The sequence below is a fragment of the Amycolatopsis sp. NPDC005003 genome, from assembly GCF_053600695.1.
This window is the reverse complement of sequence record NZ_JBSGAI010000002.1, coordinates 1-43,308: the sequence shown is the minus strand read 5'-3', so window position 1 is coordinate 43,308 and position 43,308 is coordinate 1. Positions and strand designations below refer to the sequence as shown.

Sequence of the window (43,308 nt, the reverse complement as noted above, 5' to 3'; positions counted from 1 at the left end):
CCTGCGGCGGCTGAGCCGGTGCCGTCGAACGAGCCCCAGCCCGAGGCGGCCGCATCCGCCCCGCCCGAGCCCCCGGCGAGCGAGCCGAACCCAATCGGGGCTGAGGTCCCCAGCTCGGCGGAGCGGAAGCCGGTCCACCCGGTCGAGCCCGAGTTCCAGCAGGGGCCTCCCACCGCGCCGCAGGAACTGCCATCGGCCATTTCGCAGCCGCCGACGGCCCCGGCCGCCGAGCCTCAGGTGGCCCCGGGTCTGCCGCAGCCTGCGGCTGCGGCGGCCGCCGAGCCGGAGCCAGCCGGTGCTGGTTCGCCGCTGGTTGAGCCGGGTGGGACGCGGCCCGGTGCCGAGCCGCAGGTGGCCCCGGGTCCGCCGCAGCCTGCGGCGGGCGTGCAGCCGCAAGTCGAGTCGCAGGCACCCGGTGCCGGTTCGTCGACGGCACCGGCTGGCGCGCAGCCAGCCAACGAGCCGCAGGCCGCCCCTGATGCTGTTCCTCAGCCGACCGCCGCCTCGGGGGATGTATCCCGGGAGCCCTCGTCGGAGGCGCGGCCTCCGATGGTCGGCTCCCACCTGCCCCAGCCGCCGTGGGGATCCCCAGGCTTGCCGGCTCCGACCACCACACCGGGGCCGATCCCCGCTCCCAACACCCAGCCGGGTGCCGCACCCACCCAGAGCGGCTCGGCCGGCTCCGCACCTGGCGGTGCCCCGGCCGGTGGCCCACCGGCGCCTGGCTCCTCCACCGCACCCAGCCCCGCGCAGGGAACCGACCCGACCGGTGCCCGGATCGTGCCGGGCACGGGTCCGGTCAGCCCGGCAGCCGCCAATGCTCCGGCTCCCGGCCCGGTGCAACGCCCGCCCGCCGAGGCCCCCGCTGCGGGCCCGGCGCAGAGCCTGGCAGCCGCCAACATTCCGGTTGCCAACCCGGCGCAACGCCCGGACTTCGAGGCCCCCGCTGCGGGCCCGGCGCAGGGCCCGGCAGCCTCCAACACCCCGGCCCCCAACCCGGCACAACGCCCGGCCCCCGAACCCCCGGCCCCTACCCCAGCACCGACCACCCCACCCCAGCACGGCGAGGCCCAAAACCCGGCCCAAAACCCGGCCCAAAACCCAGCCCCACCGGCCCGCCCCAAACCGGTCTTCCCCGGCCCCGAATCAACCCCCCAGCCGTTCCCGGCCCGGCATGCCGCTCCGGCGCGGCCCGTCTTCCCCGGTCCCGGGACCATGCCGCCCGTGCCGCCGCCGGCGGCGAACGCGCGGCCCGTCTTCCCCGGCCGGAACACCCCGCTGCCGCAGCCCTCCAGGCAAGAGCCAGAACAAGAACCGGCCACGCCGCCCCGGGGCACGCCGCGTGGGTGGTTCGACGAATTCACCGAAACCAAAGAGCCCGAAGAACCGCCGGACTTCGGCCCCACCGGGCAGCCGACCGAGATCCCCTACCGGTACAAGCGCTGAAAAACCGGCCCGGGGGTGCGAACCTAGGACCATGTCCAAAGACCCGAACCCGGACCAGGGGTGGTACTACAACACCCGCACCCACCAGGTCGAGCACCTCGAACGCAGCCGCAGCGTCGATCTGCTCGGCCCGTACCCCGACGAGGCCACCGCCCGGCGCGCTCTCGAGATCGCCCGGGAGCGCACCCGGCGGGCCGACGCCGAGGAAGACGACTAGACCGTCAGCTGCGGGCCGAGCACGAACTCCGGGTCCACCTGCGCGGCGAGGTCGGCGCCGGCCCAGGCCGCCGCGTTGCGCAGGTGGAACTCGACCGCCTGGCGCTGGTAGCGGGCCCAGTCGCGCTGCTCCGCGTCGACCGCCGCGCGCATCAGGCCCAGCGTCTCGAGGTTGCGCGGCTCGAGCTCGGTGATCGGCCGGGCCGTGCCGCGCTCGGCCGCCCGCACGTGGCCCGACGCCGAAATCCAGCCCAGCAGCGCCGGGCCGACCTGGTCCTGCAGGAACTCGACGTCGTCGGCGTCCGTCACCTTGTTGCCCACCACCACGAGCCGCACCCCGAAGTCGCGTGCGTAGTCCGCGTACTGGCGGTACACGCCCACGCTGCGCACCGTCGGCTCACACACCAGGAACGTCACGTCGAATCGCGTGAACAGCCCCGACGCGAACGCGTCCGCCCCCGCCGTCATGTCCATCACGACGTATTCGCCGTCGACGTCGACCATGTGGTTCAGCAGCAGCTCCGCCGCCCCCACCTTCGAGTGGTAGCACTTGACGCCGAGGTCGTCTTCGTCGAACTGGCCGGTGACACCGAGCCGGATGCCGCCCAGCTGCCGGAAGCACGCCGCGAACACCGGGTTGTCCTCGAACGGCCGGACCAGCCTCGACCCGCGGCCCGGCGGGGTCGTCTTGATCATCGACGCCGCGTCCGGGATCCGCGGGTTGTCGCCGCGCAGGTAGTCCTTGATCAGGGCCATGTTGTCGCCCAGCGTCGGCCAGGCGAGCGCTTCTTCCTCGGTCGCGCCGAGCGCCACCGCGAGGTGCTGGTTGATGTCGGCGTCGATGGCGAGCACCGGCAGCCCGGCGTCGGCGAGGGACGCGACGAACAGCGACGACAGCGTGGTCTTGCCGCTGCCGCCCTTGCCGACGAACGCGATCTTCACGGTATCCCCTTCTGGCAATGATGACGGTTTTCATTATTACCCGGGCAACGTACACCCGACCGGCCCGCGCCCGATCGGGCGATCTCCGGGCCCGGAGCGGGTTAGGGTTGGGGGGTGCCTCCCCTCGTGATCAGGACACACTCGGCGGGCGGGGACTTCGGGCCCCTGCGTGCCGAGTTTTCGCTGCCGGAGTCGTTCGGGCCCGAGGTGCTGGCCGAGGCGGAGGCGGCGGTCCTCGACCCGCTGGCCAGCGCGGGTCCGCGCGAGGACGCGACGGACCTGCCGTTCGTCACCATCGACCCACCCGGGTCCAAGGACCTCGACCAGGCGATGGTCGTCGAGAAGACCGCGCACGGCTTTCGCGTGCACTACGCCATCGCCGACCTCGCCGCCTTCGTCCCGCCCGGCGGCGCGCTCGACCGCGAATCGCGCCTGCGCGGCCAGACGCTCTACCTGCCCGACGGCAACGTCCCGCTGCACCCGCCGGTGCTCTCCGAAGGCGCGGCGAGCCTGCTGCCCGGCGAGGTCCGGCCCGCGGTGCTCTGGACCATCGAGACCGACGACGCCGGCGAGCCGACCACCACCCGGGTCCGCCGCGCGCTGGTCCGGTCCACCGAACAGTTCGACTACGAGACGGTGCAGGCCGCGCTCGACGCCGGGAACCCGCACCCGTCGGTGGCCGCGTTGCCCGAACTGGGCCGGCGGCGGCGCGAACTGGCCGTCCGGCGCGGCGCCGTCGAGCTGCAGCTGCCGGAGCAGGAGATCACCGGCGACCCGGACGGCGGCTGGGTGCTCGCCCGCCGCCCGCGCACCGCCGTCGACGCCTGGAACGCCGAGATCTCGCTGCTCACCGGGATGGCCGCGGCGCGGATCATGCTCGACGCGCGGATCGGCGTCCTGCGCACGCTGCCCGACCCGGAACCCGAAGCCGTCGACTGGCTGCGCCGCTCCGCCGAAGCGCTCGGCATCGCGTGGGCGCCCGAAGCGACCGTTTCGGAGTTCCTGTCCCAATTGGACCCGGGACAGCCGGCGTCGATGGCGCTCTACGCGGACACGACCCGGCTGCTGCGCGGCGCGGGCTACACGGCGTTCGACGGCGAACTGCCCTCGCTGACGACGCACGCGGGCATCGGCGGCGCGTACGCGCACGTCACGGCGCCGATCCGGCGGCTGGTCGACCGGTTCGCCACCGAGATCTGCCTCGCCGTCTCGGCCGGCCGCGAGGTCCCGGAGTGGGTGCGCGCGGCGCTGGCCGACGTCCCGGAGCGGATGAGCGCGTCGGACACCCTCGCGGCGAAGGTCGAGCGGGCGTGCATCGACCAGGTCGAGGCGTGGGTGCTGGCCGAGCACGTCGGCGGCGAGTTCAGCGCGGTGGTGCTTCGCGCGGACGAGAACAAGGCGGAGATCCTGGTCGAGGACCCGACGGTGATGGCGAAGTGCGCGGGGGAGCGGCTGACCGCGGGGGAGCGGATCGCGGTCCGGCTGACCGCGGTCGACGTCGAGAAGCGGAAGGTGTCGTTCGAACGCGCATGACGTACCTGGTCGACGATCTCGGCGAACCGGTGCCGCTGTCCGGACCGGCTTCGCGAGTGGTGTCGCTCGTGCCGTCCCTGACCGAAGCGGTCGAGGTGAGCGCGCCCGGACGGCTGGCCGGCGCGACGGACTACTGCACGCACCCGTCCACTTTGGACGTCCCGCGCGTGGGTGGCTCGAAGTACCCGAAGCTGGACCGGGTGCTCGACCTGGCGCCGGATCTGGTGCTGGCCAACGCGGAGGAGAACCGCCAGGAGGACGTGGAACGCTTGCGCGCCAACGGAATCCCGGTGTGGGTGATGGCCGCGGCGGCTTCGGTGCCCGCCGCGTTGGGTTCGCTGCGGCGGATCCTCACGCAGGCGTACGAGCTGGACGAGCCGGAGTGGCTGGTCGCCGCGGAGGAGGCCTGGCGCGAGGTCCGGCCGGTGCGCTTCCACGCGGTGGTCCCGGTGTGGCGCAAGCCGTGGATCGTCCTGGGCCGGGACACGTTCGCCGGCGACGTGCTGCGCCGGGTGGGCGTGGCGAACGTGTACGCGACGGCGGAGGAGCGCTACCCGCGTCCGGACGTGGAGGAGCTGCGGGCCCACCTGAGCGCGGACGCGGACCTTCTGGTGCTGCCGGACGAGCCGTACCTGTTCACCGAGGAGGACGGCCCGGACCACTTCCCGGACGCGCGGTACGTCCTGGTCTCGGGGCGGCACCTCACCTGGTACGGGCCGTCACTGGTCGAGGCGCACACCGCTCTCGTGGCAGCGCTGGACTAGTCCTCGAGAGTGAGTCCGAGAATCGCTCTCACCGGCGATCCGCCGCGAGGCGCGGAAAACCATGATCGAAGGCACCGAAAGAACCCACCGAGGAGCCTTCACCATGATCAAGCACGTCGCCGCCGTCCTGCTCGCCGTCGCGCTGGCGGGCACCGCCACCCCGGCGTTCGCCACGACTGCCGGCCACGCCTGCGTCGCGCCGAAACCCCTGGACACCACCGCACTCGAGCAGGCGATCAAGGGCCTGCCGAACGACGCCGTCAACGCGGCGCTGGTCCGCGCGACCGGCCCGGACGGCTGCTGGACCGGCACCGCCGGCGTCGCCGACCGCCGCGCCGGGGCGCCGGTGAACCCGGACGCGCGGTTCCGGATCGGCAGCGTCACCAAGGTGTTCACCGCCGTCGTCGTGCTGCAGCTGGTCGCCGAACAGCGGATCGCCTTGGACGGCACCGTGCAGGAGTACCTGCCCGGCCTGCTGCCGGACGGCTATCCCGCGGTGACGGTCCGGCAGCTGCTGGACTACACCAATGGCCTGCCGAGCCCCGTGCTCGAAGACGACAGCATCGAATACGTGGTGGCACACCGGTTCGACCGCTGGACGCCGGAGCAGTACGTGGCGGCGGCGTTCGCCCAGGGGACGAAGGAGTTCGAACCCGGCACGGCGCAGCACTACCGCAACATCGGGTACATCGTCGCCGGGATGCTCGTCGAGAAGGTCACCGGACGCAGCTACGAAAGCCAGGTCCGGGACCGGATCGTGCGCCCGCTGCACCTGACCGGGACCACCGCGCCCGGGCACGACCCCGCGCTCCACGGCCCGTACGTGCACGGGTACCAGATCATGAGTGACGGCTCCGTCCAGGACGTGACGCGCTGGGACCAGTCGTTCGGCTGGGCCTCCAGCAGCATCGTCTCGACCACCCGGGACCTCGACGTCTTCACCGAGGCGCTGCTGGGCGGGCGGCTCCTGCCGCCTTCGGTCCAGCCGGAGCTGTTCGCCGTGCCGCCGGTCAAGGACGTCTCCGGGAAGCCCGCGAGCTTCGGGGCCGGCCTGCAGCGCTACCAGCTGCCGGGCGTGGGCGAGGTCTGGGGCAAGAGCGGCGGCTGGTACGGCTACCTCGCGGGGATCGGCGGCACGCGTGACGGCGCTCGCCGGCTCGTCTACGGCCTGACCGCCAACGACGCCAAGAACGGCGACAACCCGACGCCTGTCACGCAGCAGATCGTCCTGGCCGGGATGACGCTGGCCGCGCGCCGATGACCTGGTGGGTGCCGGGAACCGGGGAGCGGGCAGGATCACGTCCTGTGTCCGCATCGCCGGTGCTCGAACCCCTGAGCCGCCGCCTGCGCGCGCTGCCCGCCGCGGGGGTCGACGTGGCGCTGGCCGCGGGCGTGGCGGTGGCCGGGCTGTGGCCGTTCTTCTCCCGCACGAACCCGGCCGGCGGGTCGTGGCACCCGTGGGGCGTGGTCGTCGTGCTGGTGGCGGCGGCCGCGGTGGTGCTGAGGCGGCGGTTCCCGCTCGGGGTGCTGCTCGCGGGCCTGATCGGCGCCTGGGCCTACGACTTCACCGGAAACGTCCCGGCCCAGCCCGTCTGGTACGGCGTGCTGATCGCGCTCTACACCGTCGCCGTGCGGTCGGCGCCGTGGCCGCGGGTCGCCGCCCTCGTGCTCACCGTCGGCGGGAGCCTGCTGACGGCGTCGTCGGAAACCGCGCTGCGCAGCGGAATCCTCTTCGTCGCCGCCTATGCGATCGGCCGGGTCGCGGTGGCCGCCCGGGAGCGCGCGGAATGGCTGGAGCGCGAGCGGCTCGCCGAAGCCGTCCGGGCGGCGGAACGCGAACGCGCCCGGATCGCCCGCGACATGCACGACATCCTGTCGCACGCGGTCAGCCTCATGGTCGTGCAGGCGGAAGCGGGCCCGGTGGCCCTGCCCGGCGACCCGGCCCGCGCCGAGGCGGCCTTCGACGCGATCGCGTCGGCCGGGCGGGACGCGATGGCCCAGCTGCGCCGGATGCTCGCCGTGCTCAAGACCGACGACGGCCCGCACGCCCCGCAGCCGACGCTCGCCGACCTGCCGCGGCTGGTGTCCGGCGCGTCCGGAGCGGGGACGGACATCGCCTTCGCGGTCTCCGGGGAGCCGGGCGAGCTCACGCCGGACGCCGAGGTCGCCGCGTACCGCATCACGCAGGAAGCGCTCACCAACATCGTCAAGCACGCGGACGCCCGGCACGCGGGCGTCCACCTCGACTGGCAGGACGGCACCTTGACCCTCGAAATCACCGACGACGGCCGCGGGGCGAGCGGCCCCGGCACCGGCGGGCACGGCCTGATCGGCATCCGCGAACGCGCCGCGGCGTGCGGGGCCGAGGTGACGGCCGGGCCGCGACCGGACGGCCCGGGTTTCCGGGTGCGCGTGCGGTTCGGGGCGCGGGCATGACCGTGCGGGTGGTGGTCGCGGACGACCAGGAGCTGGTGCGCGCGGGCTTCGCGATGATCCTCGGCGCGCAGCCGGACATCGACGTCGTCGCGGAGGCGGGTGATGGCGCGGAGGCGATCGAGGCGGTCCGCGCCCACTCGCCGGACGTGCTGCTCCTCGACATCCGGATGCCCCGGATGGACGGCATCGAGGCGGCGAAGATCGTCTGCGCGTCGACGTCCTGCCAGGTGCTGATGCTCACGACGTTCGACCAGGACGACTACGTGTACGAAGCGTTGCGGGCGGGCGCGAGCGGGTTCCTGCTCAAGGACGTCCGGCGCGACGACCTCGTCCGGGCGGTCCGCGTGGTCGCGGCCGGGGACGCGTTGCTGGCGCCGTCGGTGACGCGCAAGCTGATCGCGCAGTACACGGCCCGCCCGGCCCGGCCGCCTTCCCCGGCACGCCTGGCGGAGCTGACCACCCGGGAACGGCAGACGTTGACGATGATCGCCCGCGGGCTTTCGAATGCGGAGATCGCCGCCGAGCTGGTGGTCAGCGAACACACGGTGAAGACCCACGTCAGCAACCTGCTGAGCAAGCTGGGGCTGCGAGACCGGGTCCAGGCGGTGATCGTCGCCTACGAAACCGGTCTCGCGGTCCCGGGCCTCGGCTAGAGCGTCAGACCGGTCAGGACCGTGACCCGCTCCTCGGTGAAGTCCGCCATCGCCGCCGCCGGGCCTTCGCGGCCGACGCCCGAGTCCTTCACCCCGCCGTAGGGCATCTGGTCCGCGCGGAAGCTCGGCACGTCACCCACGATCACGCCACCCACGCGAAGGGCCGCCGACACCTCGAACGCCGTCGGCAGGTCGCGCGTGAACACGCCCGCCTGCAAGCCGAACCGGGAGGCGTTGATCCGCGAGACGCCTTCCGCCACCGAAGAAACCCGGACCAGGGAAACCACCGGCCCGAACACCTCCTCGGCCATCACCGACGCGTCTTCCGGGACGTCCGCCAGCACCGTCGGCTCGACCGTCGCGCCCGACTGCGAACCACCCGTCAGGAGGCGACCACCCGCGGACACCGCGGACGAGATCCACGACGACACCCGGGAAGCGGCGTCGCCGTTGATCAGCGGGCCGACGTCGACACCGTCAGCTCGCGGATCCCCGGTCCGCAACGCACGCACCTCCGAAACCACCTTCGAGGCCAGCGCGTCGTAAACGGAGTCGTGGACGTACACCCGCTGCACCGAGATGCACGACTGCCCCGCCTGGTACATCGCGAACGTCGCGATCCGCTGCGCCGCGAAGTCCAGGTCCGTCCAATCAGGACAGACCAGGACCGCCGCGTTGCCGCCCAGCTCCAGGGACACGTGCTTGCGGGGCACCCGGTCGCGGATCGCCCAGCCCACCGGGACCGAGCCGGTGAACGACACCACCGGCAGCCGCGGGTCCTCGACCAGGCGGGACGACGTCTCGTTGTCCACCGGCAGGATCGACCACGAGCCCGCCGGGAGGTCCGCCGAAGCCAGGATCTCGCCCAGCAGCAACGCCGTCAGCGGGGTCGACGGCGCGGGCTTGAGCACGATCGGCGCGCCCACCGCGATCGCCGGGGCCACCTTGTGCGCCACCAGGTTCAGCGGGAAGTTGAACGGCGTGATGCCCAGCACCGGGCCGCGCGGTACCCGCCGCACCAGCGCCAGCCGGCCCGTTCCGCCCGGGTCCGTGTCGAGCCGCTGCAGCTCGCCCGAGAACCGGCGGGCCTCCTCCGCCGCCCAGCGGAACGTCGACACCGCGCGCCCCACCTCGCCGCGGGCCCACTTCAGCGGCTTGCCCGACTCGGCCGTGATGAGCGACGCGATCTCTTCGGACCGTTCACCCAGCGATCGGGACACGTGGTCCAGCGCCCCGGCGCGGACGTGCGCGGGCAGCGTCGCGAACTCGTCGGCGACGTCGGCCGCGGCCCGCACCGCGGCTTCGACGTCCGACGGCGAAGGGACGAAGTGGGACCCGGCCTCGGAGCCGTCGAACGAGTGACGGACAACAGCGGTCGCACCGCCGGTCACCGGCTTCCCGGCGACCCAGAACGGGAACGTCATGCGCGGATCTCCGTCCGGACGGCGTGTTCGAGCACCGAGAGGCCCTCGTCGAGCAGGTCGTCGGCCAGCGACAGCGGCGGCAGCAGCCGGACGACGTTGCCGTAGGTGCCGCAGGTCAGCACCACCACGCCGGCGCGGTGACAGGCCGCCGCCACGCGCTTGGTGAGGTCGGCGTCGGGTTCCGGCGTGCCGGGGCGGACGAACTCCGCGGCCAGCATCGCGCCGCGCCCGCGGACGTCGCCGATCACCCCGGTCTCGGCGGCCAGCGCGCGCAGCCGCGGCAGGACGACGCCTTCGATGCGCTTGGCCGACGCGGCGAGGTCCTCGTTCTTCATCGTCTCGATCGAGCCCAGCGCCGCGGCGCAGGCGATCGGGTTGCCGCCGTACGTTCCGCCGAGGCCACCCGGCGGGACCGCGTCGAGCAACTCGGCGCGGCCGGTGACGGCGGACAGCGGCAGGCCGCCCGCGATGCCCTTGGCCGTCGCGATCAGGTCCGGCACCACGTCCTCGTCGGTGGACGCGAACCAGGAACCGGTGCGGCAGAAGCCCGTCTGGACCTCGTCGGCGACGTACACGACGCCGTTTTCGCGGCACCAGGCCGCGATCGCGGGCAGGAAGCCGCGCGCGGGCTCGATGAAGCCGCCCTCGCCCTGGATCGGCTCCAGGACCACCGCGGCCACCTGGTCGCCGCCGATCTGCTTCTCGATCCGGTCGATGGCCAGCGCGGCTGCCTCCGGGCCGGACAGGCCGTCGCGGAACGGGTACGAGCCCGGGACCCGGTAGACCTCGGGCGCGAACGGGCCGAAGCCGTGCTTGTAGGGCACCGACTTCGCGGTCATGCCCATCGTCAGGTTGGTGCGGCCGTGGTAGGCGTGGTCGAACACGACGACGGCTTGGCGCCCGGTCGCCACGCGCGCGATCTTCACGGCGTTCTCGACGGCTTCGGCGCCGGAGTTGAACAGCACCGACTTCTTCGCGTGGTCGCCCGGCGTCAGCTCGGCCAGCGCTTCGCAGACCTCGACGTACCCCTCGTACGGCGTGACCATGAAACAGGTGTGGGTGAACCAGCAGGCCTGCTTGCGGACGCGGTCGACGACGGCCGGCGCGGAGTGCCCGACGTTGGTCACCGCGATGCCGGAGCCGAAGTCGATCAGGACGTTGCCGTCGGCGTCGGTGAGCAGCCCGCCGCTGGCGGAGGTGACGTAGACGGGCAGCACCGAGCTGACCCCGGCGGCGACGGCGGCGGTGCGCCGCTGCTGCAGCTCGCGCGAGAGAGGGCCGGGGATCTCGGTCTGCAGCCTGCGCTGGCGGGGCGCCGGGGCCTGCGCCTCGGCGGTGGTGCTTGCGGTCACGGCGTGCTCCTGGAAGTCGGTGGACGTCCTCAGGATGAGCGGTCACCGCGCGGTCGTCAGCTGGCCGTTCTGGACAACTCGCGGCGTAGGATTGGCCGTTATGGCACTCACCTTGGCCGGGCTGGCCGCCGAGCGCCCGCTCGGGCTGCGGGTGCTGACCGGCGAAGACGTCCTGGACCGCCCGATCGGCTGGGTCCACCCGACGGAGCTGACCGACCCGCAGGCCTTCCTCGAGGGCGGCGAGCTGCTGCTCACCACCGGCCTGGCGCTGGACGAAGAGACGTCGCCGGCCTACGTGCGCCGTCTCGTGGGGGCTCGCGTCGCCGGGCTCGGTTTCGGCGTCGGGCTCAGCCACGAGTCCGTCCCGCGCTCGCTGGTGGAGACGGCGGCGTCGGTGGGCCTGCCGGTGCTGGAGGTGCCGCGGAAGACGCCGTTCATCGCGATCACCCGCGCGGTGTCGCGCGCGGTGGCGGCCGACGAGTACGCGACGACGGTCCGCATCGGCCGCGCCCAGCAGGAACTGACCCGCACGGCGGTCGGCAAGGGCGGCCCGGCGGGGGTGCTGCGCAAGCTGGCGAAGCTGGTCGACGGCTGGGTGCTGCTCTTCGACCGCACGACCGTCACCGAAGCGGCCCCGGCAAGCGCTCGTGCGTACGGCGCTTCGCTGCGCGAGGAGCTGGAGCGGCTTCGCACCGGTACGCGGGTCGTCGCGCTCGACGGGCAGGAAGTCGTGCTGCAGACCCTCGACACCGGCGCCCGCCGCGTGCTCGCCGTCGGGGCGGCACTGGACACGGCGGGGCGGCACATCGTGAACACCGCGGTCTCGGTGCTTTCGCTGGCACTGGAGCAGGATCGCGCGCAGGCGGCGGCGCGGGAGGCGCTGCGGACCGGGCTGGTGGAACTGCTCGTGGGCGGCCAGGCCGAACTGGCGCTGCGGGTGCTGGCCGCGGCGGGTGGCGAGCCGCCGGAGCCACCGTGGTCGGTGCTGGTGTTCCTCGGCCCGCCCGCGGCCCGGCGCAAACTGCTCGGGGCGATCGAAGGAGAGCTGTTCGCGGCGAGATCCGGTGGGTCGGTGGTCGTCTTCGGGCCGGCGAGCGTGGTCGAGCCGGCCGCCGAGGCGGCGCTGCGGATCGGCGGCCTGCACGGCGGGGTGGCGGGGCCGGTCGCCCCGCGCGACTTCGCGGCCGGGCTCGAGCAGGCGGAACTGGCGGCCCAGGCGGCGGAGGCGGCGGGGAAGATCCTGGTCTCCGCGGCCGAGCACACCGGCCGAGGCCTGCTGTCGCTGATCGATCCGGTGGTGGCGCAAGCGTTTGCCCACGGTCTACTGGCCCCGCTGCGCCGCCACGACGAAACGGGCCGCGGCGACCTGGTCGATTCGCTGCGCTGCTGGCTGGAGCACCACGGCCACTGGGACGTCGCCGCGGCGCGCCTGGGCGTCCACCGGCACACGCTGCGCAACCGGATCACGAAGGTGCAGGAGCTGCTGGGCCGGGATCTCGACTCGCCGGGTGTCCGCGCGGAACTCTGGGTGGCGCTGCAAACCTGAGCACCACGACGGGCGTCTTCGGTAGGTGACCTGGAAACGCGCTACCGCAGTGGCTGTCGTCGTCGTGCTGCTCGCGGCGGGCGGGGCGGCGTTCCTGCCGTGGACCGCGAACCACTTCGGCTACGCCCTGCCCGGCGACGGCGGGCTCCCGTCGCGCATCCACCACGACGGCCGGGACTACCGCAGCGGCGAAACCTGCGTGAGGGCCGACGAAACATCCCTGACCCGGGTCGGCGAGGTCGGCACGTTGTTCGGTGCGCCGCACCCCGTGTTCACCACCCGGCCGGTGCCCGAGGGAACTCCGTTGACGGTTCTCGTGCGCGACAGCCCGGGCTGCTTGGTGGGATACGCCCTGCTGGGCGGCCCTTAGCCGCCGGTCACCAGCACGATCGGCGAGTCCCCGCAGCGCCGCAGCCCCGGCCCGGGCTCCGCACCCGCCGACCACCACGCCGGGACACCGGCCTCGCGGACCAGCGACCCCGTCGGCTGCCGGACGCTGTTCGACACGATCACCCGTCCTTGCGCGTTCAGCAGCGCCGCTCCGCGCCCCAGCGACCGCAGCCGGGGGCGAACCGCCCGTTCGAACTCGCGCACGTAGACGTCCGCTCCCACGACACCCGCGAACGAACCGCCCCGGAACACCGGGATCGTGAACGTCAGCGTGTACTCGTCGGTGCAGAGGTAGTCCACGTACGGGCCGTTGATGTGCCGCCGCCCGGTGTCGCGGGGGACGGTGAACCACGACTGGCGCGTGTAGTCCAGGAAGTTCTCGCTCGCCGGGTCGAGGCTGATGAACAGCTGGGCCGGCTCGGAAGACGAGCCCGTCCACCACTCGAAGCCGAATTCCGAATCGGCGAGCACGTTCGGGGCGCTGACGAACCCGGCGCCGATGATCAGCCCGCCCAGTGCCTCGGTGACCTGCGGGCGGATCCGGTGCAGCGCGGCCGCGGCCGGGCTGTCCGCCAAGACCGACTCGGCGGCGGCCAGCAGCGGCTTGAGCCGCTCGAAAACCCCTTCCACCAACGCGGAAACCTGCTCGACGACCTCGTCGCCGGCCAGCGTGCGGGTGTCGTTCACGGTGCTCACCTCGATGCGCGGAGTAGCGGAATTCTAGGGCGTGAGCAGGTCGAGGTGCACGTCCGCGAGCCGGTCGAGCGCGCCGAGAACGTGCTCTTCCGTCAGCTTGCGGGCCAGCTCGCCGTCCGCGGCGGAGATCGCCGCGGTGATCGCCGTGTGCTCTTCGCACGAGGCTGTCGCGGACCCGAGTGGCAGCCACAGCAGCCCGCCGAGCTCCCGCTGCAGGTGGACCTCTTCGTGCGTCAGCCGCGGCGACTGCGCGGCCGCCGCGACCTCGAGGTGGAACTGCCGCTCCGCCCGCGTGAAGTCGATGCCGTGGGCCGTGCGGAGGTCGTCGGCCGCCAGCCGCAGCCGGGCGACGTCTTCGGGGGAGCTGCGCTCGGCGGCGAGCTTGGCGGCGGCGCCGGCGATCGCGAGGTAGTGGTCGCCGACGTCCCGCAGGTCCGACAGCGACACCTCGCGCAGCCGCGAGCGCCACTCGTCCGGGGCAGGGTTGGCCGGCGCGCGGACGAAGCTGCCGCCGCTGCGCCCCCGCCGCGTCTCGACCAGCCCCTGCTGGCGCAGGGCCACCAGCGCTTCCCGGACCGTCACGGTCGAAACGCCGAACTGCGCGGCCAGGTCGGCCTCGCTGGGCAGCTGTTCGGAGTCGGCGAGCAGGCCGAGCGTGATGGCGTCGACCAGCCGCGCGGCCACCGCCTCCGCCCGGCCGACCTGGCCGAGCGGCGCGAACATGGCGGATCGCGCGCTGTGCGACATGCCCTTGCGCATCGTGCCCCTCCGGCCGGTTCCCCGTTCGCACCAATCTTGCCCCATCCCCTTGTCCTATTACATATGGAGTCATATGTTTTAGCTCCCGTCAGCATCGAGGAGTGAGCGTGCAGGAGCTGAAGCACTACGTCGGCGGCGCGTACGTCGAGTCCAAGTCGGGCCGGACGGCGGAGATCGTCGACCCGGTCACCGGACGTCCCTACTGCACCGCCCCGATCGCCGGGCCCGAGGACGTCGACAACGCGCTGCAGGTCGCCGCGACCGCGTTCGAAACCTGGCGGGAAACCACCCCCGCCCAGCGCCAGCTCGCGCTGCTCAAGCTCGCCGACGCCCTCGAGGCCCGCGCCGAGGACCTGGTGAAGACCGAGTCCGCGAACACCGGCAAGCCGGTCGCGCTGACCATGGCCGAAGAGATCCCGATGGTCCTCGACCAGGTCCGCTTCTTCGCCGGGGCCGCGCGCGTGCTCGAAGGCCGCGCGGCGGGCGAGTACATGGAGGGTCACACGTCGTTCGTCCGCCGGGAGCCGGTCGGCGTCTGCGCGCAGGTCACGCCGTGGAACTACCCGCTGCTGATGGCCATCTGGAAGATCGCGCCCGCGCTCGCCGCTGGCAACACGGTCGTGCTCAAGCCCTCCGACACCACCCCGGCGTCGACGCTGCTGCTCGCCGAGATCGCCGGCGAATTCTTCCCGCCCGGCGTGTTCAACGTGATCTGCGGTGACCGCGACACCGGCCGCGCGCTGGTCGAGCACGACATCCCGGCGATGGTGTCGATCACCGGCTCGGTCCGGGCCGGCATCGAAGTGGCCAGGTCCGCCGCGAACGACGTCAAGCGCGTCCACCTGGAGCTCGGCGGCAAGGCGCCGGTCATCGTCTTCGGCGACGCCGACCTCGAAGCGGCCGCCGGGGCCATCGCCGTCGCCGGGTACTTCAACGCCGGCCAGGACTGCACCGCCGCCACGCGGGTGCTGGTCGCCGACGACGTGCACGACACCTTCGTCGCCGCGCTCACCCGGCAGGCGGAGCAGACCAAGACCGGCAAGCCGGACGACGAAGACGTCGCCTACGGCCCGCTCAACAACGCCGCCCAGCTCGAGAAGGTGTCCGGGTTCATCGACCGGCTGCCGGAGCACGCGACCGTCCACTGTGGAGGAAACCGCGCGGGCGACGAAGGCTACTTCTACGAGGCGACCGTCGTCTCCGGGCTCCGGCAGGACGACGAGGCGATCCAGAACGAGATCTTCGGCCCGGTCATCACCGTCCAGCGGTTCTCCGGCGAAGCCGAGGCGCTGAAGCTCGCGAACGGCGTCCAGTACGCCCTCGCGTCGTCGGTCTGGACCCGTGACCACCAGCGCGCGATGCGCGCCGCCGCGAAGCTCGACTTCGGCTGCGTCTGGATCAACACGCACATCCCCCTGGTCGCCGAGATGCCGCACGGCGGCTTCAAGAAGTCCGGCTACGGCAAGGATCTCTCCCTCTACGGCCTCGAGGACTACACGCGCGTCAAGCACGTCATGAGCGCTTTGTGAGGTTGGCCGTGCCCAACCAAGCACCGTCCGAGACGCGGGAAGAGCCCGCCGCGCCGGAAAGCACGAGCCCGGCGATCCGGCTTTCCGGGCTGCGCAAGCACTTCGGTGACGTCCACGCGGTCGACGGCGTCGACCTCGACATCCCGCCGGGCGAGTTCTTCTCCATGCTCGGCCCGTCCGGCTCCGGCAAGACGACGGTGCTGCGCCTGATCGCCGGGTTCGAGCTGCCCACCGAGGGCACGATCGAACTCGACGGCCACGACGTCAGCCGGCTGGCGCCGTTCGAGCGGGACGTCAACACGGTGTTCCAGGACTACGCGCTGTTCCCGCACACGAGCGTGCAGCAGAACGTCGAGTACGGCCTGCGCGTCAAGCGCGTCCCGAAGCGGCAACGCCGGGAGCGCGCGCTGGAAGCGCTGAAGACCGTGCGGCTGGAGGACTACGGCTCGCGCAAACCCGCGCAGCTGTCGGGCGGCCAGCGCCAGCGCGTCGCGCTGGCCCGTGCGCTGGTCAACCGGCCCAAGGTGCTGCTGCTCGACGAACCGCTGGGCGCGCTCGACCTCAAGCTGCGGCAGGCGATGCAGCTGGAGCTCAAGCAGATCCAGCGGGACGTCGGCATCACGTTCGTCTTCGTCACCCACGACCAGGACGAAGCCCTCACGATGAGCGACCGCATCGCGGTGTTCAACGACGGCCGGATCGAGCAGGTCGGGCCGCCCGAGGAGGTCTACGAACGGCCCGCGAGCGCGTTCGTCGCCGGGTTCGTCGGGACGTCGAACCTGCTGGGCGGCCGCGGCGCCGAGAGCGTCATCGGCCGGCCGGGGCTGTTCAGCATCCGGCCGGAGAAGATCCGCATCGACGGCGACCTGTCCGAACCCGCCGCGGCCGGGCACACGAGCGCGACCGGCACGGTCACCGACGTCGTCTACGCCGGGGCGACCGTGCGGTATTCGGTCGCGCTCGACGCCGGGGGACAGCTTTCGGTCGTCCGGCAGAACACCGACGACGCGGCCTTCGCCGACGGGCGCGTCCGGCTCAGCTGGCGGAACGAACACAGCTTCCAGGTCCAGTAGTCCTCGAAAGGGATGCCATGAAGAACAGGAAGACGCGGCTCGCCGGGGTTCTCGGCGCCAGCCTGCTGTTGGCTGCATGTGGCACGTCCGGTTCGAACTCCGCCGCGCCGCCCGGTGCGCAGGGCTTCACGCCGCCGAAGCTGGAAGCGCTGAAGGCGCTCGGCCAGCCGGAAGGGCAGCTGAACGTGCTCGCCTGGCCGGGGTACGCGGAGAACGGCTCGAACGACCCGAAGGTCGACTGGGTGACGCCGTTCGAGCAGCAGACCGGCTGCAAGGTGAACGTCAAGCCGTTCGGGACGTCCGACGAGGCCGTCACGCTGATGAAGACCGGCCAGTACGACGTCGTGTCCGCCTCGGGTGACGCGTCGCTGCGGCTGGTGGCTTCGGGCGACGCCGAGCCGGTGAACACCGCGCTCGTCCCGAACTACGCCGACGTCCAGCCGTTCCTCAAGGACAAGTCGTGGAACAGCGTCGGCGGCGTTCCCTACGGCATCCCGCACGGCTGGGGTGCGAACCTGCTGACCTGGCGCACCGACAAGGTGACCCCCGCGCCGACGTCGTGGTCGGTGCTGTTCGACGCGAACTCGCCCTACAAGGGCAAGGTGATCGCCTACGACTCGCCCATCTACATCGCCGACGCCGCCCTCTACCTCCAGGCACACCAGCCGGATCTGGGCATCAAGAACCCGTACGCCCTCGACGACAAGCAGTTCACCGCCGCGGTGAACCTGCTCAAGCAGCAGCGGCCGCTGGTGAGCGAGTACTGGTCGGACTACCTCAAGGAGTCGCAAGCGCTGAAGAACGCCGATGCCGTCGTCGGCACCGCTTGGCAGGTCACGGTCAACCTGACCAAGGGCGAAGGCGCACCGCTCGAGGCCGCCGTGCCGAGCGAGGGCGCGACCGGGTGGTCGGACACCTGGATGGTCGCGGCGAAGTCGGCGCACAAGACGTGCGCGTACAAGTGGCTCGACTACATCATCAGCCCGAAGGCCAACGCCCAGGTCGCCGAGTACTTCGGCGAGGCGCCGGCGAACACCAAGGCGTGCGCGGAGATGACGGACAAGACGCTCTGCGACACCTACCACGCCAACGACCCGGCGTACGCGGCGAAGATCGCGTACTGGACCACACCGATCCCGCAGTGCCTCGACGGCCGCACGGACGTCAAGTGCAAGGACTACGGCGAGTGGACGAAGGCCTGGACCGAGATCAAGGGCTGACATGACCGCCTTCTTCCACCGGAGGCCCAAGCTGCGCTTGGGCCTCCTGCTCTCGCCGCCGCTGCTCTGGCTCGGCCTGGCCTACCTGGGCGCGCTCGCCGCGTTGTTCGTCACGGCGTTCTGGCACACCGACGCCTTCACCGGCCAGGTCGTCATCGAGTGGTCGCTGGACAACTTCAAGACGCTGTTCACCGACGCGGTCTACCGCACGATCACTTTCCGCACGGTGGGGATCGCGGCGCTGGTGACGGTGATCGACGCGGTCATCGCGTTCCCGATGGCCTACGCGATGGCCAAGCTCGCTTCGCCGCGGGCGCAACGGATCCTGGTGATCGCGGTGATGACGCCGCTGTGGGCGAGCTACCTGGTGAAGGCGTACGCGTGGCGCTCCATGTTGTCCGGCAACGGCGCCCTGCACTGGCTTTCGCCCGGTTACGGCGTCACCGCCACGATCATGACGCTGTCCTACCTCTGGCTGCCGTACATGATCCTGCCGATCTACGCGGGTCTCGACCGGCTGCCGGACTCCCTGGTGGACGCTTCGGGCGATCTGGGCGCCCGCTCGCTGCGGACGTTCCGCTCGGTGATCCTGCCGTTGACGTTCCCGGCGATCGTGGCGGGCTCGATCTTCACGTTCTCGCTGTCCCTGGGCGACTACATCGCGGTGAAGATCGTCGGCGGCACGTCCCAGATGCTCGGCAACGTCGTCTACGACAACATCGGCGCGGCCAACAACCTCCCGTTCGCGGCGACGGTGGCGACCGTGCCGGTCGTGATCATGCTCGCGTACCTGGCCGCGGTCCGCCGCACGGGTGCGCTCGACAACCTGTAGGAGCTTTCCGATGCGCAAGCTGCTGTGGACGGCGCTCGGGCTCGGCCTGGCGGTGCTCTACTTCCCGCTGGTGGTGGTGCTGCTCAACTCGTTCAACGCGGACACGACGTTCGGCTGGCCGCCGCCCGAGTTCACCCTGGAGTGGTGGAGCCGCGCGGCGTCGAACGAAGGCGCGTTGCACGCGCTGTGGACGAGCGTGCAGGCGGGCCTGGCGGCGACGGCGATCGCGCTGGTGCTCGGCACGATGGCGGCGTTCGCGTTGCAGCGCTACCGGTTCTTCGGCCGCAACCCGGTGTCGCTGCTGATCATCCTGCCGATCGCGCTGCCCGGGATCGTCACCGGCATCGCGCTGAACAACGCGTTCCGGACGATCCTGGGCATCGACCTCGGCCTGCTGACGGCGATCATCGCGCACGCGACCTTCTGCATCGTGGTGGTGTTCAACAACGTGGTGGCGCGGCTGCGCCGGATGGGCGGCAACCTGGAGGAGGCGTCGATGGACCTCGGCGCGACCGGCTTCACGACGTTCCGGCTGGTGACGTTCCCGATGCTGCGCTCGGCGCTGCTGGCGGGCGGCCTGCTGGCGTTCGCACTGTCGTTCGACGAGATCATCGTGACGACGTTCACCCTGGGCACGGGCATGGAGACGCTGCCGATCTGGATCTACGACAACCTGTTCCGGCCCAACCAGGCCCCGATCGTGAACGTGGTGGCGGCGGTGCTGATCGTCGTGTCGACGGTCCCGGTGTACCTGGCGCAACGGCTTTCCGGCGACACGGCCTCGGGTGGGCGGCTCTAGGGGTTTCGTCGCTTGCCGAGCGGACCGCGGAGCGAGCGGCCGGCGAAGAAGCCGACCACGCTGCCCTGACGACCGGCGGCTCAGGACCGGAACGAGTCCGTCGCCGCTCGCAGGGCCGCCAGTACGCCCGGGTCCGTCACCGCGTGCCCGGCGCCCTCGATCAGCTTCAGCTCCGAGCCCGGCCACGCCCGGTGCAGCTCGTACGCCGTCACCGGCGGGCACACCGTGTCGTAGCGGCCCTGGACGAGCACGCCTGGGATGCCCGCGAGCTTGCCGGCGTCGCGGATCAGCTGCCCGTCGTCGAGCCAGGCGCCCCGGGTGAAGTAGTGGACGGCGAGCCGGGCGAACGTCAGCGCGAACGCCGGGTCCGCGTACTGGCGGACGAACGACTCCTGCGGCAGCACCGAAACCGTCGCGCCCTCCCAGGTGCTCCACGCGACCGCCGCGCGGTGGCGGACCTCCTCGGCCGGGTCGTCGAGCAGCACCGCGTACCCGGCCAGCGGGTCCTCCCGCAGCGAAGGCGGGAGTGGCGCGAGGAACGCTTCCCATTCGCGCGGGAACAGGTGGGCCGCGCCACCGCGGTAGATCCAGTCCAGCTCGCTCTGCCGCACGGTGAACACCCCGCGCAGGATGATCTCGCTGACGCGCGAGGGGTGCGTCTCGGCGTAGGCGAGGGCGAGCGTCGCGCCCCACGAGCCGCCGAAGAGCTGCCAGCGCTCGATGCCGAGCCGCTCGCGCAGCAGTTCCATGTCGGCGACCAGGTGCCACAGCGTGTTCGCGGTGAGGTCGCCCGCGTCCGGCGTCGACTGCCCCGAGCCGCGCTGATCGAACAGGACGATCCGGTAGGCCGCGGGGTCGAAGTGCCGCCGGGCCATCGGGGCGATCCCGCTGCCGGGGCCGCCGTGCAGCACCACCACCGGCTTCCCGGCCGGGTTGCCCGCCTCCTGGCACCGGATCCGGTGGCCGTCACCGGTTTCCAGGAACCCTTCGGCACGCGGGGCGATCGGCGGGTACAGCTCGTCCATGCGAGTCACTGTGCCTTATGGGGATGACTGCCGGCCGCCTAGGCCGATCTGCCTCACGGAGGTGACACTTCGCCGTAGGGCCTCGGCTGCCGCCCCGGCGCCCCGCCGCCGGGCGCCGGGACGGCGGCCGAGAAAGGTGGGGACCCGCCCCCGCCGCCGGGCTGAGCGGGTCCCCGGTCCGAGGGCGTCAGCCGCCGTGGGGAGCTGTCGGGAGCGAATGGCCGTCGGGGTGGTCACGACGACCGGCGATCCGCACGCGCATTCCGTCCTCCTCGTCGAGGTTTCGATGCTTCGTCGTGGCGGCGACGGGCTAAACGCTAAGCCACGAGTCGAACACCAGTCAAGAACATGACTGATGTTCATACATGTGAACGCCAGCTGTGAGGACGCTGAGCGGGAGCGTCCCCCTTGCCCGGTGCTTGCGAAAGGGCCGGTACTTTCCAGTATCGGGATTCGGCACGGCGTTTTCGAAAGAGGGTACGGAATGTCCGCGGTGACCTATTTCGAGGCGATTGTCGTCGGGGCATTGCAAGGGGTGTCGGAATTGTTTCCGGTGTCCAGTCTCGGGCACAGCATCCTGCTGCCCGCCTGGCTGGGCGGCTCGTGGCAGCGGGACCTCAGCATCGGGAAGGACTCGCCGTACCTCGCGGTGCTCGTCGCCATGCACGTCGCCACCGCGCTCGCGCTGGTCCTGTTCTTCCGCAAGGACTGGGTGCGGATCATCGGCGGGCTGTGGACGTCGGTCCGCCACCGCGAGGTCCGCACGCCCGACCAGCGGCTCGCGTGGCTCCTCGTGCTCGCCACCATCCCGGTCGGGCTGGCCGGCCTGCTCCTGGAAGGCCTGCTGCGCGACTTCCTCGGCAAGCCGGTGCCGTCGGCGATCTTCCTCGCGCTCAACGGCGGCGTCCTCTACGCCGCCGAGAAGTTCTCCCGCCGCAAGCCCGCGGCGGAAGCGGACACTGTGGACTTTTCGGCCGAGGACACGCTGGTCATGCGGGCGGTCTCGGTCGAGGAGGCGACCGACGTCCGGCTGGCGAAGCTGCGCGTCGGCGAGGCGGTGCTGATCGGCGCCGCGCAGATCCTCGCGCTGCTGCCGGGCATCAGCCGCTCGGGCATCACGATGGTCGCCGGCCTGCGCCGCGGGCTGGGCCACGAGGACGCGGCGCGGTTCGCCTTCCTGCTCGCCACGCCGGTGATCCTGGCCGCGGGCGTGCTCAAGACGCCGACGCTGTTCGCCCCCGAAAACCACGCTTCGCTCGGCCCCGCGCTCGTCGGCAGCGTCATCGCCGGGGTCGCTTCGTACATTTCCGTCCGGTTCCTCACCGGATACTTCGAAACGCGCACACTGACCCCGTTCGCCATTTACTGCGTGGTCGCCGGAATCGGCAGCCTGCTCTTCTTCGCGGTCTGACGTGCCGCTGACGATCGACGCCCCGGCCGTCCTCGGCGTGCTCCTCGCGGGCACGCTCTACGTCCGCGCGGCCCGCCGCCGCGACTGGCCGCCGGGCCGGACGGCGGCGTTCCTCGCCGGGCTCGCGACGATCCTGGTCGTCACCTGCTCACCCCTGGCGGTCTACGACACGACGTTTTTCTGGGTCCGGGCGGTCCAGACGGTCACCCTGCTGATGATCACCCCGCTGCTGCTCGCCCTGGGCGCGCCCATCCGGCTGCTCCTGGACAGCCTTCCGCGCGCGGAATGGCTGCGCCGCCACGGCCGCGGCCCGCTCGCCCGCGCGCTGACGTTCCCGCCGGTCGTCACGCTCGTCCTGGTGGCGCCGGTGCTGGTGCTGTACCTGACCCCGCTGTACGACCTCACCCTGCGCTCGCCGCTCGCCGACGGCCTGGTCCGGCTGATCCTCGTGCTGGCCGGCTTCACCTACTTCTGGACGCGCCTGGGCCTCGACCCGACGCCGCGGCAGGACCCGCACCTGGTGTCGGTGTGGATCGCGTTCGCCGAGGTGGTCTTCGACGGCGCGCTCGGCCTGGTGCTGTGGCTCGGGCCGCTGCTCGCCCCGGCCCACTACGCGGCCGCGCACCCGGGCTGGGGGCCCGACCCGCGCACCGACCAGATCATCGGCGCGGGCGTGCTGTGGATCGGCGGTGACGTCGCAGGCCTGCCGTTCGTCGTCGCGTTGTTCGTGCGGTGGGCCCGCGACGACGAACGGCGTGCGAAGCAGATCGACGCCCAGCTGGACGAAGCACCGGCAACCGGCCTGTGGTGGGAGAACGACCCGGCGCTCGCGGAACGGTTCAAGCGCCGGTGAGCCGCTCAGTCGTGGAACGCGTGCTCCGCCGCCGGGAACTCCCCGCGGCGGACGTCCTCGGCGAACGCCGTCGCCGCGTCCTGCAGCACCGTCGCGACGTCGGCGTAGCGCTTGACGAACCGCGCGGCCTTGCCGCGCCGCAGCCCGGCCATGTCCTGCCAGACGAGCACCTGCGCGTCGCAGTCCGGGCCGGCGCCGATACCGACCGTCGGGATCGCCAGCTCCGCCGTGACGCGCTTGGCCGCCTCGGCGGGCACCATCTCCATCACCACCGCGAACGCCCCGGCCTCCTGCAGTGCCAGCGCGTCGGCGAGCAGCGCGTCCGCCGCTTCGCCGCGCCCCTGCACCCGGTAGCCGCCGAGGTTGTGTTCACTCTGCGGGGTGAAGCCGATGTGGCCCATCACCGGCACGCCTGCCGACGTCAGCGCCTCGACGTGCGCGGCGAACCGCCGTCCGCCTTCGAGCTTCACGGCGTGCGCGCGGCCCTCCTTCATGAACCGGATCGACGTCTCCAGCGCCTGCTGCGGCGAGAGCTGGTAGGACCCGAACGGCAGGTCGGCGACGACCAGCGCGCGCTTGACCGACCGGGTGACCGACCGGACCAGCGGCAGCAGCTCGTCGACCGTGACCGGCACCGTGGTGTCGTACCCGAACACGTTGTTGGCCGCGGAGTCGCCGACGAGCAGCACGGGGATCCCGGCCTCGTCGAACAGGGCGGCGGTGTACATGTCGTACGCGGTGAGCATGGGCCACGGTTCGCCGCGTTCCTTGAGCTCACGCAGGTGGTGGACGCGGACCTTCCGGCCCGGGGCCTTGGCCGCGGGAGCGGCGGGTCCGGTGCCGTACGGGGCGGGTTCTTCGGCGCTGGCAGACATCGTCGTCGACCGTCCTTCCCTCGAGGCCTCGGTGAGGTCCCCGGGTCGTGGAACAGGGGCTTCCCAAAGCGTGACACGCGCCCGTACCGGCCCCAACCGCGTGCGACCAGCTTCACACCCCCGGGGACGACCTCCCGTCAGCCTTCAGGTTGATGTCCGGGGACAACCAATGCGGGTTCACTTACGTCAAGAAGAGGGCATGACCACCGAACGGCCGCGAAAGGCGACGAAACCACCCATGGGAAACCTCGCGAGCTCGCGCCGTCGCCTCCCCGCCTGGAAGGCGAAGGCGGGCGGCATCGTCGCGACCGTGGTCCAGCTGGCCGCGGTGTTCTCGGTGATCCTGCTCTTCACCGGCGGTGCGCACGGCCGCCTGCTCAACGGCATCGACATGGCCTTCTCCGGCCTGAGCGTGCCGACCAGCGAGAGCCTCGTCATGGTGCTGCTGCTGGTGGTGCTCGGCGGTGCCCTGCGCCGCCGCAAGAAGGCGGCGCTGTACACGCTGGTGCTGTTCCAGATCGGCGGCCTGCTGCTCACCCTGGTCCTGCAGGCGACGTTGCTCTGGTCACCCGAACTGCTGACGCTCGGCCCGAAGCAGGTCCGGCACATCCCGGCCCAGCTGTGGGTGCTGACCGTCGCCGACGTCGTCTCGATCGGGCTGATCGTGTTCCTGCTCGCGCTGCGCCCGGCCTTCCCGGCCCGGCTCGCGCCGAGCGCCTGGCGTGACGGCCTGAGCATGCTGTTCGGCGGCTTCGCCGTGGTCATCCTGGTCGGCTGGGGGCTCGCCGAGGCCTTCCCCGGCCACCTCGGCGACACGTGGGAGCGCTTCGCCTGGGTCGTCAACCACGCCACCGGTGAGAACCTGCAGCTGCGCCGGATCGGTGTGGGCGAAGGGCCCGGCTGGCTCGACCTCTTCCTCGACCTCAGCGCGACCGCGGTCGCCACCGCGGCGCTGTACCTGCTCTTCCGCGGCGTGCGCAGCCGGGCCCTGCGGACGGACGACGACGAGCTCCGGCTGCGTCAGCTGCTCGCCGAGCACGGCGAGGACGACTCCCTCGGCTACTTCGCCACCCGGCGCGACAAGAGCGTCGTCTTCGCGCCGAACGGCCGTGCGGCGGTGACCTACCGCGTCCTCGGCGGCACCAGCGTCGCGAGCGCCGACCCGGTCGGCGACCCGGAGGCGTGGCCCGACGCCGTCCGCGCGTGGCTCGACGAGACGCGCCGGTACGGCTGGACCCCGGGCGTGCTCGGGGCCAGCGAACGCGGCGCGAAGGCGTACACCGGCGCCGGCCTGCGGGCGCTGGAAATCGGCGACGAAGCCGTGCTCGACGTCCGCGAGTTCAGCCTGGCCGGGCCGGAACGGCGCTCGGTGCGCCAGGCCGTCAAGCGCATCCAGCGCGCCGGCTACACCTCGCGCGTCCGGCGGCACGGCGAAATCCCCGAGGCCGAGATGACCGAGCTCCTCGCGCGGGCGCAGGCCTGGCGCGGCGCCGAGACCGAACGCGGGTTCTCGATGGCGCTGGGCCGGCTCGGCGACCCCAGCGACGGCCGCAGCGTGATGGTCGAGGCCTACGACGTCCACGGCGAGCTGCGCGGGCTGCTGTCCTTCGTCCCGTGGGGCCGCCGCGGGCTTTCGCTGGACCTCATGCGCCGCGACCGCGACGCCGAAAACGGCCTCAACGAGTACATGATCGCCGAGGTCGTCGCGGCCGCGCAGCACCTCGGCGCGCAGCGGATCTCGCTCAACTTCGCGATGTTCCGCGCGGTGTTCTCCGAGGGCGAGCGGATCGGCGCCGGCCCGGTGCTGCGGGCCTGGCGCGGCATCCTGAGCGTGTTCTCGCGGTTCTTCCAGCTGGAGTCGCTGTACCGGTCGAACGCCAAGTACGGGCCGGACTGGGAGCCGCGCTTCCTCTGCTACTCCTCGGCCCGGCGGCTGCCGCGGGTCGGCATCGTCGCGGGCGCGCTCGAAGGGTTCGTCCCCACCGGACGGGCGCGGTCGCTGCGGCTGGAGACGGTCAGCGAGGGTTTCGTCGCGCGCGTCAAGGAGATCGAGGAGTCGGCGGCGACGCCGGCGCCGAAGACCGTCCGGCGGCCCGAGCAGGTCCGCGTCCGGATCGCCAAGCTCGACAAGCTGCGCGAGGCGGGCATCGACCCGTACCCGGTCGGCTTCCGCCGCGACGACCACATCGGGGACGTCGTGGCGAAGTACGGCGACCTGGCCCCGGACACGAGCACCGGGCACCGGGTCCGGATCGCCGGGCGCGTGCTGAACCTGCGCATCCTCGGCGGGCTGTGCTTCGCCCGCGTCAGGGACTTCAGCGGCGAGATCCAGCTGATGCTGGAGGCCGGCGAGCTGGACCTCGACCGGTGGCGGACCGGGGTCGACCTCGGCGACCACGTCGGCGTCAGCGGTCAGGTCGTGACGTCGAAGCGGGGCGAGCTCTCGGTGCTCGTCGACGAGTGGACGGTCACCGCGAAGTGCCTGCACCCGCTGCCCGACAAGCGCAAGGGCCTGACCGACCCGGAAACGCGGGTCCGGCAGCGCTACCTCGACCTGGCGGTCAACCCGGACTCGACGAACATGCTGCGGCTGCGGTCCACTGTGGTCCGCGCGGTGCGCGACCGGCTGCACCACGCCGACTACCTCGAGGTCGAGACGCCGATGCTGCAGACGGTGCACGGCGGCGCCAACGCCCGCCCGTTCGTCACCCACATCAACGCCTACGACATGCGGATGTACCTGCGGATCGCGCCCGAGCTGTACCTGAAGCGGCTGTGCGTGGCCGGCGTCGAGCGCGTCTTCGAGCTCAACCGCAACTTCCGCAACGAAGGCGTCGACGCGACGCACAACCCCGAGTTCACGATGCTCGAGGCGTACCAGGCGTACGCCGACTACGACACGATGCGGACGCTGACCCGCGAGCTCGTCCAGCACGCGGCCGAGGCGGCGTACGGCGCCCAGGTCGTCCGGCGGCCCGGCGCGGACGGGAAGGTCGTCGAGTACGACATCTCCGGCGACTGGCCCGTCGTGCCGGTCCACGAGGCCGTCTCGGCGGTGTTCGGCGAGGAGATCGACTCGGGGACGCCGGTGGCCGACCTGCGCCGCCTGTGCGTGGCCGCGGGCGTGCCGGTGGGGGAGGACCCGAGCCACGGCGACCTCGTGCTCAAGGCGTTCGAGCACCTCGTCGAGGGCGCGACCGTGCTGCCGACGTTCTACACCGACTACCCGACCGACGTCTCGCCGCTGACCCGCCAGCACCGCGAGGACCCGCGGCTGGCCGAGCGCTGGGACCTGATCGCGTTCGGCTCCGAGGTCGGCACGGCCTACACCGAGCTGACCGACCCGATCGAGCAGCGGCGGCGGCTCGAGGGGCAGTCGCTGCGCGCGGCCAGCGGCGACGTCGAGGCGATGGAGCTGGACGAGGACTTCCTGCTCGCGCTGGAGCACGGCATGCCGCCGACCGGCGGGCTCGGCCTGGGCGTCGATCGGCTGCTCATGATGCTCACCGGCGCGTCGATCCGCCAGACGGTCCTCTTCCCCTTCGTCCGGCCGCAGGCATAACGACTCGGTGGACCTGGTCACGGCGATGGGCCGTGGCCCGGCTCGTCGCTTACGCTCTGCCTCGTGCGCACGGCTCGGATCGCCTCGGCCCTCCTGATGGGGGTGGCCGTCCTTGCGTATTCGGGCTGGCTGCTGGAGTTCTTCCTGCCCACCGGCGTCTCCCCGGTGAACGACCCGGCCTCGGCGCTGCTGGCCGGGCCGCCGGTGTTCCGCGTCCTGCTCGCCGTGTCGGGCGTCGCGTTCGTGCTCGCCGGGCCGCCGCTGCACCGGCTCGGCCCGGTCCAGTGGTCGGCGCGGCTCAGCTCGATCTCGGTGAGCGCGTTCGGCGTGCTCGTGCTGCTGCAGGCCGCCTACCCCGAGCGCAGCGACCTGCTGTCGTCGCTGCTCAGCCTCGTGCTGGTGGCCGGGGTGATCAGCCTGATCCTGTGGTGGCCGCCGGGCTGGCGCGCGCTCGCGGTCACCGGCCTGGTGCTGGTGCTGGCCACCGGGCTGGCCGTCGTGCTCGCCCGGCAGCTGGACGTCTACGAGGGCGTTTTTTCCCGGGCCGAGCTGGTGATCCGCGCGGCCCTGTACGGCATCGGCGGGGCGTACGCCTTCGTGAAGCCCGCGCCGCGGCACGCGCACCGTTAGCGGATTCCGCCCGAAAATGTCGGTGCCGGGTGGCACGATCGCCCGCAGGTGTTTTCGAGCGGAAGGATCGACATGGCGGGAAACGTGCGCCCGGTGGCCGACGAGCGTGACGGGCTGCTGAGCTTCCTGGAGCAGCAGCGGTACGTCCTCAGGTTGGCGGCACACGGGCTGACGGACGAGCAGGCGAGACTCGCCTCGACGAAGAGCACGCTGTCGGTGGGCGGGCTGATCAAGCACGTCGCGGCCACCGAGTACGGCTGGATGGACACGGTGCTGCAGGTGCCGCAGAAGCCGTTCGCCGAGGCGGTCGCGGAGTACGAGGACGCGCACCGCCTGCGCCCGGACGAGACCCTGGCCGGCGTGCTGGCCCGCTACGACGAGGTGGCCGCCCGCACCGCGGAGGTCATCGCGGGCATCGGCGACCTCGGCCAGGCGGTCCCGGTGCCGAAGGGCGTGCCCTGGTTCCCGCAGGACGTCGAGGCCTGGTCGGTCCGCTGGGTCCTGCTGCACCTGATCCAGGAGACGGCCCGCCACGCGGGCCACGCGGACATCATCCGCGAGCACATCGACGGCGCCACGGCCTTCCCCCTGATGGCCGCGGCCGAGGGCTGGCCGGAGTCCCCCTGGATCAAGCCCTGGACCCCCCAACCAGCCTGACCGGCGCCCCGGCTCGCGGCCCCACCGCGAGCCGGCCCCGTGTCGTCCACCCAATCACGCGAGTCGCGCGCCCAGTCACGCGTGATGCCTCCCCAGTCACGTGTGATGCCCCGCCGAGCACACCGAAGGAGGCTCAGAACAGGGTCGGCTCGTCCGCCAGCGCGCCCTCGATCACGAGCATCCGGCGTTTCGTCCCGACGCCACCGCGCGCCGAGAACCCGCCGTCCTTCCCGCCGGCCGCCAGCACGCGATGGCACGGCACGATGATCGGGAACGGGTTGTGCCCCATCGCCTGCCCGACGGCCTGCGCCGACCCCGGCTGCCCGAGCCGGTGCGCGATGTCGCCGTACGTCAGCGTCTTGCCCGGCGGGATCGTCCGCGCGACCTCGTACGCGCGCCGGTTGAACGCCGGCACCCCGGAGAAGTCCAGCGGCACCGAAGCCAGGTCCTGACGCGCGCCGCCGAGCAACGCCACGATCCCGTCCACCGCCTCCTGCACCGCCGACGGCGGCGTCCCCTCGACGGCGTCCGGGAACCGCCGGACCAGCCAGGCGCGGGTCCGCGAAGCACTGCCCTCGGGCAGCGACGTCCCGATCACGACGTCGTCGCGCCAGGCCAGCCCGCACGCGCCGATCGCCGTCTCGAACACCGTGAACCCCGTCGTCATGCCGCTCAGCCTACGACTGAAGAGGGGTACCGCCCCGCCCCGAATGATCGCTAAGTTCGGTTTGGGCGAATTCGAGGAGGACGCGTGCGGCGAATCATCCTGGCGACAGCACTGCTGCTGGGCCTGATCGCGACACCGGCGGCCGCCGACCCCCTGGTCATGCCGCACGTCGTCGTCACGCACCACACCTGGTGGGCCGAACTCGCCATCGAGAAAGCCGGCGGCACGGTCGTCGCGAGCTACCCGCAGATCGGCGTCGTCGTCGCGTACAGCGCGAACGACGACTTCGCCGCGAAGGTCCGGAAAACGCCGGGCATCGACGCCGTCGGCGCGACGCGCACCGCGAAGATCCCGAAGGAGTTCTTCGCGCCCCGCAAGGACCTCCGCTACACCGGGCCGAACTCGCCGAACTCCGGCCAGGTCCCGCCCGAGGGCACCGCATGGGACGTCCCGGCGCTGCACCTGCCCGAAGCGCACGAGGTCACCGACGGCAGCCGCCGCACGCTCGTCGGCGTCCTCGACGTCGGCGTCGACGACACCCACCCGGAGCTGAAAGCCGCGTTCGACGCGAAGAACTCCGTGTCCTGCCTGTCCGGCCGGCCCGACCGCGGCCCCGGCGCCTGGCGGCCGACGCTCGACGGCCACGGCACGCACGTCGCGGGCACGATCGCCGCGGCCCGCAACGGAACCGGCGTCGTCGGCGTCGCCCCGGGCGTCAGGATCGCCGCGGTCAAACTCGCCGAGCTCGACGACAAGGAGACGGCCGAGAGCATGGTCTGCGGCTTCGTCTGGGCCGCCGAGCACGGGTTCGCCGTCACCAACAACAGCTACCGCTCGATCCCGTGGCGCTACAACTGCGACGACCAGCCGGACCAGGCCGCGGCGAAGCTCGCCGTCGGCCGTGCGGTCGCGTACGCGCAACGCCGCAACGTCCTCGTCGTCGCCTCCGCCGGCAACGCCGGGATCAACCTCGACACCCGCTCGGTCGACAAGGAGAGCCCGGCCGACAGCACGCCGGTGGAGCGCCGGATCGACCCGACCTGCACGCGGCTGCCGCACGAGCTCCCCGGCGTCGTCGGCACCGGCGCGCTGGACGAAAAGCTCGTCAAAGCCACCTTCTCGAACTACTCGGCGTCCCGGATCAGCGTCGCCGCGCCCGGCGCGCGCGTCTGGTCGACCTGGCCGAACGGCGAATACCGGTCCGCGAGCGGGACGTCGATGGCCGCCCCGCACGCGAGCGGCGTCGCCGCCCTGATCGCGAGCGAGCACCCGCACTGGAGCGCCGAGCGCATCAAGCGCGCCCTCTTCGCCACGGCGACACCGCAGCCCTGCCCGGACGCCGTCTGCGCACCCACGGAGCACGGAACGACCTACTACGGCCACGGGGTGGTCGATGCGGCGAGGGCCGTCGGCGCGGGATGATGGCGGTCGTGCTCGATCACCTCGTCTACGCCGGTCCGGACCTCGCCGACGCCGTCGCCCGGGTCGCCGCCCTCACCGGGGTCACGCCCGCGCCCGGCGGCCGCCACGTCGGCCTCGGCACCGCCAACCACCTCGCCGACCTCGGCGCGGGGATGTATCTGGAAGTCATCGGCCCCGACCCGGAGCAGCCGGACCCCGGAGCGCCCCGGCCGTTCGGCATCGACGACCTGACCGAGCCGGCGCTGGTCGCCTGGGCGGTCCGCACGACGGACATCGACACGACGATCGCGAAGGCCCGCGCCCACGGCTTCGACCCGGGTGACGCGCGGGAGATGTCCCGCGAAACCGCCGACGGCGAGACGCTGCGCTGGCGCCTGACCCCGCCGAGCGTCCCGGGCACCCTGCACCCGTTCCTCATCGACTGGGGCCCGACACCGCACCCGACGACGCGCGACCTGCCGTCCCTGCCGCTGCTGATGGTCACCGGCACCCACCCGGACCCGGCGTCGGTCCAGGCCGCGACCGACGCCCTCGGCCTCGAACTCCTGGTCCGCCGGGCGCCGAAAGCCGGCCTGACGGCGGCTCTCCGCACCCCGGACGGCCGCCAGGTCGCGTTGAGCTAAGCCTCGCGTGACGTCGTCATCAATCTATTGAGGGGCTACCCGTCCGCCAGTTTGCCGCTTTTGGATAAACAGCAGCAATTGTTTGAGCTGCCCGGATGACTACTTTAGGTAGTCGTCCGGGCGGCTCAGGTCCCCTCAGAGCCCTCTGACTACCAGGAGTAGTCAGAGGGCTTGCTCGGCGGTCTCTATTGACACTTAAGTGTCAATGAGCGAGCTTTTTTTTAATTTGGGGGCGTCGAATTATCTGGGCGTTACCCATCAAGACACTCATTCCCGCGGTGAGTGTCGTGAGTAAGAGGAAGATGAGTGCCCACATCGAACCGACGAGCCCGGCTGCGACTTGCGCGGACGCCGAGCACGCCGCGAGCACAGCGGCGGCGACGATCGGCAAGCGCGTGGACATGATCCCATCCTCCCACACCGTCAGCCCTGGAAGGTCGCGTTGAGCTAGGCCTTGCCCTCGCGCCACAGGTTGGTCATCGGCAGCCGCCGGTCGCGGCCGAACGCCTTGAACGTGATCTTCGTGCCCGGCGGGTACTGGCGCCGCTTGTACTCGGCCTTGTCGACCATGCGCACCACGCGGTCGATGGTCTCCGGGTCGAAGCCCGCGGACACCAGGTCGGCGTACCCGCGGTCGCCCTCGACGTAGTCGTCGAGGATGTCGTCGAGCAGCTCGTAGTCCGGCAGCGAGTCGGTGTCCACCTGGCCCGGCCGCAGCTCGGCCGACGGCGGCTTGGTGATGGAGTTCTCCGGGATCGGCGGGGTTTCGCCGTTCTTCACCGCTTCGGCGTTGCGCCACCGCGCCAGCTGCCACACGTGCGTCTTGAAGACGTCCTTGATCGGGGCGAACGCGCCGACAGCGTCGCCGTAGATCGTCGAGTACCCGACGGCGAGCTCGGTCTTGTTGCCGGTGGCCAGCACCAGGTGTCCGTCCAGGTTGGACAGTGCCATCAGGAGCATGCCCCGCGTGCGCGCCTGGATGTTCTCTTCGGCGAGCCCGGTCAGGGAAAGCTGGTCGACGTACACGCGCACCATGTCCTCGACCGGCTCGACGCGGTAGTGCGCGCCGAGCCGCTGCGCGAGGTCGGCGGCGTCGTCCTTCGAGTGCCCCGAGGAGTACTTCGACGGCATCGAGACGCCGTAGACGTTGTCGCCGCCCAGCGCGTCCGCGGCCAGCGCGGCGCAGACCGCCGAGTCGATGCCGCCGGAGAACCCGAAGGTGACCGACGAGAACCCGTTCTTGTGCACGTAGTCCCGCAGCCCGACGACCAGCGCGTGCCACACCTCGGCCTCGTCGGACAGCGGCTCGCTGATCACCGGCGTGGCCGTCGGCTCGTACGCCGGCAGCGGGTCCGCGCTCAGCACCCGGCGCCGGACGTGCAGGCCTTCGAGTTCGCCGTCGGCGGCGTGCCCGCCCGAGGCGAGGTCCATGTCCAGCACCAGCAGGTGCTCGACGAACTGCGGCGCCCGGGCCAGCAACGTGCCGTCCGCGCCGACGACGAGCGAGTCGCCGTCGAAGACGAGGTCGTCCTGCCCGCCGATCTGGTTGGTGTAGACCAGCGGCGCCCCGGCTTCGGCGGCCCGGCGCGCGATCAGCGGCAGCCGTTGCTCGTCCTTCGACCGCTCGTAGGGCGACGCGTTCGGCGCCACGACCAGGTCGACCCCGGCCCGGCCCAGCGCCGAGATCGGCCCGCCGTCCTGCCAGAGGTCCTCGCAGATGACCATGCCGATGTCGAGCCCGTGGAACCGGACGACGTCGAGCGTGGTGCCGGGCTTGTACCAGCGGTGCTCGTCGAAGACGCCGTAGTTGGGCAGGTGGTGCTTGAACTGCCGGGCGACGACCTCGCCGCGGTAGAGCGCCGCGGCGGCGTCGCGCGGGCCGACGTCGTCGAGGTCGAGGTAGCCGATGTAGGTGAGCACCTCACCGCAGCCGGCTTCGTCGAGCCGGCGCGCCAGCGCCTCGACGCCCTGCCGCGAAGCGGCGGCGAAGGTCTTGCGCAGCGAGAGGTCCTCGATCGGGTAGCCGGTCAGGGACATCTCGGGGAAGACGACGACGTGCGCGCCGGCCTCGGCGGCCCGCCGCGTCCACTCGACGTGCAGCTCGGCGTTGCCGTCGAGGTCGCCGACGGTGGGGTTGACCTGGGCGAGCGCGATGCGCAGTTGCGGCATGCCGCCATTCTGTCCCACCGTCACCCGGAAGGCCGAGCGAATGTGGGGGAAATCGAAAGCCCCCGCCCGGCGAACCGGACGGGGGCCTCCGAAGGCGGAACTACTTCCGCTTGATCATGCTCCGGACCTTCTTGATGGTCTGCTCGAAGTCCGAATCGAACGGGTTGTCGTGCACCAGGTAGGTCCACGTCGTGTTCGCCCGCCGCACGCCGGCGTCGCCGAGGTCGATGCCCTCGTCGGTCAGCTCGGCCTCTTCGAGCGTCTTCGCCGCCCGGGAGTCGGCCTCGGCGATGATCTTGTGGAACTCCGGGATCGCCGCGCGGTGGAACTCGTCCAGCGGCGTCTCCCGGGCCAGTGCCCGCAGGTGGATGCTCTCGCGGACGTCGGTCAGGTACGCCAGGTGGTCGGACCAGAGCTGGTCGATGTGGAACAGCAGCACCTCGCGGCACACCTGCTCCAGCTTGTCCTGGTCGTCGAGCTTCTCCTTGAGCTCGCCGAACTTCTCCGGGTGCGCTTTCTCCAGCACCTCCGCCGCGTACGCGGTGCGAAGCACCTTGTCGCGGTGCACCAGCAGGTCGCGCCGCTGCCGCTCGATCAGCCGCGTGTAGCGCCAGGTGTTGCGGTGGATCTCCAGGTCGACACCCTCGGCGACGCGCTGGGCGTGGTTGAGCTGCCGCAACGCCGCCGGGTCCTTGATCTCGCCGGTCTCTTCGTCGTCGACGATGCCCTCGGGCACGTCCGGCGCGTTCGACAGCACTAGCTCGTCATTCAGGCTCGCGAAGAAGATCGCGCTGCCCGGGTCGCCCTGGCGGCCGGAGCGGCCGCGCAGCTGGCCGTCGAGCCGGCTCGACGGGTACCGCGCGGTGCCGATGACGTGCAGCCCGCCCAGCTCGACGACCTCGTCGCGGGTCGCGCCGTCGGTGCCGCCCAGCCGGATGTCGGTACCGCGGCCGGCCATCTGGGTGGACACGGTGACCGCGCCCTTCTTGCCGGCCTCGGCGATGATCGCGGCCTCTTCGGCGTCGTTGCGCGCGTTGAGCACGACGCACTCGAGGTCGACCTTCGCCAGCTTCTCGGCCAGCTCTTCGGACTCGGCGACGTCCTGGGTGCCGACGAGGATCGGCCGCCCGGTCTCGTGCACCGTGCGGATCTCCTCCTCGATCGCCCGCAGCTTCTGCGACGGCGAAGCGAAGATCCGGTCTTCGAGGTCCTCGCGGATGTTCGGGGTGTTCGGCGGGATGACCGCGACCTCGAGCTCGTAGAATTCCCGCAGCTGCTCGGCGACGGCGACCGCGGTACCGGTCATGCCGGCGACCTCCGGGTACCGCGCGAGCAGCGCCTGCACGGTGATCGAGTCGAGGATCTCGCCGCGGTCGGTCGCGGTGACCTGCTCCTTCGCCTCGACGGCGGCCTGGAGGCCGTCCGGCCAGCGCTGCAGCTCGGCGACGCGGCCGCGGGCGGCGTTGATGAGCTGGACCTTGCCGTCGCGGACCAGGTAGTCGACGTCGCGGGTGAGCAGCGCGTGGGCGTGCAGGGCGACGTTCACCGCGGCCAGCCGGTCGGACGCCTGCTCGTTGAACAGGTCGTCGACCTCGATGCCGAGCGATTTCGCGACGACGGACGAACCGGCGTCGGTCAGCCAGGCGTTGCGGCCTTCGCTGTCGGTCTCGTAGTGCAGGTTGAGCCGCAGCCGCCGGACGATCTTCGCGACCTCTTCGTCGGCGTCGCTGCGGTCGATCGAGCCGGCCATCACCAGCGGGACGCGGGCCTCGTCGACCAGCACCGAGTCCGCCTCGTCGACGATCGCGACCTCGGGGTCGGGCTGGACCAGGTCGTCGACCGAAGTCACCAGCCTGTCCCGCAGCACGTCGAAGCCGATCTCGGCGACGGCGCCGTACGTGACGTCCTTGGCGTACGCCTCGCGACGCTCTTCCCTCGAGTGGGACGGCTCCACCCAGCCGACCGACACGCCGAGCAGCTCGTACACCGGGCCCATCCACTCCGCGTCGCGGCGGGCCAGGTAGTCGTTGACCGTGACGACGTGAACGCGCTTTCCGCGGATCGCGTACCCGGCCGCGGCCAGCGCACCCGCGAGGGTCTTGCCCTCACCGGTCTCCATCTGGACGACGTGCTTGGTGAGCAGGCCCATCGTGCCCAGCACCTGCACGTCGAACGCCCGCTCGCCCAGCGCCCGCCGGGCGGCCTCGCGGCCCAGCGCGCACACCTCGATCAGCTGGTCGTCGCCGAACGCGGTGTCCTTCAGCGTCTCGCGGAGCTTGCCCGCCCGCTCGGTCAGCTCCTCGTCGGAGAGCTTCTCGAGCTCGGGTTCGAGCTTTTCGACCGCGGGCAGCAGTGCTTCGTAGCGGGTCAGCTCCACGCTGCCCGGCCGCTGGATGATCCGGCGGAGCTTCTTGCCCATCCGGCTGATCAGTGCTGCCACCCCTGGTCTCCCGTTCTCTCTCGCTCGACCGGCCTCCACCACCCAACGCGACGGTGGTGCGTTCGAGTTCCGCGGCCGGATGGGACGATCCAACCGTGTTCCCTCATCCCAGCGCCAGGTCCCATCGTCGCCGGATCACCGCGATCGCGACGTCCGTGCTGCTCGCGGCCTCGCTGGCCGCGTGCACGTCCTCCGGCAAGACCGAGCCGCCCGCGCCGACGACCGAGTCGCACCCGCCGTCCGGGCCGGTGCCCGCCGGGCTGGAGCGGTTCTACGGCCAGAGCCTGAGCTGGGCCGACTGCGCACCTTACGCGACGTCGGAAGACTCGCGATCGGCGTTCCAGGCGAAAGACGTCCAGTGCGCGCGGCTGACCGTGCCGCTGGACTACGCGAACCCGGCGGGGGACACGATCACCCTCGGCCTGCTCCGCCGCAAGGCCACCGGCGAGAAGATCGGGTCGCTCGTGGTCAACCCGGGCGGGCCGGGCGCCTCGGGGATGGTCGCGGCCGCCGGCCTCGGCAAGCCGGTGACCAGCACCGGCCTGGGCAAACGCTTCGACCTGGTCGGATTCGACCCGCGGGGGATCGGCGCGAGCCAACCGGCCATCCACTGCCTGACCGATCAGGAGCGGGACGCCGACCGCGCCGACGACAGCGAGACCGACGGCTCGCCGGCGGGCGTGCTGAAGCAGGAATCGCAGGAAAAGGACTTCGCCGCCAAGTGCGCCCAGCGCACCGAGGACGGCACCGGAATGCTGGCCAACGTCGGCACCCGCGACGTCGTGAAGGACCTGGACGTCCTCAGGTCGGTCCTCGGCGACGAAAAGCTCACCTATTTGGGCTACTCCTACGGCACCCGGATCGGGTCGGCGTACGCCGAGGCGTTCCCGAAGAACGTCCGCGCCATGGTCCTCGACGGCGCGGTCGACCCCGAGCAGGACGCGGTCGAGTCGCTCGTCGCGCAGGGCCAGGGCTTCGGGACGGCGTTCACGCAGTTCGCGAAGTCGTGCACGGCCCAGCAGGACTGCGCGCTGGGCGCGGACGCCGGCAGCGCGGTCACCGCGTTCCAGAACCTCGTCCGGCCGCTGATCGACTTCCCGGTGCCGGTCGGCGACGGCCGCAAGCTCTCCTACGAGGACGCCACCACCGGCGTCATCCAGGCGCTCTACCAGGAGAGCCTCTGGGACACCCTGAACACCGGCCTCAACGAGCTGAAGCAGCAGCGCGGCACGACGCTGGAGAAGCTCGCCGACATCTACAACGAGCGCGACTCCGACGGCAAGTACGGCACCACGCAGGACGCGTTCACGGCGATCCGCTGCGTCGACGACCCGCGCGTCACGGACCCGCAGGTCATCCTCAAGGCGCAGGAGGAGTACGTGAAGGTGGCGCCGTTCCTCGACGACGGCCGCCCGGCTTCGGCGGCTCGTGACGCCTGCGCGTTCTGGCCGGTGCCGAACACCTCGGAGCCGCACGTGCCGAACGTCGAAGGCCTGGCGAAGACGCTGGTCATCTCGACGACCAACGACCCGGCGACGCCGTACCAGGCCGGCGTCAACCTCGCGAAGGGCCTGAAGGGCGCACTGCTCACCTTCGAGGGCACCCAGCACACGGTGTTCCTGCAGGGCGTGAAGTGCGTGGACGAGGCAGGCACGGACTACCTGGTCGACGGCACGGTGCCACCGGACGGCAAGCGCTGCTCGGGTCAGTAGTCACGCCTGCTTGGTGAGCGACAGCTCGATCATCACCGGGCTGAGGTGGTTGTCCGGCGGCGGGATCTGCACCCACAGGCGGGCGAAGCGCCGCGGGCCGCCGTCGTCGGACACCCAGACCTTGACGTTGAGGTCGGCGGTGACCGCCGCGAGCACGCTGTGCGCGACCGCGGCGGGCACCCGGCCGGCGACCCGCAGCGCGGGCGCGCCGTCGACGTTCTCGCGGCCTTCGGTCTTGGCGTCGGTGACCCCGTCGAGCAGCCGCTTCAGGCCGCCTTGCGGGCCGAGGAACGCGCTGACCGGATACGGCGGCTCCTGGCTGTCGTGCACGTCGAAGGGGAACTTGGTGTGCCCGTCCCCGTCCTGGACGTCGGCCGTGCCGGTCGCGTGGCCGCCGTCGTCCAGGGTCGCGTCACCCTCGATCTGGCGGAGCGGGAAGCCCGGCAGCACGCCGTTCACACCGGCGGCGAAGTGCACGCTCCGCACCGCGGCGAACGACGTCGCCGCCTCGCGGACCAGGTCGGCGCCCGCCGGGAACGGCCCGCGCGTGTCGGGTGACCCGGTGCAGCCGGCCGTCAGGAGAAGCGCGAGCAGCAGCGCGAGGCGGGGCATGGCGTGAGCCTACTGTTGGCCAGAATCTTGCGGATGATGTCCTTCCGGCCACTGTCGCCGTCACGCGCGCGCGATGAGACTGCCTGAGTGACCGTTCAGACCCGCCCTGCCCCGAAGCTGCACCGCGCCTGGCTGATCGCCGGCGCCGCCTTCGTCGCGCTGCTCGCTTCCGCCGGCTTCCGCGCCGCCCCCGGCGTCCTGATCGACCCGCTGCACGAAGAGTTCGGCTGGTCCCGCACCACCATCAGCTCGGCCGTCTCGGTGAACCTCGTGCTCTTCGGCCTCTTCGCGCCCTTCGCGGCCGCGTTGATGGAGCGCTTCGGCATCCGGCGCGTCTCGGCGACGGCGTTGACCGTCATCGCCCTCGGCGCGGGCGGCACGGTGTTCATGACCGCGAGCTGGCAGCTCGTGCTCTGCTGGGGCGTCCTGGTCGGGCTGGGCACCGGCTCGATGGCCATGGGTTTCGCCGCGATGGTCGCGACGCGGTGGTTCGAGCAGCGCCGCGGCGTCGTCACCGGCGTCCTGACCGCCGCGGGCGCCACCGGCCAGCTGATCTTCCTGCCGCTCATCGCGAACCTGGCGGTGACCTCGGGCTGGCGCACGGCGTCGCTGGTCATCGCGATCGCCGCGCTGGCCGTCGTCCCGGTGGTCCTGCTGGTGATCCACGACCACCCCGCCGACGTCGGCATCACGGCCTACGGCGCGCCCGCGGACGCCGAGGTCGCCCGCCCGGCGCCGGCGACCGGGTCGGTCCGCCGCGCGCTGTCCGTGCTGGGCCAGGCCGCCCGCACCCGGACGTTCTGGCTGCTCGCCGTCGGCTTCGCGATCTGCGGCGCGACGACCAACGGCCTGGTCGGTACCCACTTCGTGCCGGCCGCGCACGACCACGGCATGCCGCAGACCACGGCGGCGAGCCTGCTGGCACTGGTCGGCGTCTTCGACGTCGTCGGGACGATCTTCTCCGGCTGGCTCACCGACCGCGTCGACCCGCGGATCCTGCTCGGCGTCTACTACGCCCTGCGCGGGCTCTCGCTGGCCCTGCTGCCGCAGCTGTTCACCGACTCGGTGCAGCCGAGCATGTGGGCGTTCATCCTGTTCTACGGCCTCGACTGGGTGGCCACGGTCCCGCCGACGGTCGCGCTCTGCATCCGCGCCTTCGGCGACGCCGGCCCGATCGTGTTCGGCTGGGTCTTCGCCTCCCACCAGCTCGGGGCCGCGGTCGCCGCGTCGGCCGCCGGCCTGGTCCGCGACCAGCTCGGGAACTACACGCTGGCCTGGTATTCCGCCGCCGTGCTGGCCGTGATCGCGTCGGTCGCTTCGCTGGCCATCACGCGGGCGAAGAAACCCGTCCCGGTACTCGCGACGTGACTTAGGCGGCCACGGCGCGTCGTGAAACATGCCGTTAACACGCTGTGGTTAGGGTGCGGCCATGGATCGCCAGCAGGAATTCGTGCTCCGCACGCTCGAGGAGCGCGACATCCGTTTCGTCCGACTCTGGTTCACCGATGTGCTGGGGTTCCTCAAGTCCGTCGCGGTCGCGCCGGCCGAGCTCGAAGGCGCTTTCAACGACGGGATCGGCTTCGACGGCTCGGCCATCGAGGGCTTCGCGCGCGTCTACGAATCGGACATGGTCGCCAAGCCCGACCCGTCGACCTTCCAGGTCCTGCCCTGGGAGACCCCCGAGGGCGGCCCGTACTCGGCTCGCATGTTCTGCGACATCGCGATGCCCGACGGCTCGCCGTCGTGGGCGGACCCGCGGCACGTCCTGCGCCGCCAGCTGTCGAAGGCCGCCGAGGCGGGCTTCACCTGCTACGTCCACCCCGAGATCGAGTTCTTCCTGCTCTCGAACATGCCCGACGACGGCAGCGAGCCGGAGCCCGCGGACAACGGCGGCTACTTCGACCAGGCCAGCCACGCCACGGCGACGCACTTCCGGCGGCACGCCATCGAGACCCTCGAAGCGATGGGCATCTCGGTCGAGTTCAGCCACCACGAAGGTGCCCCCGGCCAGCAGGAGATCGACCTTCGCTACGCCGACGCGCTGACCATGGCCGACAACGTGATGACGTTCCGCTACGTCGTCAAGGAGGTCGCGCTGACCCAGGGCGTGCGCGCGACGTTCATGCCCAAGCCGTTCACCGACCAGCCCGGCTCGGGGATGCACACGCACGTCAGCCTGTTCGAAGGCGACCGCAACGCGTTCTACGACGCCGAGGACCCGCACGAGCTGTCGGAGACCGGCAAGGCCTTCGTCGCCGGGGTGCTCCACCACGCCAAGGAGATCTCGGCGGTCACCAACCAGTGGGTGAACTCCTACAAGCGCCTCATCAGCGGCAGCGAGGCTCCGACGACGGTGTCGTGGGGCCGGGCGAACCGCTCGGCGCTCGTCCGGGTCCCGATGTATTCACCCGGTAAGGCGTCATCCCGCCGGGTGGAAATCCGCACGCTGGACTCGGCGTGCAACCCGTACCTGGCGTACTCGGTCATCCTGGCCGCCGGGCTCAAGGGCGTCGAGAAGGGCTACGAGCTGCCGCCGCCCGCCGAGGACAACATCTGGCAGCTCAGCGAGGCCGAGCGCCGCGCCGCCGGGTACTCGCAGCTGCCGCAGAACCTGGGAGAAGCCCTGTCCGAGATGGAGAAGTCCGAACTGCTGCCGGAAGCGCTCGGCGAGCACGTCTACGACTTCTTCCTCCGGAACAAGCGCGTGGAGTGGGACAACTACCGGAGCGCGGTCACCCCGTACGAACTCCGAACCCTCTTGCCGGTGCTCTGATGGGGCGGCGGCCGGTGCTCCTCGCGATCCTGGCCGCCGCACTCGTCCTCGTTCCCGCGGCGCCCGCTTCCGCCTCGCCCGCCGCGCGCTTCGACCTCGACTCCGCCGACATCCCGGCCCTGCAGGCGCGGATGGCGTCGGGCCGGCTCTCCGCGGTGGGCCTGACCAGCACTTACCTCGACCGGATTCACCGGATCGACGGTAAGGTCAACGCGGTCCTGGCGCTCAACCCTGCGGCACTTTCCCAGGCTTCGGCCAGTGACGCGCGGCGTCGCGCGCACCGGCTGCGCGGCCCGCTCGACGGCATCCCGGTGCTGGTCAAGGACAACGTCGACACGCGCGACCAGTGGACGACGGCCGGGTCGCGGGCGCTGCGCAGCCGCCCGGCCGCGGACGCCACACTGATCACCCGGTTGCGTGATGCCGGCGCGGTGATCCTCGGCAAGGCGAACCTCTCCGAATGGGCGAACTTCCGCGCCGCGAAGCCGACGTCCGGCTGGTCGGGCGTGGGTGGGCAGACGAACAACCCGTACGTGCTGGACCGCAACCCGTGCGGGTCGTCCGCCGGGTCCGCGGCCGGTGTGGCGGCGTCGCTGGCCCAGGTGGCGATCGGCTCGGAGACGGACGGCTCGATCGTGTGCCCGGCCGGGATGACCGCGACGGTCGGGCACAAACCCAGTCTCGGCCTGGTCAGCCGCACCGGCGTGGTGCCGATTTCGGCCGAGCAGGACACGGCGGGCCCGATCGCGCGCAACGTCGTCGACGTGGCGCTGACGTTGTCGGTCCTGCAGGGGCGGGACCCGTCTGACCCGGCGACGCTCACGTACCCCCGGACCCAGCCGGAGGACTACGCGAAGCTCCTCCGCCCGGGTGTCCTGCGCGGCGCGCGGATCGGCCTGTGGCGGCTCCCGGTCCTCGGCCCGGCGACCGACGCGATCATGACGTCGGCCCGGAATTCCCTGGTCAAGGCCGGTGCGACGGTCGTCGAAGTGACTCCGCCGTACCAGCCGCGCCTGCTGGAGCTCGAGTTCCCGGCACTGCTCACGGAGTTCCACCGGGACATCGACGCCTACCTGGCGACCCGCCCGGCCGGGCCCCGGAACCTGGCCGAGCTGATCGCCTACAACCGCGCGGACCCGCTGGAGCGGACGTGCTTCGCCGGTCAGGAGCTGTTCGAGCAGGCACTGGCCGCCCCGCCGCCCACGGACCCGGGCTACCTGGCCGCGCGCGCCGAGCTTTCGGACCTCGCCCGCCGGTCGTTGGACGAGACCCTCTCCGCGTACGGCCTGGACGCGATCGCGTCGCCGACCAACCCGCCGGCGTGGAAGACGGACTGCGCGGTGGGCGACAACGACGTGATCCCGTCGTCGACGCCGGCCGCGGTCGCGGGCTATCCCGACGTCACCGTGCCGGCCGGGCTCGCCGGACCGCTCCCGGTGGGGATCTCGTTCATGGGCGCCCGGTGGTCCGATGCCCGGGTACTGGCGTTGGCGGCGGACTTCTCGAGGGTCGCGCCGGCGCGGGTTCCGCCGCGGTACCTGCCGACGCTGCCGAAGTAGGGGCGGTTCGCCGGCCCGGAACCCTCCGCCCTTCGCGCGCGAGGTCGCCGGCCGTTGTCGCCGCCGCGTCGTGCCCGCCGTGCCGTCGTAGCCGTCCGTAAGCACGCTGACCTGCGGCGATGCCGTTAAGTGACCCCCCTGTTTTGGGGCGGTTCGGGGGCATGTAATCTTCTCTTCGTCGCCAGGAACACCGGGTCACACCGGGGCCGCAAGCCCCGGAGACCAGGCCGGGACGAGCGGGTTGACACCGCGGATCGGACCGGGTAATGTTCAGCGTCGGCCCACGAGCGGCCGCCGACCCCCTACGACTAAACCCGTAGGCTGAGGCATGCTCGACCAAAAGCTTGTGAATATCGCTTGGAACAACTGCCGAGGATTTAGCCGCCGATAACGCGGACGGATTCAGAGTGTGTTGCTTGAGAACTCAACAGTGTGCTAGTGAACTAAGCCAGTAGAGCTTATGTATTGAACCTCGTATGAGGTTCCTTTGAGAGCAAGTATTTTGCCTCGATTGAATTCGAAGACATTGTTGGAGAGTTTGATCCTGGCTCAGGACGAACGCTGGCGGCGTGCTTAACACATGCAAGTCGAACGCTGAAGCACCTTCGGGTGTGGATGAGTGGCGAACGGGTGAGTAACACGTGGGTAATCTGCCCTGCACTCTGGGATAAGCCTTGGAAACGAGGTCTAATACCGGATATCACAATC

General features: G+C 71.6%; 36 protein-coding genes and 1 rRNA gene. 25 read left to right on the top strand and 12 right to left on the bottom strand.

The features are described from left to right. Positions 1-1,477: 1,477 nt before the first annotated feature. Positions 1,478-1,663: a hypothetical protein gene (locus ACWED2_RS02585; RefSeq protein ID WP_013223095.1), complete on the top strand. Its 186-nt coding sequence runs from the start codon at positions 1,478-1,480 to the stop codon at positions 1,661-1,663. Here ACWED2_RS02585 and ACWED2_RS02580 read toward each other — a convergent pair. Further along, on the bottom strand, positions 1,660-2,604 hold the full coding sequence (locus ACWED2_RS02580; protein WP_449688680.1) for an ATP-binding protein: 945 nt from the start codon (positions 2,602-2,604) through the stop codon (positions 1,660-1,662). The genes ACWED2_RS02585 and ACWED2_RS02580 overlap by 4 nt on opposite strands. A 126-nt stretch (positions 2,605-2,730) precedes the next feature. Between ACWED2_RS02580 and ACWED2_RS02575 the strand changes: the two genes are divergently transcribed. From ACWED2_RS02575 to ACWED2_RS02555, 5 genes are all read left to right on the top strand, one after another. Continuing rightward, on the top strand, positions 2,731-4,137 hold the full coding sequence (locus ACWED2_RS02575) for an RNB domain-containing ribonuclease (RefSeq protein ID WP_449688992.1): 1,407 nt from the start codon (positions 2,731-2,733) through the stop codon (positions 4,135-4,137). Further along, entirely contained in the window at positions 4,134-4,901 is a 768-nt protein-coding gene (locus ACWED2_RS02570) for a helical backbone metal receptor (protein ID WP_449688679.1), read from the top strand. Before ACWED2_RS02575 ends, ACWED2_RS02570 begins: the two co-directional genes overlap by 4 nt. A gap of 103 nt (positions 4,902-5,004) precedes the next feature. Continuing rightward, the gene (locus ACWED2_RS02565; protein ID WP_449688678.1) at positions 5,005-6,162 is read left to right on the top strand and encodes a serine hydrolase domain-containing protein; all 1,158 of its coding nucleotides are present in this window, start codon (positions 5,005-5,007) and stop codon (positions 6,160-6,162) included. Positions 6,163-6,206: 44 nt separating this feature from the next. Continuing rightward, entirely contained in the window at positions 6,207-7,337 is a 1,131-nt protein-coding gene (locus ACWED2_RS02560; protein ID WP_449688677.1) for a sensor histidine kinase, read from the top strand. Further along, positions 7,334-7,990, top strand: a complete 657-nt coding sequence (locus ACWED2_RS02555) for a response regulator (RefSeq protein ID WP_449688676.1) — start codon at positions 7,334-7,336, stop codon at positions 7,988-7,990. Before ACWED2_RS02560 ends, ACWED2_RS02555 begins: the two co-directional genes overlap by 4 nt. Here the strand turns inward: ACWED2_RS02555 and ACWED2_RS02550 are convergent. Next, positions 7,987-9,414, bottom strand: a complete 1,428-nt coding sequence (locus tag ACWED2_RS02550) for an aldehyde dehydrogenase family protein (protein ID WP_449688675.1) — start codon at positions 9,412-9,414, stop codon at positions 7,987-7,989. The genes ACWED2_RS02555 and ACWED2_RS02550 overlap by 4 nt on opposite strands. Then, positions 9,411-10,766: a 4-aminobutyrate--2-oxoglutarate transaminase gene (gene gabT, locus ACWED2_RS02545; protein ID WP_449688674.1), complete on the bottom strand. Its 1,356-nt coding sequence runs from the start codon at positions 10,764-10,766 to the stop codon at positions 9,411-9,413. Before gabT ends, ACWED2_RS02550 begins: the two co-directional genes overlap by 4 nt. A gap of 100 nt (positions 10,767-10,866) precedes the next feature. Here gabT and ACWED2_RS02540 point away from each other — a divergent pair, with 100 nt between their 5' ends. Further along, positions 10,867-12,312: a PucR family transcriptional regulator gene (locus tag ACWED2_RS02540; protein WP_449688673.1), complete on the top strand. Its 1,446-nt coding sequence runs from the start codon at positions 10,867-10,869 to the stop codon at positions 12,310-12,312. Positions 12,313-12,361: 49 nt separating this feature from the next. After that, the gene (locus ACWED2_RS02535) at positions 12,362-12,682 is read left to right on the top strand and encodes a hypothetical protein (RefSeq protein WP_449688672.1); all 321 of its coding nucleotides are present in this window, start codon (positions 12,362-12,364) and stop codon (positions 12,680-12,682) included. Here ACWED2_RS02535 and ACWED2_RS02530 read toward each other — a convergent pair. Both ACWED2_RS02530 and ACWED2_RS02525 read right to left on the bottom strand, forming a co-directional pair. Next, positions 12,679-13,389 (bottom strand): cache domain-containing protein, encoded by a 711-nt coding sequence (locus ACWED2_RS02530; protein WP_449688671.1) that lies wholly within the window; start codon positions 13,387-13,389, stop codon positions 12,679-12,681. The two genes, ACWED2_RS02535 and ACWED2_RS02530, sit on opposite strands and share 4 nt — an antisense overlap. 33 nt (positions 13,390-13,422) lie before the next feature. Then, positions 13,423-14,157, bottom strand: coding sequence for a FadR/GntR family transcriptional regulator (locus ACWED2_RS02525; protein ID WP_449688670.1), 735 nt, complete (start codon positions 14,155-14,157; stop codon positions 13,423-13,425). 107 nt (positions 14,158-14,264) lie between these two features. Between ACWED2_RS02525 and ACWED2_RS02520 the strand changes: the two genes are divergently transcribed. Genes ACWED2_RS02520 through ACWED2_RS02500 form a run of 5 tightly spaced genes read left to right on the top strand, consistent with a single transcriptional unit; the run spans position 14,265 to position 19,610 of the window. Then, positions 14,265-15,686, top strand: a complete 1,422-nt coding sequence (locus tag ACWED2_RS02520; RefSeq protein ID WP_449688669.1) for a gamma-aminobutyraldehyde dehydrogenase — start codon at positions 14,265-14,267, stop codon at positions 15,684-15,686. Continuing rightward, a complete protein-coding gene (locus tag ACWED2_RS02515) occupies positions 15,683-16,759 on the top strand; it encodes an ABC transporter ATP-binding protein (RefSeq protein WP_449688668.1) in 1,077 nt (358 codons plus the stop codon). The genes ACWED2_RS02520 and ACWED2_RS02515 overlap by 4 nt, the downstream gene beginning before the upstream one ends. Positions 16,760-16,776: 17 nt before the next feature. Then, positions 16,777-17,979, top strand: coding sequence for an ABC transporter substrate-binding protein (locus ACWED2_RS02510; RefSeq protein ID WP_449688667.1), 1,203 nt, complete (start codon positions 16,777-16,779; stop codon positions 17,977-17,979). Position 17,980: 1 nt separating this feature from the next. Then, positions 17,981-18,811 (top strand): ABC transporter permease, encoded by an 831-nt coding sequence (locus tag ACWED2_RS02505; protein ID WP_449688666.1) that lies wholly within the window; start codon positions 17,981-17,983, stop codon positions 18,809-18,811. 10 nt (positions 18,812-18,821) lie between these two features. Next, positions 18,822-19,610 (top strand): ABC transporter permease, encoded by a 789-nt coding sequence (locus tag ACWED2_RS02500; RefSeq protein WP_449688665.1) that lies wholly within the window; start codon positions 18,822-18,824, stop codon positions 19,608-19,610. An 80-nt stretch (positions 19,611-19,690) separates the two neighbouring features. Here the strand turns inward: ACWED2_RS02500 and pip are convergent, their stop codons facing one another. Beyond that, positions 19,691-20,635, bottom strand: a complete 945-nt coding sequence (gene pip, locus ACWED2_RS02495; RefSeq protein ID WP_449688664.1) for a prolyl aminopeptidase — start codon at positions 20,633-20,635, stop codon at positions 19,691-19,693. Between the two features lie 484 nt (positions 20,636-21,119). Between pip and ACWED2_RS02490 the strand changes: the two genes are divergently transcribed. Together ACWED2_RS02490 and ACWED2_RS02485 are read left to right on the top strand one after the other, a co-directional pair. After that, entirely contained in the window at positions 21,120-22,046 is a 927-nt protein-coding gene (locus ACWED2_RS02490) for an undecaprenyl-diphosphate phosphatase (RefSeq protein WP_449688663.1), read from the top strand. 1 nt (position 22,047) lies between these two features. Further along, positions 22,048-22,899 (top strand): cytochrome c oxidase assembly protein, encoded by an 852-nt coding sequence (locus ACWED2_RS02485; RefSeq protein WP_449688662.1) that lies wholly within the window; start codon positions 22,048-22,050, stop codon positions 22,897-22,899. A gap of 5 nt (positions 22,900-22,904) precedes the next feature. Here ACWED2_RS02485 and panB read toward each other — a convergent pair whose 3' ends face one another. Continuing rightward, on the bottom strand, positions 22,905-23,774 hold the full coding sequence (panB, locus tag ACWED2_RS02480) for a 3-methyl-2-oxobutanoate hydroxymethyltransferase (protein ID WP_449688661.1): 870 nt from the start codon (positions 23,772-23,774) through the stop codon (positions 22,905-22,907). Between the two features lie 238 nt (positions 23,775-24,012). On the opposite strand from panB, the gene lysX reads away from it, so the two are divergent. From lysX to ACWED2_RS02465, 3 genes are all read left to right on the top strand, one after another. Further along, the gene (gene lysX, locus ACWED2_RS02475; RefSeq protein WP_449688991.1) at positions 24,013-27,336 is read left to right on the top strand and encodes a bifunctional lysylphosphatidylglycerol synthetase/lysine--tRNA ligase LysX; all 3,324 of its coding nucleotides are present in this window, start codon (positions 24,013-24,015) and stop codon (positions 27,334-27,336) included. Positions 27,337-27,399: 63 nt separating this feature from the next. After that, on the top strand, positions 27,400-27,966 hold the full coding sequence (locus tag ACWED2_RS02470) for a hypothetical protein (RefSeq protein WP_449688660.1): 567 nt from the start codon (positions 27,400-27,402) through the stop codon (positions 27,964-27,966). Positions 27,967-28,038: 72 nt separating this feature from the next. Then, positions 28,039-28,623, top strand: coding sequence for a DinB family protein (locus tag ACWED2_RS02465; protein WP_449688659.1), 585 nt, complete (start codon positions 28,039-28,041; stop codon positions 28,621-28,623). 133 nt (positions 28,624-28,756) lie between these two features. On the opposite strand, the gene ACWED2_RS02460 is transcribed toward ACWED2_RS02465, so the two are convergent. Next, entirely contained in the window at positions 28,757-29,290 is a 534-nt protein-coding gene (locus ACWED2_RS02460) for a methylated-DNA--[protein]-cysteine S-methyltransferase (protein ID WP_449688658.1), read from the bottom strand. 84 nt (positions 29,291-29,374) lie between these two features. On the opposite strand from ACWED2_RS02460, the gene ACWED2_RS02455 reads away from it, so the two are divergent. Beyond that, positions 29,375-30,712 carry a S8 family peptidase gene (locus ACWED2_RS02455; protein WP_449688657.1) on the top strand — a complete coding sequence of 446 codons (1,338 nt, stop codon included), beginning with the start codon at positions 29,375-29,377 and terminating at the stop codon, positions 30,710-30,712. 8 nt (positions 30,713-30,720) lie between these two features. Then, positions 30,721-31,335 (top strand): VOC family protein, encoded by a 615-nt coding sequence (locus ACWED2_RS02450; RefSeq protein WP_449688656.1) that lies wholly within the window; start codon positions 30,721-30,723, stop codon positions 31,333-31,335. Between the two features lie 202 nt (positions 31,336-31,537). On the opposite strand, the gene ACWED2_RS02445 is transcribed toward ACWED2_RS02450, so the two are convergent. The 3 genes from ACWED2_RS02445 to secA2 all read right to left on the bottom strand — a co-directional run bounded on the left by ACWED2_RS02445 (position 31,538) and on the right by secA2 (position 35,944). Continuing rightward, positions 31,538-31,738: a hypothetical protein gene (locus ACWED2_RS02445; protein WP_449688655.1), complete on the bottom strand. Its 201-nt coding sequence runs from the start codon at positions 31,736-31,738 to the stop codon at positions 31,538-31,540. Between the two features lie 44 nt (positions 31,739-31,782). After that, positions 31,783-33,504, bottom strand: a complete 1,722-nt coding sequence (locus tag ACWED2_RS02440) for an NAD+ synthase (RefSeq protein ID WP_449688654.1) — start codon at positions 33,502-33,504, stop codon at positions 31,783-31,785. A 100-nt stretch (positions 33,505-33,604) separates the two neighbouring features. Further along, positions 33,605-35,944, bottom strand: a complete 2,340-nt coding sequence (gene secA2, locus ACWED2_RS02435) for an accessory Sec system translocase SecA2 (protein WP_449688653.1) — start codon at positions 35,942-35,944, stop codon at positions 33,605-33,607. A gap of 155 nt (positions 35,945-36,099) precedes the next feature. Between secA2 and ACWED2_RS02430 the strand changes: the two genes are divergently transcribed. Continuing rightward, positions 36,100-37,656: an alpha/beta hydrolase gene (locus ACWED2_RS02430; RefSeq protein ID WP_449688990.1), complete on the top strand. Its 1,557-nt coding sequence runs from the start codon at positions 36,100-36,102 to the stop codon at positions 37,654-37,656. Here ACWED2_RS02430 and ACWED2_RS02425 read toward each other — a convergent pair whose 3' ends face one another. Next, positions 37,657-38,268: an LppX_LprAFG lipoprotein gene (locus tag ACWED2_RS02425; protein WP_449688652.1), complete on the bottom strand. Its 612-nt coding sequence runs from the start codon at positions 38,266-38,268 to the stop codon at positions 37,657-37,659. 87 nt (positions 38,269-38,355) lie between these two features. On the opposite strand from ACWED2_RS02425, the gene ACWED2_RS02420 reads away from it, so the two are divergent. From ACWED2_RS02420 to ACWED2_RS02405, 4 genes are all read left to right on the top strand, one after another. Continuing rightward, positions 38,356-39,636, top strand: a complete 1,281-nt coding sequence (locus tag ACWED2_RS02420; protein ID WP_449688651.1) for an MFS transporter — start codon at positions 38,356-38,358, stop codon at positions 39,634-39,636. A gap of 61 nt (positions 39,637-39,697) precedes the next feature. Next, positions 39,698-41,041, top strand: coding sequence for a type I glutamate--ammonia ligase (glnA, locus tag ACWED2_RS02415; RefSeq protein ID WP_449688650.1), 1,344 nt, complete (start codon positions 39,698-39,700; stop codon positions 41,039-41,041). Further along, positions 41,041-42,600 carry an amidase gene (locus ACWED2_RS02410; RefSeq protein ID WP_449688649.1) on the top strand — a complete coding sequence of 520 codons (1,560 nt, stop codon included), beginning with the start codon at positions 41,041-41,043 and terminating at the stop codon, positions 42,598-42,600. Before glnA ends, ACWED2_RS02410 begins: the two co-directional genes overlap by 1 nt. A gap of 526 nt (positions 42,601-43,126) precedes the next feature. Next, positions 43,127-43,308: ribosomal RNA gene (locus tag ACWED2_RS02405) — 16S ribosomal RNA — on the top strand; the annotation flags it as partial.

What these genes read in the sequence shown, in the direction of transcription:
- ACWED2_RS02585 (WP_013223095.1), top strand. Translation starts at nt 1,478, where the DNA reads ATGTCCAAAGACCCGAACCCGGACCAGGGGTGGTACTACAACACCCGC.
- ACWED2_RS02570 (WP_449688679.1), top strand. Translation starts at nt 4,134, where the DNA reads ATGACGTACCTGGTCGACGATCTCGGCGAACCGGTGCCGCTGTCCGGA.
- ACWED2_RS02565 (WP_449688678.1), top strand. Translation starts at nt 5,005, where the DNA reads ATGATCAAGCACGTCGCCGCCGTCCTGCTCGCCGTCGCGCTGGCGGGC.
- ACWED2_RS02555 (WP_449688676.1), top strand. Translation starts at nt 7,334, where the DNA reads ATGACCGTGCGGGTGGTGGTCGCGGACGACCAGGAGCTGGTGCGCGCG.
- ACWED2_RS02550 (WP_449688675.1), bottom strand. Translation starts at nt 9,414, where the DNA reads ATGACGTTCCCGTTCTGGGTCGCCGGGAAGCCGGTGACCGGCGGTGCG.
- ACWED2_RS02540 (WP_449688673.1), top strand. Translation starts at nt 10,867, where the DNA reads ATGGCACTCACCTTGGCCGGGCTGGCCGCCGAGCGCCCGCTCGGGCTG.
- ACWED2_RS02525 (WP_449688670.1), bottom strand. Translation starts at nt 14,157, where the DNA reads ATGCGCAAGGGCATGTCGCACAGCGCGCGATCCGCCATGTTCGCGCCG.
- ACWED2_RS02510 (WP_449688667.1), top strand. Translation starts at nt 16,777, where the DNA reads ATGAAGAACAGGAAGACGCGGCTCGCCGGGGTTCTCGGCGCCAGCCTG.
- ACWED2_RS02505 (WP_449688666.1), top strand. Translation starts at nt 17,981, where the DNA reads ATGACCGCCTTCTTCCACCGGAGGCCCAAGCTGCGCTTGGGCCTCCTG.
- ACWED2_RS02500 (WP_449688665.1), top strand. Translation starts at nt 18,822, where the DNA reads ATGCGCAAGCTGCTGTGGACGGCGCTCGGGCTCGGCCTGGCGGTGCTC.
- pip (WP_449688664.1), bottom strand. Translation starts at nt 20,635, where the DNA reads ATGGACGAGCTGTACCCGCCGATCGCCCCGCGTGCCGAAGGGTTCCTG.
- ACWED2_RS02490 (WP_449688663.1), top strand. Translation starts at nt 21,120, where the DNA reads ATGTCCGCGGTGACCTATTTCGAGGCGATTGTCGTCGGGGCATTGCAA.
- panB (WP_449688661.1), bottom strand. Translation starts at nt 23,774, where the DNA reads ATGTCTGCCAGCGCCGAAGAACCCGCCCCGTACGGCACCGGACCCGCC.
- lysX (WP_449688991.1), top strand. Translation starts at nt 24,013, where the DNA reads ATGGGAAACCTCGCGAGCTCGCGCCGTCGCCTCCCCGCCTGGAAGGCG.
- ACWED2_RS02465 (WP_449688659.1), top strand. Translation starts at nt 28,039, where the DNA reads ATGGCGGGAAACGTGCGCCCGGTGGCCGACGAGCGTGACGGGCTGCTG.
- ACWED2_RS02460 (WP_449688658.1), bottom strand. Translation starts at nt 29,290, where the DNA reads ATGACGACGGGGTTCACGGTGTTCGAGACGGCGATCGGCGCGTGCGGG.
- ACWED2_RS02445 (WP_449688655.1), bottom strand. Translation starts at nt 31,738, where the DNA reads ATGTCCACGCGCTTGCCGATCGTCGCCGCCGCTGTGCTCGCGGCGTGC.
- ACWED2_RS02440 (WP_449688654.1), bottom strand. Translation starts at nt 33,504, where the DNA reads ATGCCGCAACTGCGCATCGCGCTCGCCCAGGTCAACCCCACCGTCGGC.
- ACWED2_RS02425 (WP_449688652.1), bottom strand. Translation starts at nt 38,268, where the DNA reads ATGCCCCGCCTCGCGCTGCTGCTCGCGCTTCTCCTGACGGCCGGCTGC.
- glnA (WP_449688650.1), top strand. Translation starts at nt 39,698, where the DNA reads ATGGATCGCCAGCAGGAATTCGTGCTCCGCACGCTCGAGGAGCGCGAC.
- ACWED2_RS02410 (WP_449688649.1), top strand. Translation starts at nt 41,041, where the DNA reads ATGGGGCGGCGGCCGGTGCTCCTCGCGATCCTGGCCGCCGCACTCGTC.